Source organism: Kibdelosporangium aridum, from assembly GCF_900176515.1.
Classification (GTDB): Bacteria; Actinomycetota; Actinomycetes; order Mycobacteriales; family Pseudonocardiaceae; genus Kibdelosporangium; species Kibdelosporangium aridum.
The window spans coordinates 285,188-342,858 of sequence record NZ_FWXV01000012.1 but is presented as its reverse complement, the minus strand read 5'-3'; the positions used below and the strand labels follow the sequence as shown (position 1 = coordinate 342,858).

At 67.8% G+C, this 57,671-nt stretch carries 48 protein-coding genes; 19 read left to right on the top strand and 29 right to left on the bottom strand.

Going from position 1 to position 57,671, the window contains the following annotated elements; translation table 11 throughout:
* Positions 1–455: 455 nt before the first annotated feature.
* Both B9C43_RS46495 and B9C43_RS46485 read left to right on the top strand, forming a co-directional pair.
* Positions 456–1,409, top strand: a complete 954-nt coding sequence (locus B9C43_RS46495; RefSeq protein ID WP_143447075.1) for an acyl-CoA desaturase — start codon at positions 456–458, stop codon at positions 1,407–1,409.
* 563 nt (positions 1,410–1,972) lie between these two features.
* Complete coding sequence (locus B9C43_RS46485) at positions 1,973–3,115, top strand: AI-2E family transporter (RefSeq protein WP_235039240.1); 1,143 nt, start codon at positions 1,973–1,975, stop codon at positions 3,113–3,115.
* 41 nt (positions 3,116–3,156) lie between these two features.
* Here B9C43_RS46485 and B9C43_RS46480 read toward each other — a convergent pair whose 3' ends face one another.
* Entirely contained in the window at positions 3,157–4,212 is a 1,056-nt protein-coding gene (locus B9C43_RS46480; protein ID WP_084433719.1) for an NAD-dependent epimerase/dehydratase family protein, read from the bottom strand.
* A 260-nt stretch (positions 4,213–4,472) separates the two neighbouring features.
* Positions 4,473–5,264 carry an SDR family oxidoreductase gene (locus tag B9C43_RS46475; protein WP_084433718.1) on the bottom strand — a complete coding sequence of 264 codons (792 nt, stop codon included), beginning with the start codon at positions 5,262–5,264 and terminating at the stop codon, positions 4,473–4,475.
* A gap of 132 nt (positions 5,265–5,396) precedes the next feature.
* Between B9C43_RS46475 and B9C43_RS46470 the strand changes: the two genes are divergently transcribed.
* On the top strand, positions 5,397–6,035 hold the full coding sequence (locus tag B9C43_RS46470) for a TetR/AcrR family transcriptional regulator (RefSeq protein ID WP_084433717.1): 639 nt from the start codon (positions 5,397–5,399) through the stop codon (positions 6,033–6,035).
* Positions 6,036–6,088: 53 nt separating this feature from the next.
* Here B9C43_RS46470 and B9C43_RS46465 read toward each other — a convergent pair whose 3' ends face one another.
* Entirely contained in the window at positions 6,089–7,432 is a 1,344-nt protein-coding gene (locus B9C43_RS46465; RefSeq protein ID WP_084433716.1) for a DUF4241 domain-containing protein, read from the bottom strand.
* A 96-nt stretch (positions 7,433–7,528) separates the two neighbouring features.
* Here B9C43_RS46465 and B9C43_RS46460 point away from each other — a divergent pair, with 96 nt between their 5' ends.
* From B9C43_RS46460 to B9C43_RS46440, 6 genes are all read left to right on the top strand, one after another.
* The gene (locus B9C43_RS46460) at positions 7,529–8,737 is read left to right on the top strand and encodes an MFS transporter (RefSeq protein ID WP_084433715.1); all 1,209 of its coding nucleotides are present in this window, start codon (positions 7,529–7,531) and stop codon (positions 8,735–8,737) included.
* A 92-nt stretch (positions 8,738–8,829) separates the two neighbouring features.
* Entirely contained in the window at positions 8,830–10,461 is a 1,632-nt protein-coding gene (locus tag B9C43_RS46455) for an alpha/beta fold hydrolase (RefSeq protein WP_235039238.1), read from the top strand.
* A gap of 111 nt (positions 10,462–10,572) precedes the next feature.
* Positions 10,573–10,710 (top strand): hypothetical protein, encoded by a 138-nt coding sequence (locus tag B9C43_RS57145; protein WP_160097194.1) that lies wholly within the window; start codon positions 10,573–10,575, stop codon positions 10,708–10,710.
* Positions 10,711–10,770: 60 nt separating this feature from the next.
* Positions 10,771–11,325, top strand: coding sequence for an RNA polymerase sigma factor (locus B9C43_RS46450; protein WP_084433714.1), 555 nt, complete (start codon positions 10,771–10,773; stop codon positions 11,323–11,325).
* Between the two features lie 16 nt (positions 11,326–11,341).
* Positions 11,342–12,406 (top strand): hypothetical protein, encoded by a 1,065-nt coding sequence (locus B9C43_RS46445; protein WP_235039237.1) that lies wholly within the window; start codon positions 11,342–11,344, stop codon positions 12,404–12,406.
* Between the two features lie 170 nt (positions 12,407–12,576).
* The gene (locus B9C43_RS46440; RefSeq protein ID WP_033393184.1) at positions 12,577–12,861 is read left to right on the top strand and encodes a DUF6355 family natural product biosynthesis protein; all 285 of its coding nucleotides are present in this window, start codon (positions 12,577–12,579) and stop codon (positions 12,859–12,861) included.
* A gap of 55 nt (positions 12,862–12,916) precedes the next feature.
* Here the strand turns inward: B9C43_RS46440 and B9C43_RS46435 are convergent, their stop codons facing one another.
* The 11 genes from B9C43_RS46435 to B9C43_RS46385 all read right to left on the bottom strand — a co-directional run bounded on the left by B9C43_RS46435 (position 12,917) and on the right by B9C43_RS46385 (position 23,475).
* Positions 12,917–13,756, bottom strand: coding sequence for an AfsR/SARP family transcriptional regulator (locus tag B9C43_RS46435; RefSeq protein WP_160097192.1), 840 nt, complete (start codon positions 13,754–13,756; stop codon positions 12,917–12,919).
* 355 nt (positions 13,757–14,111) lie between these two features.
* Positions 14,112–15,179, bottom strand: coding sequence for an aldo/keto reductase (locus B9C43_RS46430; protein ID WP_200826013.1), 1,068 nt, complete (start codon positions 15,177–15,179; stop codon positions 14,112–14,114).
* Positions 15,180–15,368: 189 nt separating this feature from the next.
* Positions 15,369–15,944 carry a TetR/AcrR family transcriptional regulator gene (locus tag B9C43_RS46425; protein ID WP_084433712.1) on the bottom strand — a complete coding sequence of 192 codons (576 nt, stop codon included), beginning with the start codon at positions 15,942–15,944 and terminating at the stop codon, positions 15,369–15,371.
* 37 nt (positions 15,945–15,981) lie between these two features.
* On the bottom strand, positions 15,982–16,440 hold the full coding sequence (locus B9C43_RS46420) for a nuclear transport factor 2 family protein (protein WP_084433711.1): 459 nt from the start codon (positions 16,438–16,440) through the stop codon (positions 15,982–15,984).
* A gap of 19 nt (positions 16,441–16,459) precedes the next feature.
* Complete coding sequence (locus tag B9C43_RS46415; protein ID WP_084433710.1) at positions 16,460–17,548, bottom strand: GNAT family N-acetyltransferase; 1,089 nt, start codon at positions 17,546–17,548, stop codon at positions 16,460–16,462.
* Entirely contained in the window at positions 17,548–18,666 is a 1,119-nt protein-coding gene (locus B9C43_RS46410) for a nucleotide disphospho-sugar-binding domain-containing protein (RefSeq protein ID WP_084433709.1), read from the bottom strand. Before B9C43_RS46410 ends, B9C43_RS46415 begins: the two co-directional genes overlap by 1 nt.
* A 40-nt stretch (positions 18,667–18,706) precedes the next feature.
* Positions 18,707–19,492, bottom strand: coding sequence for an SDR family oxidoreductase (locus B9C43_RS46405; protein WP_033393191.1), 786 nt, complete (start codon positions 19,490–19,492; stop codon positions 18,707–18,709).
* 94 nt (positions 19,493–19,586) lie between these two features.
* On the bottom strand, positions 19,587–20,414 hold the full coding sequence (locus tag B9C43_RS46400; protein WP_051897857.1) for a phytanoyl-CoA dioxygenase family protein: 828 nt from the start codon (positions 20,412–20,414) through the stop codon (positions 19,587–19,589).
* A gap of 76 nt (positions 20,415–20,490) precedes the next feature.
* Entirely contained in the window at positions 20,491–21,315 is an 825-nt protein-coding gene (locus B9C43_RS46395) for a phytanoyl-CoA dioxygenase family protein (RefSeq protein WP_084433707.1), read from the bottom strand.
* 109 nt (positions 21,316–21,424) lie between these two features.
* Positions 21,425–21,859 carry a pyridoxamine 5'-phosphate oxidase family protein gene (locus B9C43_RS46390; protein WP_084433706.1) on the bottom strand — a complete coding sequence of 145 codons (435 nt, stop codon included), beginning with the start codon at positions 21,857–21,859 and terminating at the stop codon, positions 21,425–21,427.
* Positions 21,856–23,475, bottom strand: a complete 1,620-nt coding sequence (locus tag B9C43_RS46385) for an MFS transporter (RefSeq protein ID WP_084433705.1) — start codon at positions 23,473–23,475, stop codon at positions 21,856–21,858. Before B9C43_RS46385 ends, B9C43_RS46390 begins: the two co-directional genes overlap by 4 nt.
* 291 nt (positions 23,476–23,766) lie before the next feature.
* Between B9C43_RS46385 and B9C43_RS46380 the strand changes: the two genes are divergently transcribed.
* The gene (locus tag B9C43_RS46380; protein WP_084433704.1) at positions 23,767–26,961 is read left to right on the top strand and encodes an AfsR/SARP family transcriptional regulator; all 3,195 of its coding nucleotides are present in this window, start codon (positions 23,767–23,769) and stop codon (positions 26,959–26,961) included.
* A 31-nt stretch (positions 26,962–26,992) separates the two neighbouring features.
* Here B9C43_RS46380 and B9C43_RS46375 read toward each other — a convergent pair whose 3' ends face one another.
* From B9C43_RS46375 to B9C43_RS46365, 3 genes are all read right to left on the bottom strand, one after another.
* Positions 26,993–29,176, bottom strand: coding sequence for a LuxR C-terminal-related transcriptional regulator (locus tag B9C43_RS46375; RefSeq protein WP_160097190.1), 2,184 nt, complete (start codon positions 29,174–29,176; stop codon positions 26,993–26,995).
* Between the two features lie 116 nt (positions 29,177–29,292).
* Positions 29,293–29,901, bottom strand: a complete 609-nt coding sequence (locus B9C43_RS46370) for a dTDP-4-dehydrorhamnose 3,5-epimerase family protein (RefSeq protein ID WP_084433702.1) — start codon at positions 29,899–29,901, stop codon at positions 29,293–29,295.
* A 26-nt stretch (positions 29,902–29,927) separates the two neighbouring features.
* Complete coding sequence (locus tag B9C43_RS46365) at positions 29,928–30,689, bottom strand: 2,3-dihydro-2,3-dihydroxybenzoate dehydrogenase (protein ID WP_084433701.1); 762 nt, start codon at positions 30,687–30,689, stop codon at positions 29,928–29,930.
* Positions 30,690–30,914: 225 nt separating this feature from the next.
* On the opposite strand from B9C43_RS46365, the gene B9C43_RS46360 reads away from it, so the two are divergent.
* Positions 30,915–31,772 (top strand): AfsR/SARP family transcriptional regulator, encoded by an 858-nt coding sequence (locus B9C43_RS46360; protein ID WP_051896771.1) that lies wholly within the window; start codon positions 30,915–30,917, stop codon positions 31,770–31,772.
* A gap of 24 nt (positions 31,773–31,796) precedes the next feature.
* Here B9C43_RS46360 and B9C43_RS46355 read toward each other — a convergent pair whose 3' ends face one another.
* On the bottom strand, positions 31,797–32,918 hold the full coding sequence (locus B9C43_RS46355) for a DegT/DnrJ/EryC1/StrS family aminotransferase (RefSeq protein WP_084433700.1): 1,122 nt from the start codon (positions 32,916–32,918) through the stop codon (positions 31,797–31,799).
* 29 nt (positions 32,919–32,947) lie between these two features.
* Positions 32,948–34,303 (bottom strand): NDP-hexose 2,3-dehydratase family protein, encoded by a 1,356-nt coding sequence (locus B9C43_RS46350; protein WP_235039236.1) that lies wholly within the window; start codon positions 34,301–34,303, stop codon positions 32,948–32,950.
* Positions 34,304–34,792: 489 nt separating this feature from the next.
* Between B9C43_RS46350 and B9C43_RS46345 the strand changes: the two genes are divergently transcribed.
* On the top strand, positions 34,793–35,704 hold the full coding sequence (locus B9C43_RS46345; protein WP_084433698.1) for an AfsR/SARP family transcriptional regulator: 912 nt from the start codon (positions 34,793–34,795) through the stop codon (positions 35,702–35,704).
* Here the strand turns inward: B9C43_RS46345 and B9C43_RS46340 are convergent.
* On the bottom strand, positions 35,689–36,771 hold the full coding sequence (locus B9C43_RS46340; protein ID WP_235039235.1) for an NADPH:quinone reductase: 1,083 nt from the start codon (positions 36,769–36,771) through the stop codon (positions 35,689–35,691). The genes B9C43_RS46345 and B9C43_RS46340 overlap by 16 nt on opposite strands.
* Before the next feature lie 86 nt (positions 36,772–36,857).
* On the opposite strand from B9C43_RS46340, the gene B9C43_RS46335 reads away from it, so the two are divergent.
* Both B9C43_RS46335 and B9C43_RS46330 read left to right on the top strand, forming a co-directional pair.
* Positions 36,858–37,388, top strand: coding sequence for an SRPBCC family protein (locus B9C43_RS46335; RefSeq protein ID WP_235039234.1), 531 nt, complete (start codon positions 36,858–36,860; stop codon positions 37,386–37,388).
* Between the two features lie 46 nt (positions 37,389–37,434).
* The gene (locus B9C43_RS46330; protein WP_084433697.1) at positions 37,435–38,991 is read left to right on the top strand and encodes a class I adenylate-forming enzyme family protein; all 1,557 of its coding nucleotides are present in this window, start codon (positions 37,435–37,437) and stop codon (positions 38,989–38,991) included.
* 19 nt (positions 38,992–39,010) lie between these two features.
* Here B9C43_RS46330 and B9C43_RS46325 read toward each other — a convergent pair whose 3' ends face one another.
* From B9C43_RS46325 to B9C43_RS46285, 9 genes are all read right to left on the bottom strand, one after another.
* Entirely contained in the window at positions 39,011–40,234 is a 1,224-nt protein-coding gene (locus tag B9C43_RS46325) for an NAD(P)/FAD-dependent oxidoreductase (protein ID WP_084433696.1), read from the bottom strand.
* On the bottom strand, positions 40,231–41,595 hold the full coding sequence (locus B9C43_RS46320) for an FAD-dependent oxidoreductase (RefSeq protein ID WP_084433695.1): 1,365 nt from the start codon (positions 41,593–41,595) through the stop codon (positions 40,231–40,233). The genes B9C43_RS46325 and B9C43_RS46320 overlap by 4 nt, the downstream gene beginning before the upstream one ends.
* On the bottom strand, positions 41,588–43,654 hold the full coding sequence (locus tag B9C43_RS46315; protein ID WP_084433694.1) for a molybdopterin oxidoreductase family protein: 2,067 nt from the start codon (positions 43,652–43,654) through the stop codon (positions 41,588–41,590). Before B9C43_RS46315 ends, B9C43_RS46320 begins: the two co-directional genes overlap by 8 nt.
* Positions 43,647–44,990 (bottom strand): MFS transporter, encoded by a 1,344-nt coding sequence (locus B9C43_RS46310; protein ID WP_084433693.1) that lies wholly within the window; start codon positions 44,988–44,990, stop codon positions 43,647–43,649. The genes B9C43_RS46315 and B9C43_RS46310 overlap by 8 nt, the downstream gene beginning before the upstream one ends.
* Positions 44,987–46,336, bottom strand: a complete 1,350-nt coding sequence (locus tag B9C43_RS46305) for an FAD-dependent oxidoreductase (RefSeq protein WP_084433692.1) — start codon at positions 46,334–46,336, stop codon at positions 44,987–44,989. The genes B9C43_RS46310 and B9C43_RS46305 overlap by 4 nt, the downstream gene beginning before the upstream one ends.
* A 12-nt stretch (positions 46,337–46,348) precedes the next feature.
* Positions 46,349–48,223, bottom strand: coding sequence for an anthranilate synthase family protein (locus tag B9C43_RS46300; RefSeq protein ID WP_084433691.1), 1,875 nt, complete (start codon positions 48,221–48,223; stop codon positions 46,349–46,351).
* On the bottom strand, positions 48,213–48,902 hold the full coding sequence (locus B9C43_RS46295; protein WP_084433690.1) for an isochorismatase family protein: 690 nt from the start codon (positions 48,900–48,902) through the stop codon (positions 48,213–48,215). The genes B9C43_RS46300 and B9C43_RS46295 overlap by 11 nt, the downstream gene beginning before the upstream one ends.
* 98 nt (positions 48,903–49,000) lie before the next feature.
* Positions 49,001–50,242: a 3-deoxy-7-phosphoheptulonate synthase gene (locus B9C43_RS46290; RefSeq protein ID WP_084433689.1), complete on the bottom strand. Its 1,242-nt coding sequence runs from the start codon at positions 50,240–50,242 to the stop codon at positions 49,001–49,003.
* A gap of 2 nt (positions 50,243–50,244) precedes the next feature.
* Positions 50,245–51,396 (bottom strand): IS701 family transposase, encoded by a 1,152-nt coding sequence (locus B9C43_RS46285; RefSeq protein WP_084433688.1) that lies wholly within the window; start codon positions 51,394–51,396, stop codon positions 50,245–50,247.
* A 251-nt stretch (positions 51,397–51,647) separates the two neighbouring features.
* Between B9C43_RS46285 and B9C43_RS46280 the strand changes: the two genes are divergently transcribed.
* The 5 genes from B9C43_RS46280 (at position 51,648) to B9C43_RS46260 (ending at position 57,660) form a co-directional block, all read left to right on the top strand.
* Positions 51,648–52,619 carry a 4-hydroxy-3-methylbut-2-enyl diphosphate reductase gene (locus B9C43_RS46280; RefSeq protein ID WP_235039233.1) on the top strand — a complete coding sequence of 324 codons (972 nt, stop codon included), beginning with the start codon at positions 51,648–51,650 and terminating at the stop codon, positions 52,617–52,619.
* A gap of 74 nt (positions 52,620–52,693) precedes the next feature.
* A complete protein-coding gene (locus B9C43_RS46275; protein WP_200826012.1) occupies positions 52,694–53,689 on the top strand; it encodes a polyprenyl synthetase family protein in 996 nt (331 codons plus the stop codon).
* A gap of 19 nt (positions 53,690–53,708) precedes the next feature.
* Entirely contained in the window at positions 53,709–55,559 is a 1,851-nt protein-coding gene (locus tag B9C43_RS46270; RefSeq protein ID WP_200826011.1) for a 1-deoxy-D-xylulose-5-phosphate synthase, read from the top strand.
* Between the two features lie 2 nt (positions 55,560–55,561).
* Positions 55,562–56,710 (top strand): flavodoxin-dependent (E)-4-hydroxy-3-methylbut-2-enyl-diphosphate synthase, encoded by a 1,149-nt coding sequence (gene ispG / locus B9C43_RS46265; RefSeq protein WP_051896767.1) that lies wholly within the window; start codon positions 55,562–55,564, stop codon positions 56,708–56,710.
* The gene (locus B9C43_RS46260; protein WP_084433687.1) at positions 56,710–57,660 is read left to right on the top strand and encodes a UbiA family prenyltransferase; all 951 of its coding nucleotides are present in this window, start codon (positions 56,710–56,712) and stop codon (positions 57,658–57,660) included. Before ispG ends, B9C43_RS46260 begins: the two co-directional genes overlap by 1 nt.
* Positions 57,661–57,671: the final 11 nt, after the last annotated feature.

The window sequence follows — 57,671 nt, the reverse complement described above, 5'->3', positions numbered from 1 at the left end:
GGTCGGTGGTCCTGCGCAGGTCCGTCAAGACGCGTTTCCGATGAGGTCGTGATGATGAGTCCTTTCCGGACGGACATGGAGCCGGTCTGATCCCGGTACAGCTGTCCCTGCGGGGCGATCGGCCCGGTCACTCGCACGTCAGTGCGGTGAGTCCACTGTGTTCGGTGGAGCGATGTCGGTGTGTGCGCCCGACGTCATGCCGGTGCTCCCGTCCCCGGTCGTCCGACGACCGGCGTGAGGGTTCGCCGAGGACGACGCCGGCTCAATTGCCAGCGTGCGAAATGCTCTCGGTGCCACTCACGCTACACCCGTCACTTTTGATCATGTGTCTGTGCGCGGGCGGGGCTACAATGAAGGGGCGCGACCCGATGACGGGACAACGCGCCCGATCAGCTTTGATCGCCCCAGACTTCGGCGGTTGAGTCCCATGTGCCAACGCCCGGAGGCGATCTCCAATGACTACCGCGGTCCGAACTTCTCCCAACCCGCCCGCCCCGGCGGACATCCTGGCTGGTGAGAAGACCCCGACGCAGATGATGCTGGTCAAGCTGTTCGCAGTCATCCCGCTGCTCGCTTTGGCCGCCTCGATCCCGGTCGCATGGGGGTGGGGCCTCGACTGGGTCGATATCGGCCTTGCCGCCTTCTTCTACACCCTGACCTGCCTCGGCGTGACAGTTGGATTCCATCGGTACTTCACCCATGGCGCGTTCACCGCCAACCGGCCCCTGCGGATCGCGCTCGCGGCCATCGGCAGCATGGCGATGCAAGGGCCGATCATCGGCTGGGTCGCCGACCACCGCCGCCACCACGCCTTCGCCGACCGGGAAGGCGATCCGCACTCGCCGTGGCTGTATGGGACTTCGGCGGGCGCCCTGGCCAAAGGGTTCTGGCACGCCCACATGGGGTGGATGTTCCAACGCGAGCGCACCAACGCCGCCAGGTTCGCCCCCGACCTGCTCGCCGACCGCGACATCATGCGGGTCGACCGGTTGTTCCCGCTGCTGACCGTGGTCACGTTGCTGGCACCGGCGCTGGCCGGCGGGCTGATCACCTGGAGCTGGTGGGGCGCGCTGACCGCGTTCTTCTGGGCCAGTCTCGTGCGTGTCGCCGTTCTGCACCACGTGACCTGGTCGGTGAACTCGATCTGCCACATGATCGGCGCCCGCCCCTACACCGCCAGAGACAAGTCGGCGAACTTCTGGCCGCTGGCCATCGCTTCCATGGGTGAGTCATGGCACAACTCGCACCACGCCGATCCCACCTGTGCGCGCCACGGTGTCGGCCGCGGCCAGATTGACGTTTCCGCCCGGGTGATCTGGATCTTCGAGAGGTTCGGCTGGGTGACCAAGGTCCGCTGGCCAAGGGCAGAACGCTTCGCTCGCAAACTCAGGGGAACGGCGACCGCATGACGCCGCTCACCCCAGATGATGGGTTGAGCGGCACCTGCTGCGGGGATCCTCTCCGTCCAGCCCGATCACGACTCGGCGCGCGCGTTGCTGTCGCTCCACAGGTTGACCCGGTATGACCGGTGCCAAAGCGCGCGGGTCAACGCGGCCCGCGTGTGCTCGATGCTTGGATCGGGGAGGCGCCGTTGTGCCGCGCGGGATGTAGCGGGCAGTGGGGGACCAGCGTGGGGTGACGGGGACGCCGTCGATGCGTTCGAGGACCGATTCCGCCACCGTTAGACCGAATTCGTGGACGTCGACGCTCATGGTGGTGAGAACACCACCGACCGAGCATGGCAACGCGCCGACCAACTCGACCGCGGAGACCTTCTGTTCAGCGTGTCTGACCAGCCGAGGTAGGCCAGCCCTGCACGCGGCGATGCCCCATCAGGGTTCTTCCGAGCCGATCGTTCAGGAGTCCACACTGGAGTTTGCGGGACTTTATCCCAACGGGGGCATCGATTTGCGTCGCGTGCGCCAGGACTCGATTGTGGACACATGAGGCCAGTGGTGCGAAGAAGACGCCGATGAGTGAGACCGATTCAGACCGCATCGGTCGCGCGGCGCTGCCCGAGCCGCGGCCAGCCGAGCCGGTCGCCGAGGCCGAGCGCGCTGCGGCGCGGCTGCGAAGCTCTGACCAGCCGCTGGGCGAGCCGGGCCGTCCGGTGAACCGGAACTCGCCTGTCTACGTCGCGATGTCCGCGGCAACCGGGGTGCTGGTGGTGGCCGCTGCCGCATACTTCGTGGTGGTTGCTGCGGATGTGCTTGTCCTCATCGGTTTGGCGTTCTTCATCGCGGTGGGGCTTGACCCTATTGTCGCCGGCGTTGCCAGGCGGATTCCGAGACTGGTCTCGGTCGGGCTTGTGGTGCTGGGCCTGCTTGCGCTGGTCTGTGGTTGTGTCGTGGCGATGCTGAGTGTGCTCATCGAACAGGGTGCGCAACTGAGAGACCAGGTTGCGCGGTACCGCGATCTACTGAGCGATCGGGGCACCCTTCTCGGCTGGATCAATCAGCAGCTGCACATCGAACAGAGCATCCGCAACGTGGTCGGCGTGGCCGCCGGGTCAATCCCGGAAATCGTCGCGAGCTTCGTTGTGGTCCTCGTACTCACCGTGTATTTCCTGTCGGACCTGCCCCGGATACGGCACGCCTTGGTTCGTCTGGTGCCGGCGTCACGGCGACCACGAGCGATTCTGATCGGCGACGAGATCTTCGCCAAAGTCGGCGCGTACCTACTCGGCAACGTAATCCTGTCTGTGATCGCAGGTGCAGCCACCTTCGCCTGGGCGGTAACCATGGGTATCCCGTACCCTCTGCTGCTCGCGCTCGTCGTGAGCGTCCTCGACCTCATACCCATCGCTGGGGCTCTCCTCGCCGGTGCGCTCGTCGCACTGGTCGCCCTCACAGTCTCGCTTCCGGTCTGCGTCGCCACAGTCGGATTTCTGCTGGTGTACCAACTGATCGAGGACTACGTGCTCATGCCCAAGATCATCGGCAAGACCGTGCGTATCCCAGTCGTGCTGACGCTGGTCGCTGTTCTGATCGGCGGGTTCCTGCTCGGCGTCATCGGTGCGCTGGTCGCCGTTCCGCTGGCCGCTGCCATCCTGCTCGTGCTGCGGGAGGTGTGTTTCCCGCGGCTGGACCAGACGTCATCCGAAGCACCCGGTTGATTGGGTGCCGTTCAGGCATAGGCACCGAGACAGCCGCCGCATCAGGGGCGTTCGCCGACTCCCGTGTTCAGTTCGTCCATACGTCCTCGCCGCAGACTGGATGCCAACGGTGGGGTCGGCCCGCCGGCGCCGTGCCGCAAGCCGTGCAGGAAGTCCTCGATCGCTTCTTGCGCCGTATGTTGCGGTGCCCAGCCGAGTTCGGTCCGCGCTCGGCTGGTGTCCATGATGGGCACCCGTAGGACGGTGTCGAAGAGACCCGGCGATGCCGGGACCAGATGCAGACGCCATGCAGCGTTGAGCATGGTGCGCACTGGCCAAGCTGGGACGGCGATGACTCTTGCCTTCAGACATTCGGCCAGCAAGGCGGCGTCCACCACGGGGTCGGCCGCCAGGTTGAACGGCCCACGGACATCTCGCATCACCGCCAGGCGGTAGCCCTCCGCGGCGTCGTCCGTATGCAGGGCTTGGAAAACCAGGCCCGGCAGATCAGGGATTACGGGGATGATTCCAGGCCGGACAAGCCGATTCGGCAACAGCGGCCCGGCGAACAGGCGTCGTTGCTGGCTTGCCGCGCTGGTCTTGAAGATGAAACCTGGCCGCATGCGCACCACCCGCACACTGGGGTTGGTGAGCTCGAACGCGTCCAGAACCCTTTCCAGGTAAGCCTTTTCCTGTGGATAAGCGGCTGCTGGGTACCCGTCGGTCGGCCAGCTCTCGGTGACCGGTGTGTCCTTTGGGCCAGGGGAGTAGGCCCCCACCGATGAGGCGTAGACGAGGGCGGGAACACCGGCCTCGGCCACCGCGTCGAACACCCGCACGCTGCCCTTGATGTTGTTCGCCCACGTCACATCCGGCCGATGGGTCGGCTGGAACAGCCAGCCGAGATGGACCACCGCATCCGCGCCGCGGAACAGTGTGGCGAGATCATCCGTCCGGATATCCGCCGCTGCCCACTCCAGTCCGGGTAGCTTCCAGTCCGGTATCCGTCTGGCGACACCGACGACCGAAGCGACATCCGGGTCGGCTGCCAGCTTGCGGACCAGGCTCGTCCCGACATTTCCGGTCGCACCGACGACCACCACTCGCTCGATGCCCATGACTACTCCTCTGCGCCTGGTTCGGGCGTCCTCTGGTGCGCGCAGGTGACCACGGCCAATGGTTCGTTCTTTGCTGACGTCATGCCGGATGGCTACCCCCATGCCATGAGTCGAACCACAAAGAGCAGGCGGTCCACGTGACGGTGTGCGGCTGAGCGGCGAGTCCATTTCGGACTGGCCGCTGTCGATGGCCGGCTCAGGTGTTACCGCTGTCACCGGCTGACTTGTGTTGGTCAAGCCTGCTCGGCAGAACGCGCGGTTCAGGCGACCTTGGTGGAGCCCGCGTCGACGGCCCAGTTTTCACCGATCGCGCTCGGCATGGTCGGAGAGGCGAGCAGCAGGACCGCACGCGCGATCTCGGTGGGGTCGATCAGGGTTTCGGTGAGCATCCCCATCTGCTTCGGCAGGTTCATCAGCAGGGTGTCGTGGTCGATGCCCATGCCAGCCGCTATGTGCGCGGGGTACGCGTCCTTACCCGTCACCAGGTCTGTGCGTGTGGAGGACGGCGACACGACGTTGACACGGACACCGGACCCCGCCACCCGCTCGGCGAGCCCTCGGGAAAAGGCGTTGAGCGCGGCCTTCGCCGCGACATAGGGCAGTGGTTCCCCTCCGACGCGTCGGGCGCTGTCGGAGCTGATGTTGACCACGGCAGCGCCCCCGGCGGCGACGAGGGCGGGCAGTGCGGCCCGGGTGACCCGCACCGCCGCGGAGAGGTTGAGGTCGAACGCGGTGGCCCAGACATCGTCCCCGCCGTTGAACGTGTCGCTGAGCACGCCGTCCGGCATCTCGCCGCCGCCGGCGTTGTTGACCAGGACGTCTAGGCCGCCGGTGTCGGCGAGCACCGCCTCGATCAGCTGCCGCGGGCCGTCTTCGGTGGCGAGATCGGCGGCAAAGAAGGTGGCTCCCGTGGCCTTGAGTTCCGGCGTGCTGCGCCGGGCGGTCGCCGCCACCGACGCCCCCTCTGCCTGGAACGCCCGAACGATCGCGAGGCCGATGCCCTTGCTCGCTCCCGTGACGAGGACACGCTTACCGGCGAGCTGCAGATCCATGATGTGCTCCTGTTCCCCGAGGTCCGACAACTAAATGAAACATTGAAGTCGCAGTTAAGTCAATAACTGCGACATGTCAGTCTCACTTGTAAGGTGACTTGTAGGGTGGCACCGATCGGGCAGGGAGGCGGTATGAGCGGTGGTGGGCCTTCGCGGCGGGTCCGGGCGGACGCCGAACGCAGCACCGCCCGCATCCTGGAGGCCGCGGAGGACGTGCTTGCCGCCGATCCCAACGCGCCGCTGGAGCGGATCGCTGACGCTGCGGGAGTCGCTCGTGCCACCGTGCACCGACGGTTCTCCTCTCGCACCGCACTGCTGGACGCCCTGGCCGCTCAACTCAATGAGCGCTACGTGCGGGCACTGGCCGAGACACGAGTAACGACCGCACCGCCCCTGGTGGCACTACAGCGCCTCACCGAAACGGTCTTCAACCTCAAACTCAGTCACCGGTTCGCTGTTCAGCTCGATGCGGCTGTCACACCCGAGGTCCTCGCCGGTCTGGACTTGCTCTTCGCACGCCTGCGAGACGCGGGAGTGATCACCGCACTCGATCCGGTCTGGTGCCGCCGCGTGTACCTGGCCCTGTTGCACGAAGCCCACGACCTGCCCGCGGACTCCCCAGTCCTGACCGCGCTCAGCGCCGGGAGCGAGGTCGAAGCGAGGATCAACCTGCTTGTCGACACAGTGATCGGCGCTCTGGGCGGCACAGACACGACCAACGGGTTACTCGTTCGATCCGTACGAACGTCGGCGTCTGACGACCGAACCTGACTCGACTCAAACCGGGTTAGTGGAATGTTCCGTCCGCTGCGCTTGCCGAAATGTCATCCGTGCGGTTGGGCGGTCGCCAACTCCGGGGTGAGCAGGTCGAGGACGAAACAGCCGAGTGCCCCGTTATCGGCGTACCCGAGCCACACCGGGAAGCTGCCGTCGCTCCAGCCCGGAACGATGATCATGTCGGTGTCCTTGGCGGAAATGGTGGAATACGGGGCGTTGTCGTCCATGGCGGCGTCGACCTCTGCTTGCGGGTAGGCCGTCGCGCTGGCGGCGTCGACCAGTGCGAGGGTGGCGGTGTCGACCGGGTTGCCGAAGGACTCGCCGTTTCCCAGGGCAAGTTCCTGATCACCGTCGCGCAATGCGAGGTGCCACGACCTGACAGGCACGTCCTTCACGGTCACCCGGCACGCGGCGTTCGTCAACGGCTTCTCGTTCTCGGTCACCTGGAACACATCCACCTGATACGTGCCGGGTGGCACCGTCGTGGCGAATGGCTTGGGATCGGTGTGCAGCCAGGCTGGGTCGGCGACGAGCAGCCTGCCGCTGGGCAGCCGGATCGTGCCGGCGGGGACCCGCTCGATCGTCAGCACGCGACCGCCCTGTGTGCGAAACCTCGAGCCGTCGGTGACCGTCTCGCTGACGTGTCGCGGTTGTAAGGGGCGCGGTGGCTGCCACGGGAACGCGGCGGGCGTACGGGTGGGGCCGGAACGGACGGTGATAGGGCCGGTCATCCCGGCAAGCCTGGGCCAGTCGCTGATGGTGGGCACTGCGACGTTCTCCGGTGGACGGACTCGCTCCGGCCAGTTCGACCAGGCACGCGAGGTCTGAACTTTCCTGTCGGGCAGCACTGCCATGATCCCGACCGTTTCGATGGCCGCGGTCGCATCGCGCCGAACTCGGGCCTCGAATGTCGGCTCGTCGCCGTGGAACTCCGGTGTGTCCTGCCCGGCGTAGTTCCAACTACGGACCTCGAACAGCCGCAACTGCCCATCTGGCCAACGCCGGTATGCGACACCCCGGTATCGGCGACCGGCAGCGTCAATGTGCCACAACTCGGCGTGGTGGGCCGACCAGCACACTTCCACCACCATCCGCGCCACCCCGTCGACGAGCAGGACCGCGGCGTACTGGCCGCCTGCGGCGTCCTGCGCCCGCGCGACCGACTCGGATATGGGCGAGACCGGGGCGCGCGCCGAAGAGTCCCATCCCGCGCAGTACACGACCTCCACCGGACGGTCTGTCGGGGCGGGCACGTCCGCGACCGGCAAGCTGTCCCCGAGAAATCCAGCATCCGGCTTACGGACCCTCGACACCGCCAGGGCTCCACCGGCCGCCATCGCCGCGACAACGCCAGACAAAAGCATCGTTCGTCGCCTGATGCGCATCGCCATCTCGACCCCCTCGGCGCCAGCGGATACAGCGCTGCGACCCTACTATTCGCCTAGGCGCGCGGCGGCGATTCGGCGGGTGCGGCGACGGGGGGATCAGTGACGCAGGAGCATGCGAGGACGCGTTCGAAGAACCGTGATTTCGCCATCTTCCTGAGCTCACAGACCTTTTCCGCCTTGGGAAATTCGGTCTCCTATGTCGCGATCCCGTTGCTTGTGTTGCACAGCACCGGATCTGTCGTGCAGATGGGGCTGATCACGGGCTTGATCAGTGTCGGCACGATCACGACCGGTTTGTTCGCCGGAGCGGTCGTTGACCGGGTCAACCGGCGGCGGCTGCTGATCTTCTGCGACATCGCCCGTGCGCTGCTGTTCGGGATCATCCCGGTGGCGTGGGCCTTCGCTCCCCAGATGTGGCTGCTGTACGTGGTTGTCCCGGTGGCTGGTGGGTTCTCGATGGCCGCGCAGATCGCGTACGTGGCCGTCACGCCCAAGCTGGTCGGCGCGGATGAGATCACGAAGGCCAACGGCCGTCTCTACGCTTCCTACGCGGTCGCGAGCGTCGCGGGACCGTCGATAGCCGGGGCGGTCTCCGGAACGTTCGGCCCGGCCGCGGTGATCGCGATCGATGCTGTGACCTTCGTGGTGTCCGCCGCTGGTCTTTTCCTCATCCGGTGGGATGACGCGCCTACGGAGAAGACCCGCCGGTCCTTCCGGTCGGACTTCGTCGCCGGATTCCGCTTCCTGTGGCGCCACCCGGTACTGCGGACGTTGACGATCCTGTTGTCCTTCTTGACTTTCCTCACCCTTGGCCTGGTCGACATCGTGATCTTCCATGTCAAGCACGACCTTGGCCAGACCGACAGTGTCGTCGGTGTTGTCCTCGCGGCGGGGACTGCCGGGACGCTGATCGCCTCCGCGTCGGTCGCCCGCATCCGCAAGGCACTGGGCTTTGGTGCCAGTTGGATCGGCGCGTACGCGTTGGCTGGATTGGTCGTCGCCGGTATCGGGTTCGCCACGAACGTCATCGTCGTCGCGATCCTCATCGCCACTTTCCTCTTCTGCACCGGCGTCGCGGGGATCTGCTCGATGTCGCTGCGTCAGGAAATCACGCCGAACCACCTCCTCGGCCGGGTGACCTCGACTTTCTGGACTGTCCATTCGTCACTCGGCCCGATCGGCGCGACCGTGCTCACGGCGGCCGCCGCGGGGCTCGGCGTCGGCCCGGTGTGCCTGGCCATCGGCATCGCGTGCCTGGCGATCGCGGCGGTGGGAGCGTTCACCCCGATCGGCGGGCGCACAGGCTGAACGTTTTCGTGCCTCTTCGGCAATTGCTTCCCGGAAGTGTCAGGTCGACGACATCCAGGCCTGATCGGAGCAATACGACTGAAGGGGTGTTTGTGCGAGCGAGAAAATGGGCGAGTGCGGCCGTGCTGGTGGGCACGATGGCTGCCGTGACTCCGCCGGTCGCCGTGGCTGAGTCCAGCGGGCTACAGGAGTTCTATGGCCAGCGACCGCAGTGGGGTCAGTGTGTGATCGCCGGCGACCCTGTCGAGGGTTTGCAGTGCGCCACCTTGGTGGTGCCGATGAACTACCGAAAGCCAGGTGCTGAGCGTATCTCGGTGACGATCAGCAAGGTGCCCGCGAAGGATCCGGCGAAACGCCAGGGTGTGCTGTTGCTCAACCCTGGCGGTCCAGGGGCATGGGGCCTCATGCTCCCGCTGCGGCTCGCCGACCGGCCCATCGCGCAGGTTTACGACCTGATCAGCTTCGACCCGCGTGGCGTCGGCAGCTCAACGCCACTGATGTGTGAAGCAAGCCTGCCGATCGGCACCTTCCCCTCCCGGCCGACGGACGACCAGTTCGAGTTGTACACCGCGCAGGCGCGCGCGACCGAAGCCGACTGCGAGCGGGCTGCCGGTGGGCTGCGGCCGTACATCAACACGCCGAACACCGCGCGCGATATGGACGTCATCCGTGGCGTGCTCGGCGAGCAGAAGATCAACTATCTCGGGTTCTCCTACGGCACTTACCTCGGCGCGGTGTACGGCAGCCTCTTTCCCGGCAAGTTGAACCGCAGCGTCCTCGACTCGGCGATCCAGCCGGACTGGAGCTGGCACGAGTTGTGGCGGCAGCAGGCGATCGCGGCGCGTGCCAACGTCGACGCACTGTTCACCTGGCTGGCCGAGCGCAACTCCGTGTACGGGCTGGGCAAATCCCACGCCGAGGTCTACGCCTCCTCGGAAGCCCTCGCCGCCAAGCTCAGGGCCAAGCCGATCACCGACCCCACGACCGGCGCGACGGTTGACAGCTCCTACTACGACTTCTTCGTGCTCGGCTACCTTTCGCGGGCCCGGTCGGCATGGGACTACCTGGGAAAGCTGATCAAGACCCTCAAGGCAGTGGGCGACGGCAGCATCGCCGTCGATTCCCCAGCCGCCAAGGACGCGACCGAGGCGGTGAAGGTGATGCGCGCCGCCGCCATCCCCCGGACCAGGGAAGGCGTGTTCGACACGATCCGCTGTGAGGCCGACTGGCCGCAGGACCTGTCGTACTACTACGACCAGATGCGGCTCTTCCGGGAGAAGTACCCGTACTGGGACGGTGTCGCCAAGACCGCACCGAACAACTGCACCTTCCGCAGCTTCACACCGCCGGACAAGGTGACCGACCTCAAGCGCGTCGGATACCCGACCGGACTGGTGATCCAGGCTGAAGGCGACACGAACACCGCGTACGCCGGTGGCCCCGCGTTGGCGGGCAGGTTGCGCGATCACCTCGTGTCCATTGAGGACGACGGCGGCCATGGTCATTATGGCGACAACGTTTGCGCGTCCGACATCGTCGACCGGTATCTGGTCGACGGTGTACTGCCGTCCACTCGGGTCACGTGCCCCAGCCGTGGCAAACGCCCGGACGTCCCCGCCGACGGTGCGGAAACGGTTTCCCGCCGTGCGGCACCGCAGCAGAGCCTGACCGAGTTCGCCCGGCAGTTCGTGGCGAACCAGGCGAACCGCATCTGCCAGGCGTGACAACGCGACGAGGTTGAGCAATGGGCTGAACGGCAGTCAGGCACTGCGCGACATCGTGCCCGTCGACCCCCTGTCCCGCCGATTGTCCTTGGCGCGCACCACCTCGACGGCGTGGATCCCAGCGCGCTGTCCACTTTCGGCGAGAACGACACGCTCACCGCGGCCGTCGGCTTCGACAACTCAACCGGTCTCGGTGCTCCGGCGTCGTCGTTCGTGGACATCCTCGCGGGTGCACTGACCAGGCCTTGAACACTTTCGAGGCGCGTTGGCAATCACCGGGTGGAAGGGCAAGCGGACACGAGGAGCGCCATGGCGTCGGACGCGGAACTGATCGGCAGGTCGCTGGAAGGCGACCGGGAAGCCTTTGTGGAGGTGATTTATCGCCATGAGGGCGCGATCGGGGCTTACCTCGTGCGGCGAGTGGGACGTGCGGCGGCCGAAGACCTGCTCGGTGACGTGTGGGTGGCGGCCTACGAGTCCCGCAAAACCTATGACCGGTCGTTCGCCGACGCGCGGCCCTGGCTGTATGGGGTGGCGCTGAACAAGTTGCGGCGGCACTGGCGGTCAGAGCCTGCCGAGGCTCTCGTACCGGACGTGACGAGCATGGCGGACGAATGGGATCCCTGGCCCGCGGTGGACGCCCGGGTGGACATCCAGTCGCTGCTGCGGGCGGCCTTGGCGCGGCTCAAGCCCGAGGAGCGGGAGGTGCTGACCCTCGTCGCCTGGGAGGACTTGACCGTCGCCGAAGCGGCAAGGGTGATCGGCATACCGGCAGGCACAGCACGTCGCCTGTTGCACCAGGCGCGCAAGTCGTTGCGGAACGCACCGGAAGTGGCCGCGCTTTTGAAGATCCCTTCAGCGTGAAAGAGAGCTAGTGATCATGGATGAGTTGGACCTGGTCAAGCAGATGAAGGACGCCCCGCCGTTGCGGCCCGAAGCGTACGAGCGGGCTAGGGCGACGCTGGGAACAGCGATGGCCGCGTCAGACACAGCAGAGGAGACAGTCGCAGTGGTGATTCCCAAGCAGCGGAAAAGGTTCTCGTGGCCGCGGATCGGCATCGGAGCCGTCGGAGCGGTCGCGGCGGCAGCCGCCGTCCTCGCGGTCACGTCGGCGACGGAACCCACCGCGCCCGCGCCCGCCGGGGGAACTGCCCAGGCACCCGCCGTTGAGTCCCCACTGGTGATGCTGGCGACCAGCGTCAAGGCGAGTGGCGGTTCGCTGCCAGGGGACGCGTCGCTGGTCGTGCGTACCACGACCGCCCCTGACGGATCGCCGTACGTCACGTACACCCTGTACACCGACAAGGGCGAGACTTTCATGGCGGAGAACCGCCAGGGCCTGACCGGGGCGGTCGTGCGCCGGGAGAACCTCGCCGACCCCTACAACGCCGCGGTGATCGCGGCCGCGCGCGCCGCGGCCACCGGGAACGTCGACAAGGCCCGTGTGCAGATGGTCAACGCGTCGCGCAACGCGTGGGGACTTGGCCTCAGCCCTGCCGAACAGCAGAAGGCGTGGGACGCGGGCCAGGCCGAGGCGATCGAGATCATGAAGCAGAAGGGGGTCAAGAACCCGCAGCCGAAGCCGCGGCCAACGGGTAAGGCCCTCGAGGACGGCATCAACAACACCCTGTTGACCAACACCCTTGTCGCGCTGGGCTCGGGTGCGGCCAACGCGGATGTCCGGGCGGGCGTGCTGAAGCTGATCGCCAGCATTCCGGACGTCACCGTCACGAAGACGACGGTCAAGGACCAGCCCGCGCTGGAGCTCAAGGCGGGATCGGCGCTGTTCGGCGGGCACGGCGAGTACGTGCTGACGATCAACGCCGAGACCGGGTTGCCGATCAGCTCCGTGAGCACGGCCGCGAAGGGCGAGAAGCCGGCTCCCCCGGAGTCGTACGAGTCCTCCCGGGTGACGGTTGCCGACGTCGGGGCCGGCAAGTTCTGACCTCACTCGGGTTCTACAACGCGCGGGTCGTCCTGTTTGGACGGTCCGCACGCCCGTGTCGAAGGGGCCATTCCGGGTGACGGTGTCGTGCAGGCGGAATGACAGTGGAATGAAGACGTCCCGTGGTGTTCTGGTGTGGTCCCGAAGTTCGGTGAAAGTACGGAGTCATCTTGAAATTCGGAAGGAAGTTGGCGGCCGGAGCCGTTGTGCTGGCCACCACGATCGCACCGTTCGCCGTCACGACGTCCGCCGCTGCCGCCGACGACGCGCCTTGCGGCTTCTACACGGGGATCAACGCCTACTACAACCACTGTGGCGACAATTACGTCACCATCAAGGTTGACCACTGGGATGACAGAAACGAATGGTCGTACTGCTCAGCCCCTTGGGAGGACAAGTATCTCGGCCCGACCAACGTCGTCAGCTTCGCGCACTTCGCGAAAGCAGGCTGCTGACGTAAAACCCGGCCGCGGGAGTTCCGGTACGCCAGAGCTCCCGCGAGCTGGGTTGTCAGCCGAGTGAGACCGATCGGCAAAGGATCGATCGGTGCAACTCCCGCAGTTCGTTGCCCGGGTCGAGGCCGAGTTCGTCGGCGAGACGGCGGGATATGGTCTGGTAAGCCTGCAACGCATCGGCCTGGCGGTCGCAACGGTACAGCGCGAGCATCAGTTGAGCCCAGAACCGTTCCCGGAGCGGGTGTTCTCGGCTGAGTGAGGTCAGCTGCGCGACCACCTGAGCGTGCTGACCGAGGCGCATGCGCGCGTCCATCAGTCGTTCCACGGCGTGTAAACGCTCTTCGACCAGCTGAGGAAACGCGTCCCGGAGCAAGCGGACGTCGGCCAGCGGTTCGTCCCGCCACAGTGCGAGCGCCCGCTCAAGCAGTACCACCTGCTCGGCACGATCGGCCACCTGGCCTGCGTCCTCGGTCAGCCGCCGGAAACGGATCAGGTCCAGTTGGTCCGGCTCAACGTGGATCACGTATCCCGTCGAAGTGGTGTGCACGAGCCGGCCGATCGACTCCTCGCCCAGCGCCCGGCGAAGACGGCCCACGTGCGTTTGGACGGCCGCCCGCTGATGGACCGGTCGTGGTCCCTCCCACAGGCAGTCGGCCAGTTCCCGCACGGTCACCACCTGGTTGGCGCGCAACAAGAGGACCGCCAGCAGTGCCCGGCCCCGGCCAGCCGGAAGTGGCAGCGGCCGGTCCCGGTAAAGGACTTGGACGGACCCGAGTATCCGGAATTCCACGTCAGCCGCGCGACTTCCCGCTGACGACACGGCGGTTGAACCAGAGCCTGCGACGATCGGGCCGGCCACGCCGAACGCGGCCGTCAACCTCCCAGTACGTGCCATGCCACAAGTGTTTCCACCGGAAACCTGGTGCACAACCATTTCATTCCTCGCTGAAACCGCTGACGGTCCTTTGACAGTGCGCGGAAGGCGATTCGATCAGTGATGTCAGTGGGGAGCGACTGGCGGCGCGGCATATGTTTTGCCTCGACCTACCGTCCGATGTGGACTCGTGGTCGCGAGCGAACTTGAACTGGGAACTGGGTGACCGTGGCTAGCGAGACATCGCCATGCAATGTCCACAGTGGATTACGTTGCCGCGACCGCCGTCGGTGGTGTGCAATGCGGGTGGCAGTCGTAGGCCATCTGTGGCCCCTTCGAATCGGGCGAAGCCCGCCCGAAGGCGGGCCCTCGTCGGCTAAGCGCTCACCCCGTTGATCGTCGTGACGCCCTGCTGCGCAGGGAAGCCAAGGGTGTGCAGGAACGGCACTGGGAAGTTGAGGTCCGGGGTGGTCAGCCCGGCCAGCTCGGCCAATTCGCTCGGCGTCAGCGTGATTTCGAGCGAGGCCAGGTTCGCGGTCAGCTGGTCGGGTGTGCGTGCCCCGATGATCGTGGATGTGATCAGCGGTTGCTGTCGTACCCAGGCCAGCGCCGCCGCTGCGATTGTGGTGTCGTGGGCCGCGGCGATCCGGCCGAGTGCGTCGATGAGCGTCCAGGTGCGTTCGTTGAGGTGCCGGGCGACGAATGCCCCGCGCCCGGACCCAGCGGGGTTCGGGTTGTCCCGGGTGTACTTGCCGGTGAGCACACCGTTGGCCAGCGGGCTCCACGGCATCACGCCCAGGCCCAGTTCCTGCGCGGCGCCGAAGAGTTCACCTTCGGACGTGCGCTCCAGGAGGTTGTATTCGAGCTGGACGGCGGCGATCGGAGTCCAGCCGCGCCATTCGGCCAGTGTCGCCATGCGTGCCACGGCCCAGGCCGGTGTGTCGGACAACCCGACGTAGCGCACCTTTCCCTCGCGGACCAGATCGTCCAATGTGGAGATTGTCTCCTCCAGCGGGGTGTGCCGGTCCCAGTTGTGTTGCCAGTACAGGTCGAGGTAGTCGGTGCCCAGGCGGGTCAGTGACTCCTCGACGTGCCGCCGGATCGCCTTGCGTCCGGTACCGCCGTTGTTCGGGTCGTGCGGGTCCATCGTCAGTGCGAACTTGGTCGCGATGACGAGCCGGTCGCGCAGCCCGGGGTTCTTGCCGAGGTAGGTGCCGATCACGCGTTCAGACTGGCCGTCCATGTATCGGTTGGCGGTGTCGATGAAGTTGCCGCCCGCGTCCAGGTAGCGGTCAAGGATCTCCATCGAGGCCGCCTCGTCGGCGCCCCAGGACGGGTCGCCGAAGGTCATCGTGCCCAGGGCGAGCGGGCTGACGCGCAGACCGGTGCGGCCGAGCGTGCGGAAGTCGGTGAGGCTCATGTTCTTGTGCTCCAAGGTGGTCATGCTGGGAAGTCGGTGGAGGCGGCGGGCCGCGGCCGGCCTCCTCAAATCCAACTGGTTGGTTGTTTTGAACCGTAGCGAGGGGCGTCGGGGAAATCAACCATCTAGTTGGTTTAGATCGAAGGAGTAGCGGGCGTCACAGGGGAGTGGGGTGCAACATGGGCGTCGTCGCTGGTGACAGGGATTGTCGGCCTACTGTCCCTTGCCTGCTACGGACTCGCAGATGGCGGCGACAGCGGCGACGGCCATCGCCCGGTGTGCGGCCTTCCGTTGCTCCGGGTCCTCGCCGCCGACCGCGCGCAGACCGGGGGCCATGGTGCTCCAGGTCATACTGATCGCCACCACGATCTCGAGAATGTCGATCGCGGTGCGGTCGTCCGGCAGGTTCAACGCCGTGCGCAACGCGACCGCCTTCTCCAGGTGCGACTCGATCTCGCCAGGTGTGGCGTCGTCGCGCTCGAGCCCGCGCCAGCGGGTGAGACGTAGCAAGTCAGGCGTGGCGCTCAGGGCGTCGAACAGCGCGCCCGCGTAGCCCGGAAGGTCGTCGGGCGTGTACGGCACGGTGTCGGCGAGCACCTTGAGCCGGTCGCCGAGCACCGCGTCGAACAGGTTCTCCTTGGAACCGAAGTAGGCATAGATGGCCTGCTTGTTGGCTGACGCCGCAGCCGCTATCCGGTCCACCCGCGCGCCTGCGAGGCCCCACTTGGAGAACTCCTGATAGGCCGCGTCCAGCAGGCGGGCGCGGGTGGCTGCGGAGTCATACGGCACGCGTCCACGCTAACAAAACCAACCGGATGGTTACCAATCATCCACGAACGTGCCTGCTGGTGTCGCCCACCAGGTCAGGGACCAGTTCGAGCGTCTTCCACCACCACCGGCCGTCCACGCGCTCGAAGGTGCCGTTCAGCCGGGTATAGATGATCAGCTGCGGCGATGAACCCGGGAGGGCCTGCCATATGCTGCTGTAGCTCGTGAAGTAGGCGGTCCCGGCTTCGTCGTCGACGTCGATGACGACGTTCGTCATCTGGTGCTTGGTGCGTGGTTTTCCGTCGTACAGGATCACGCGGTCTTCCAGCCAGCGGCGCATCGGTTCCGAACCCGGCCCGTCCGCGAAGGGCCACCTGCCGTGCTTCCAGAGGCCGGCGACTCGGTCGAAATCAGCGTCGTCAATGGCCTCGCAGTACGCACAGAGGGTCCGCCAGATCTCCTTTTCGGAGTCGTAGGAGGGCCGTCCGTGCGTCTGCGGGATCTCGATCGGGCTCATGCGTCCATTCTCGGTGCTGTCAACGCCAGTCCGGATTGAGCCGGTGGTAACGCAGCAAGTCCTCGAAAGCGCCGTCGGCGGTGGCGAACGCTTTCGGTTCGGTGCTGACGTGCTGGAAGCCGGCCTGCTCGGCCGCGTATCGCGACGTCTTGTCGCTCGCCGCCGCGGTCAGGCTCAGCCGGCGCTTGCCAAGCCCTTCTTGGCCGACCGGGCGGAACGACCACTCTGTCACAACCCGCAGCGCATCGGTCAGCACGTCGTTGCCGTACTGCTCCGGGTGCAATGTGTAGCTCACTTCGGCTGCCGTCTGATCCGGACCGTCCAGATTGGACAATTGAATCCGTCCGAGCAGCTCGTCGGTTTCCAGGTCGGCAATGCACCAGACGAACTGCTCGCCACTCGCGCAGGCCTCCATGTAACGACGAACCGTGGCCGCACCATCGGGTTCGCCGATCCGCTCGGCGTCCGACACCCGGTAGGGGCGCAGCTTGAGCTGGTCGGTCTCCAGCATCGGCGGCACGTGCCAGGCGGTCTTGGGCTCGCGGCTGTCTTCCGCGCGCAGCGTGCCGAACCAGATGTCCTTCCGTTCGCCACGCACGGGAATGAATCGCGGGACCGTGCCGGAAAAGGTGAAGCCGTTGGCCCAGATCACCCGGCGAGACGCCCAGTTGGTGGCGTTCACGTTGGCGATGACGACCTCGATTTCCGGCTGCGTGAAACCCCAGTCGATCACCAGCTTGAGCGCGCGGTAGAAGAACCCCTGTCCCCGCGCGGCCGGATGCATACCGCCGATGATCTCCGCGCTCTGGTTACCACCTATCCGCAGGCTCGCCGAGCCGGAGAAGCGCCGCACTCCGTCAGGGTGGGTCCCTTCGATGGCGAAGTTCAGTTCGGTCCGATTCCGCCAACCGGCGGGCACGATCTCGGTGATGTACCGCACCGCGTCCTCCCGCTTGTACGGCACCGGCACCCTTGTCCACGTGATCGACTCCGGATCCGAGCACTGCTCGACCATCGCGTCCACATCGGACAAGGAATGCGCGCGGAGGGTGACTGTGCCGTCAGTCAGCGTCGGAACGTCGTCAGGGAAAGTGAACAGATCACTCATCAGCCCGATTTCCTCTGCGCTGTGAGCTCCTCCAACTGGGGCACGACGCGGGCTGGCGTGGGCATCTCGGCGATTTCCGCTGACAGCGCCTGTGCCCGGGTGCGGTAGGTCGGGTCGCCGAGCAGCTCCTTGGCCGCGTCGAGCACGTTGCGCGGAGTGTGGCTCGCATCGTCCACCAGCAGCCCGGCACCGAAGTCGACCAGAGCGGAAATCGCGACGGCCGGGTACTCAGGATCGACGATCAGCTGCGGAACGCCTGCGTGCAACGCGTTCATGTCGGTGCCACCACCCCCGTGGTGGACCATCAGGTCACACGTCGGCGCCAGCACGTCCAGTGGCACAAAGCCCGCACGCACTTCGGGCAACTCGGCCCGCAAGGGCTCAGCCACCTGCTCAGAAGTGCCCACCACAACCTCGACATCCAACTCGAGCAGGTGCTTGGCTGTCTCCCGCAGGTCCGCGACGTCGGGCATGCGCGCGCCACGGGTCAGGTAGACCCGGGGACGGTCGGGGCGGCTGTACATCCACGGCTGCAACGGTTTCTGCGCGTTGAGCGGAATCCACCGCATCGATTGGCGTGCCGCGTCCTCGGCCGGGCGCAGGCTCGGCGGGCAGACGTCCAGCCACAGGTCGGGTCCCGGCAGGGCGGCCAGCCCGAGCTCATCGAGCACCGGACGCAGCACCGGCTCGGCGCCGGGGTCGTACGGGCGGGTGTCGTTGCGGTCCCATTCCACACGCACGCAAGGAATGCCGAGATGGTGGGCCAGCAGCGGCGCCGTGTAGAACATGCCGCCGCCGACCACGACGTCCGGCCGCCAGTCCTCGGCCAGCTCCAGCAGGTTGGGCAGGCTGCTCAACGCGATCTCGGCGTAGACCTTGCCCACCGAGTGCGCCCAGCTCTCCGGATCGGTGGGCATCGACTCGATGAACGCACTGACCTCCTGCTCGGAGAGCGGAGTGATCTGCACGGCCGGTAAGCCGACGCTGGCGATGGTCGGCAGGACCCAGTTGATCCCGCCGACGAGAACCTGGTGACCCGCGACGCGCATCGCGTTCACCAGTGGCGCGTGCGAGAAGATCGGTTGCGGGCTGTTGCCTGGAATGAACAGAACCTTCATGAGAACTCCTGCATGCCGGTCAGCGGGGTGGCTTCGGTCTTCAGCGGACGAATGTCTGGTCGGGCACTCGCTTCTCGAGGCCCTCACCCAGTCCGCCGTCGACCGGCAGTTCGCTGCCGGTGGTGAAGGTGGCGTCGAAGCCGAGGAAGAGCACGGCGGTGGCGACCTCGTCCGGGGTGCCGAACCGGTTCATCGGCGTCATCGGGCCGCCCTCCTCCTCGATGGCGGCGATCAGCTCCTCGGTGGGTTCGGCAACGCCCATGGTGGGGGTCTCGATGAAGCCAGGGCTCACGGCGTTGACCCGGATGCCCCGGTGCAGCAGTTCGGACGCGAAAACCTTGACGAAGCCACGGATGGCGGACTTCATGCCGGTGCCGACAGCGGTGTCGACGAAGCCCATGCCAACCGCGACCGCGGTGGTGAACACGAACGCGCCCCCGTCGCGCACGAGCGGCGCGAGCTCCTGGGCGGTGAAGAAAGCACCCTTGGTGGTGGTGTCGAAACTGTCGTCGTAGGTCTGCTCGTCGACATGTCCCAGCGGGCCGAAATGCAACCGGCTGACGTTGACGAAGACCAGGTCCACCTCACCAAGCGTGTTCTTCACCGCCCGGCCGAGCTCCTTGATGTCGTCCAAATTGGACGCGTCGGAACGCATGACGTGCGCCGCCCTGCCGGCCAGCCTTTCCTTGGCGGCGACCAGGTTCGCCTCCTTGCGTCCGGTGATCAGCACCTCCGCGCCGCCATCGAGCAGCCGCTCCGCCACTGCCATGCCGATGCCGTGGGTGCCACCGGTGATGACGACTTTCTTTCCTGCGTAGGTGGTCATGTACTTCCTCTCGACACTGGTTGACGATGACGCTGGCACGACATGGGTTTCTCGGAGCGACAGGGAAGCGGCAGGTGCGCCGGAAGGGCGCGGGTTAGGGGGCGGCCTTGCCGACGCGGCAGAACCGCTCGTCCCGCAGTGCGAGAGGCTCGCCCGGCTTCAGCCCGCCGAGGTCGGCGTCCTCGGGGAACATTCCGGTGTAGAACGGCTTGTTCTCGTACACCGCGTCAGCGCTGACGTAAACGGTGAACAGCACCAACCGGTCGGTGTCGGTCACGTTGGCGTCCGCGCCGTGCACGCACCACTCGTTGTGGAACTGGACGTCACCCGCCCGCGCGGGCACCACGTCCTGCTGCTGGTAAGCCAGCTCGGGCCAGTAGGTCAACGGAGCCAGCATTCCCTCGTCGTCCCACCGGTCGGGCAGCGGGCGATGCTGCGAACCCGGCCAGTAGCGCATGGGGCCGAGTGCGACCGGAACGTCCACCAACGGCACCCAGGCGATGATCGCGTAGGGGTTGCTGATGAACGGCATGGCGCTCATGTCCTCGTGCGCCGGGGTGTTGAGCGTGTTCGCGTTCTTGTTGCCCGCCTTGCGAAGCAGTTCGCTCTTGAACATCCGAAGTGGACCGCCCGCGAGGCGCTCGGCGATCCCGGTGACGCTCGGGTGCATGGTCAGCCTGCGCAGGATATCGCTGCGCTTGTTCACATCGGACACCCAGTCGAAGACGACGGCGTCACCTTCGTCCCATGCCTGGGTGTCGCCGCCTTTGAGCTGGCGTTCCGAGTCAGCGCGGAACTCTGCCACCTCTTCTGCTGATAACACGTTCGGGACGTGCACGTAACCGTTGGTCCGGTAGAAGCTGACGAGCTCGTCGGACAGTGTCTCCGGAGTGGTGAGCCCCTCGGTAGCCTGCGCAGTCAAGCCTGCGTCACATCCTTTCTTTTCCCAGTGATCTCTCGGTAAGCCCCAGCCGTCACATGCAAACCGCTCAGTCGCCTCAAGCCTTCGAGCCGACCAGGGGGAACCGTTCGTCACGCGACGCGAGCAGCTCGCCCGGCTTCATTCCGCCGAGGTCGGGGTCGTCCAGATACGTCCCCGAGTAGAACGGGTTGTGCCGGTACCGCGCGTAAGCGCTCATGTAGATCGTGGCCAGCACGATCCGGTCCGTGTCGGTTTCGTTGACGGTGGCCGAGTGCACGACGCGGTCGGTGTGGTAGCAGACGTCGCCCACACGCGCCGGTTTCGTCGTCATCGGCTGGTAGTTCAGTTCGCTCCAGTAGTCCAGCGGCCTGAGGTTCGCGACCTCGTCGTCCAACGGCACCGGTTCGGGACGCCTGTGCGACCCGGGGATGTAGCTCATCGGACCACGCGCCAGTGGGACGTCCACCAGCGGCACCCACGCGGTGAGCGCGGGCGGATCGCTGTGGAACGGCAGAATGCTCTGGTCGTCGTGGTGCGGTGTGCCGGTGTTCGTCTTGTTCCCCGCCTTGCGAAGCAGTTCGCTCTTGAACATCCGAAGTGGACCGCCCGCGAGGCGCTCGGCGATCCCTGCCACGCTCGGGTGCATGGTCAGCCTGCGCAGGATCTCGCCGTGCTTGTTCGCGTCGGGAACCCAGTCCATCGCGATGTCGCCGCCGCCCATGTCCCAGGTCAGCTTCTCGCTTGCCTTGAGCTGGCGTTGCGCCTCGGCGCGGAACTCTGCCACCTCTTCTGCTGACAACACGTTCGGGACATGCACGAAGCCGTTGGTCCGGTAGTAGGTGATGAGGTCGTCGGACAATGTGTCCGGAGTGGTGAGCCCCTCGGTAGCCTGCGCGGTCACGCCTGCGTCACATCCTTCCTTCTTCCGGTGGTCCCATGGCTAGTCTCTTCGTCCGCAACCCTTGTGTCCGCAGCAATTTCTTGTCCCCCTCGAATCGGGGAGCCGCTGGTCACGGGAGTTCGTCGGAAGAGTCGTACGTGCGCCACCGCTGTGGCAGGACGCGGACGGTGACCATCCCGGAGAGGGCGTGCTTGGACATCTCGAAGTAGGATCTGCCCTCCTGGGGGCCGAAGTAGCGGATCGACATCGTCAGGTGCTCGTCCGGCGTGGTCTGGTGCTCCCCGACGACGGGTCCTTCGACGGACACGTACCGGTAGGGCAACTGTTCCTTCTGCACAAGGAAACCGACTCGTCCGGCGGCCCTGACGAGCGTCATCTTCCGGCAGTCCTTGGCCGTGGCGAACCTGATCTCACCGCCCGGTTCATAGAGGTAGCCGAGCGGAACCGCCAACGGACCACGGCCATCGACGTCCGCCACCGTCAGCACGCCGACGTGCACGTCGGCCAGGAACTGTTCCCGTTCCTGTTTGGTCAGATTGCTCATGTACGGGAATCCTCATTCTGCGACTCGGAATGTTCGGCAGGTGCTTCCGCCGGTGCGTCGGCCGGCTTGGCGACGTTGCGCAGCAACAGCTTCACCGCGATCGCCGCGCCGATCGCCACCGTGGCGCTGATGATGCCGACCACGTTGAAGCCGGTGACGAACGCGTCTCTGGCCACGCTCAGCAGCTGCGCGCCAGCCGGTTCGGGCAGCTGACCGGCCACGTTGGTCGCCCGCGCAAGGCTTTCCCCGGCAGCGGCGGCTTGCGTGTCCGACACACCAGCGGGTACGGGACCCAGCACTCTGGTGTAGACGGCGGTGAGCACACTGCCGAGTGCGGCGACACCGAGCGCGATGCCGAATTCCGTGCTGGTACTGGACATCGCGGCGGCCGCACCCGCCCTTTCCGGTGGGGCACTGGCCACGGCCAGGTCGGTGACCAGGAGCACCAACGGCGCCATTCCCGCGAACATGGCGATCATCGCCGCCACCAGCTGCCAGTGGTCCGCGTCCGGACCCACCAGGGCGAGCTGGATGTATCCCACGGCCGCGAGGGCCAGGGTGCCCGCGAGCAGCCAGTCGCGCGGCACTTTCGCCGCGATGGTGGGGGCGATCATGGCCACCGCCGCGAAGACCACGGTGCCCGGCAACAGCCACAGCCCTGCCTGCAGCGGTGTCTCACCGAGGACCAGCTGGAAGAACTGGGGCAGCAGGAACAACATGCCGCCGATCGCGAACTGCCCGAGCAGCAGCGCACCCAGCGACACGCTGAACGAACGGTTGCTGAACAGCCGCAGGTCCAGCAGCGGGGTCTCCAGCCGGAACTGCCTGCGGGCGAACAGCACGGTGAAGGCGGCGCCGGCCACGATGCTGATCAGGACCAGCCACGAGGGGCCGTAGCTGGCCAGTTCCTTGAAGCCGTACGTGATCGGCAGGATGGACACCAGGGAAAGGCCCACGCTCGGCAGGTCGAGCTTGCCTGGCTGGGTGTCCTCGTGCCCGGCGAGCAACAGCGGCGTGATCAGCAGGACCAGCACCATCACCGGGACGGCGACGATGAACACCGCTCCCCACCAGAAGTGCTCGAGCAGCACACCACCGACGAGCGGTCCGAGCGCGCCACCGGCTGTGAAGCAGATCATCAGCACGGCGATGGCTCGCGTGCGCTGCTTCGGGTCGACGAAAAGACTGCCGATGATGCCAAGGATCGTCGGCACCAGCGCCGCACCCGCGATGCCGAGGATGCCTCGGGCGAGGATCAGCATCTCCGCGCTGGTCGAGTACGCGGCCATCAGTGATGCCGCGCCGAACACCGCCGCACCGACCATGAGCAGCCGCTTGCGGCCGATCCGGTCGCCGACCGTGCCCATGGTGATCAGCAACCCGGCGACGAGGAAGCCGTAGATGTCCTGGATCCAAAGCATCTGCGGCGCGCTGGCGTCCAGGTCGGCGGTGATGTGCGGCAGGCTGAGGAACAACACGGTGTTGTCCATCGCGATCAGCATGCTGGCCGCGGTCACCACGGCGAGGCCGATCCACTCCTTCGGGCCGGCCCGCATTGCGGTGTCTGTCGGGGAAGGCGCGGCTTGATCAGCCCGGCCGGGTTCGGGCTCTGTCATGATTGTCTCTCCTCCACAGGTTGTCGCCTTGCCTTGCCGCTGACGCTGCCTCGGCGCGTGACCCGATCGACTCGGCGGGCCTAGGTCTTGGCTGTGGGGTGCTGTCCGTGGGTTCGCGCGCCCGCCCGAGCCGGTCATGGGTTTCACCACGCGCCGAAACCCCGTTACCGGCGTCCCACTTTGCCGGGCTCCGCTCTCGGCGCACTCTCGTCGCGCGCGTCCAACCGTTTCCTGCTGGCGAGAGATCCCGTATTCGCCCTGGTTATGTCCGATTTCGGCTAGTGTTGATCTGTGCGGTTCGGGGTTCTTGGTCCACTGGCGGTCTGGACATCCACCGGCGTCCCGGTCCAAGTGGCCGGGACCAAGCTGCGGTCCCTGCTGGCCGCGCTTCTGGTGCACGAGGGCCGGTTCGTGTCCACCGATCGGCTCATCGAGGACCTGTGGGGCGACGACCTGCCCGGCAACCCGCTCGCGACCCTGCAGAACAAGGTCTGGCAGCTACGCCGGGCGCTGGACAACGCCGAGCCGGGCGCAGGCAGCATGGTCGTGCACCAGCAGGCCGGATACGTCCTGCGCACCGAACCCGGCGCGGTGGACGCCGACCGGTTCACCACGCTCACCAGCCAGGCGAGGGCCGCCACGGACCCGAGGACACAGGCCGCGCTGTTCGCCGAGGCGATGGCGCTGTGGCGGGGTGAGCCGTACATCGACTTCGCCGACCTCGAGTTCACCCGTCCGGCGATCGCCCTGCTGAACGAGCAGCGCATCAGGGCCATTGAGGACCACGCGGAGGCTTTGCACGAGCTGGGCGAGCACGCCCAGCTGGTCGAGCAGCTGACCGATGTCGTCGCCCAGCACCCGCTGCGCGAACGCCTGCAGGCGACGTACCTGCTGGCGCTCTACCGCGCCGGACGGCAGGGCGAGGCCCTGCACTGGTACACCCAACTGCAGGAACGGCTGCGCAGCGAACTGGGTACCGGCCCTGGCAAGGAGCTCGTCGAGCTGCACCTGGCCATGCTCGACCAGAACCCCGCGCTCGACCCCGCTCCCGCGCAAGCGAGTACCGACGGTCCGCCGACCAACCTGCCCGCACCGCTCACCGAGCTGATCGGCCGGGCCGAGGACATCAAGGCGGTGTCCTCGTCGTTGCTGACCGAGCGCGTCGTCACCCTCACCGGCACCGGTGGTGTCGGCAAGACGAGGCTGGCGCTCGCCACGGCCGGGCGCTTGCGGGATTCCTTCCCGGACGGAACGTTCCTCGTCTCGCTGGTACACCTGGAGCCCGACGCGGGAGTGGCCGCCGTGGCCGAGGTGGTGGCCGGGACGCTGGACGTCCGGGACGGGATCGCCTCCGGCGGGGCGCGTGCCCAGCCCGCATCGCCTGCCGACCGGCTGGTGGAGGTGTTGCGCACCAAGCGAATGCTGCTGGTGTTCGACAACTGCGAGCACGTCATCGAGGCCGCCGCCGAGCTGATCGACGTGCTGGTGCGTTCGGCTCCCGACCTGTACGTGCTGCCGACCAGCCAGGAACCTTTGCGGGTCACCGGTGAACGCGTGTACTACGTCGCCCCGCTCGGCGTACCCGGCGCCGTCTCCGACACCGATCTGGCCCGGTCGAGCGCAGTGGAGCTGTTCGTCACCCGAGCCGCGGCTGCCTCACCTGGATTCGCCCTCGAGTCCGGCAACGCCGCCGCAGTAGCGAGTATCTGCCGCCGCCTGGACGGGATTCCCCTCGCGCTGGAGCTGGCCGCCACGCAGGTACGAGGTATGGGCGTGTACGAGCTGGCTCGCGCGCTCGACGACCGGTTCCACCTGCTCACCGCGGGCAGACGCGGAGCGCCGGAACGGCACCAGACCCTGCGGGCGACCGTCGACTGGAGCTGGGAGCTGCTGTCCGACGCGGAGCGCGCCGTGCTGCGCAGGCTGGCTGTGCACGTCAACGGGTGCACGCTCGCCGGTGCGGAGGCGACCTGCGCGGGCGACGACGTGGAGCCCGCCGCGGTGGTCGAGTTGCTGGCCCGCCTGGTCGACCGCTCGCTGGTGACCGTCACCGATGGTCGCCGGTACAGGTTGCTCGCGCCCGTCACGGCCTACTGCGTCGAGCAACTGCACGCGGCGGGCGAGTTCGACGAGGTCCGGCGCAGGCACGGCCGGTATTACCTCGCGCTGGCCGAAGAGGCCGAGCCGCATCTTCGCGGTCACGAGCAACGGCACTGGCTGCGCAGGCTGGACACGGAGAACGCCAATCTGCGTGCCGCACTGGAGACCTTCCTGCACGCGGACAAGGCCGCAGAGGCGTTGCGGCTGGTCACAGCGCTGGGTTGGCACTGGGTGCTGCGCGGCAGGCTGCGCGAGGGCGGCTGGGCACTGGCCGCCGCACACGCTCATCCCGGTCCGGCCCCGCAAGGGCTGCGGGCCGAGGCAGCGGCCTGGTACTCGGGCATCCGGCTGATGCTCGGCGAGCGGCCCGCCGTTGGCGACGACGAGATCAGGGGTAACAACGCGGACGCCGGGCTGGCACGGGCGCGGTGGTTCAGGGGCGCCGCGCTGTACAGCTTCGGCGACCTGGCCGCCAGCGAAAAGGAGGTGCACCGCGCACTGGCCACGTTCCGGTCCCTCGGCGACCGCTGGGGTATCGCCGCCGCACTGTGGACGCGGGGGTTCTTCTCCTTGCTGCGGGGTGATTTCGCCACGCTGCGACGGGACTGCGAGCAGAGCGACGAGCTGTTCCGTGAAGTCGGCGACCGCTGGGGCCAGATGCAAGCCACCGGAAGCCTTGCCGAGCTCGCTGAACTGGCCGGCGACTACGCGCAAGCTGAGCGCTGGCACCGGGATGGGCTGCGCACCGCCGAGGATCTCGGCCTGTGGGCCGACGTCCCGGCGAAGCTGGTCGGCCTCGGCCGGGTCGCCATGTTCACCGGGGACTACTCGCGCGCCAGGAAGCCGCTCGAGCGAGCGGAGCGGCTCGCCGCCGAACAGTCGAACCGATACTGGGAGATCGTGGCGGACGCGAACCTCGGCAGCTGCGCGCGCCGGGAAGGCGACCTCGGCACGGCGGAAACCCATCTGCGCAACGCGCTGAAGTCGTACCAGCAGATCGGGCATGAGCCCGGTGTGGTGAACACGTTGGCAGAGCTGGGATTCGTCGCGGAACAGCGGGGCGACGCCGCCGAGGCGCTCGCTTGTCACATCGCCGGTTTCGAGCGGGCCAGTGAGCTCGGCAATCAGCGAAGTGCCGCACTCGCGCTGGAAGGGCTCGCCGGTGCCCAGATGGTCGCAGGCCGCCCGGTTCGCGCGGCGCGGCTACTCGGGACCGCCGCCGCCCTGCGGGAAAGGGCCGAAGCGCCGGCGCCGGCGCCGGAACGCCCCGACATCGAGCGGATCACCGAGGCGGTGCGTGATCAGCTCGGCGCGGAGACGTTCGCGGCGAAATTCAATGCCGGGCGCGCCCTCCAGCCGCAGGAGCACCTGACCGACAGCCGCTGACACCCCCACGCGGCGAGAACGAGGAGACGGTTCAGCCCGCTTCGGCTTCGTCGTGCGCGTTGCGGCCCCGTTGCGTGATCCATCCGGCGACCTGAACCCGGGAGGAACAGTCGAGCTTGCGCATGATCTTGCGCAGGTGGTTGACCGCGGTCCACTCCGCGATGCCGAGACGACGGGCCACCTCGCGGTTGGTCATACCGCAGGCGACCAGCTCGGCGACCTCCCACTCCCGGCGAGTGAGCAGGTGTTCGTTCCGTTGCCGGGCAAGGGAACGGGGCCGGACGGTGGGTTGCCGTTCGGCCGGGGTGATCGCCTCGGCGATCGCCCTGTCGGCAGGCTGGGCCGCACCGGCGGCGAGGCACTCGTCCACGGCCTGATCGCCAAGCCAAGCCCTGGCCAGCGATTCCGCGTAGACCACCGCCGTGGACAGGGCCGGCGGGGCGACATGGCCGGTGGACGCACGCAGTCCGGCTGCCGCACCGAGCGCGCACACCGCCTGCTCCAGCTCCTTGCGCGCACAGCCAGGGCCACCGATGAGCAGCACCGCCAGCCGTTCCAGCCCGGCCGCGTGCCCCGCCGGATCGGGTAACTCGCGCAGGCCACTCAATGCCTTGCGGCACAGTCGAATCGCCTTCTTGCGGTCGCCCGCGGAACTCGCGATGTCGGCCAGCACGTACCGGGCGTGTGCGATCCCGCGCATGTCCTGGTGCCGAGTGAACTCGCGCAGCGCCGCCTCCGTCAGCCTGCTCGCCTGCTCACCGTGGTTCGCGGCGAACAGGTACCCGGCCAGGTCCAGCAGCGCCGCACCCTGCTCGGTACCGGACAGCCGGTCAGCGGCGACCAGGTCTCCGGAGTACCCGTGTTCCGCGGCATCGAGACGGGCCTTCTCGATGAGCAGCTCGCCGAGCACGCCTGCGCCCTGCGGAGTCAGCCGTCCCGATCCGGTCAGCCACCGGATGCCCTCGGTGAGCCACCCGGTCCGCCAGTGGTCCCGCAAGGCCGAGGCGAGCCTGCCCATGGACACCTTGTCCCCGGACTCGTCGAGGTACGTCAGCGCCATCAGGATGTCCTCGTGCCAGCTGCCGACCAGCTCCAGCTGCGGAGCACGATCAAGGCCGCGCGAGTCCGGCCCGGAGGCGGCCAGCGCGAGCACGTATTCGGCGTGCGCCCGCCGGATCGCCCGGTAGTCCTCGGTCTGCTGAAGGTCTTGCAGCAGATAGCGCCGGGTCAGCCGGAACAACCGGAAGATCAGGTCGCCGTCCGGGCATTCCGCGGTGCGCAGCAGGTTCTTGTCCATCAGCCCGGCCATCAGCTGGCAGGTCTGCTCCGGTGTGGTGCCGCCGACCGCGGCGGCGGCCGCGGCGTCGAAGTAGCCCGCGAACACCGCGAGCCTGCCGATCAGCAGCCGCTCGTCCGCGCTGAGCAGGTCAAGGCTCGACTCGAGCGCGGCCATCATGCTGTGGTGCCGGGACAACGTGTCCGACCCGCTACCGGCCAGGCTGCCGATGTCGCGATCCAGCTCGGCCAGCAGCCGTTGCGGTGAGGACAACGCCATCCGGGCAGCCAGCAACTCGATCGCCAGCGGCAGTCCGTCGGTCCGGGCGCATAACTCGGCCACCGCCGCCTGGTTGGCATCGGTGAGCCGGAAGTCCGGGCGGATCGCCTGGGTGCGCTCGACGAACAGGCGCACGGCCGGGATCTGCGAAAGCGCGGCCGGGTCGGCCGCCTGGGTCGGGTCGGGAACTTGCAGCAGGGCGAGCCGGACGACGACCTCGCCGTAGATCCCGAGCCGTGCCGGCGACGCCACCAGCACGGTCAGCTGTGGATATGCCGAGAGCAACCCGGTCAGCCGGGTCGCGAGCGTCGCGGTCAGCCGATCGCAGCCGTCGAGGACGAGCAGGAACCGCTGATCACGCGGCAGCGCGGGAAAACCGCTCGCCGCAGTGGACAGATCCGTCATTGACTCGGCAACCAGATCGTCCAGGTCTCTGGCCGGCTCGGTGTCGGTGAGATCGAGATACCCGCCGCCACCCTCGAATGCCGGCGACACGTCCTCGGCCAGTGCCGCGACGAACCTGCTCTTGCCGACGCCGACCGGACCGGTGACGGTCAGCAGTCGCACCCTCGGGTCGGTCAGCCGCATCCGCACCTCGGCAAGCTCGTCGTCGCGGCCGATCAACGGTGTCCTTGAGCGGATCGGCTCCGCTACTGCCATACGCACCTGCGCCCCCATTCCGGCGATCCGTCGTCAGGTCGCCGTCCTGGCAGAAGGTAGCCATCGGATGTCGACCATCTGTCGAGGACGGTTCGTGATCGAGTCCACACGCCACGTCAGCGCCCGTTGCGGAACTTGGCTTCGATCTCAAGGCACTCCGCGTAGTCCGGCAGCAGTCCGGCCGCCTTGGCCTCGGCGAGGGTGGGCGCTGTCCGGGCGTGCTCGGACATGATGGCCTCGAATTCGCTGGAGATCGGCAGGCCCAGTGCCGGATCCAGCGCGGAGATGGGTTTTTCGTGGTCGGGGTGATAGGTCCCGGAGGCCAGGTAGTGCACCACGCTGTCGTCCACCAGCGCCTGGTAGGCGTGAGCCACACCCACCGGCAGGTACACCGCGTCGTACGTGTTCTCGTCGAGCAGCACGCTGTCCCATTCGCCGAACGTCGGCGAGCCGACACGAGTGTCGACGATGATGTCCAGCACCGCTCCGTGGGAACAGTGCACGTACTTGGCGATGCCCGGCGGTGTTGCTGTGTAGTGCATGCCCCGCACCGCACCGCGGCGCGAGCGACTGCAGGCGGTCAGCCGCACCGGGAACGGCGGATGCCCGACCGTCTCGGTGAACGCGTCCTCCTCCATCGTTGCCAGCAGGACGCCGCGATCGTCCCGGAAGACCTGCGGCGTGAACACGAACGCGCCTTCCACCTGCAGCTTCTGTGATTTCATGCTTCCCATCTCATTCCGGACGCCGGTCAGACACCGAGGGTGGCGCCGCCGTCCACGGTCAATGTGGCCATCGTGATGTGGTTCGCCTCGTCGGAGAGCAAGAAGGCCACCGCGCGGGCGACATCCGCCGGCTGGGCCAGCTTGCCGAGCGGGATACCCAGCCGGTGGGAATCCAGGTTGCCTTCGAGGGTTGCCTGCCGGTCCGCGGTGTCGGTCCACATCGACCGCAGCATCGGGGTGTCGGTCGACCCCGGCGCCACCACGTTGCACCGGATACCGTGCCGGGCTACCTCAAGTCCAAGACACTTCGTGACCATGGCCGCGGCGGCCTTCGACGCGGCGTAGGCACCCATCGACGACCTTGGTGTACCCGCGGCGTTGGATGCGACCGTGACGATCGCCCCGCGTCCGCGTGGCACCATCCGATTGACCGCCGCCCGCGACATATGAAAAACGCCGTTGCTGTTCACGGCGAACGTGGCCGCCCAGTCCTCGTCCGTGCATGTGCGCAGTTCGCCGGTGCGCAACACGCCAGCGCTGTTGACCAGGGACTCCACCGGTCCCATCCGTTCCTCGACCGCCGCTATCACCGAGTCGGCCTGATCGCTGTCGCTGACGTCGGCGGTGAACCCGGTGACCGCGAGACCGTCGGCGGCCAGTTTCTCCACCGCCTCGGTCAGCGCTGGGCCATCGCGATCCACTGCCGCTACGGCGTTTTCATTCCCGGCGAGGATCCGGACAACCGCCAAACCGATTCCCCCCGCGGCTCCGGTAACTACGGCAACCATGTACTGCCTCCGATTCCGGCCGTTGTTCGATCACACTAGGACCGCCGGTTCGAGTCGTTCTCCAGATTCGATCGTGGCCGGTGTTTCTCGTTCCGCGGTACATACCTGGCCGGAGAGCACGGCGAGAGCGCCGTGAGACCGGCGAAAGAGTCGTTCGTGATAGGAGCGATACAGAACTCATCTGTCCGAAAAACGCGCACCAGGAAATAGGAACTGGAGGAACCCTTGTCGCTCTCCGAGTTCGTCGCCTGGGATCGAACCGACTATGGGCCACGGCAGGACGCGCTGGAGCCGTCCGGATCCACGGTGACATTCACCGTGCTCGGGCCGTTGCGGATGCTCGCCGAAGGCCGGGACGTCACGCCGACCACACCGAAGCTGCGGCACGTGCTCGCCGTGCTGCTGGTGCGAGCCGGCCAGATCACGCCGACCGAGTCGATCGAGCGTGAACTGTGGCCGGACGGCCCGCCCAGCAGCGCCCAGTCGACGGTGCAGAACTACGTGTACCAGCTGCGCTCGCTGTTCCGGCAGGCCGGTGTGCAGCGGCCGGAAGAGCTGCTGGTCACCACCCAGCGGCTGGGCTACGCCCTGTTCATCCAGCCCTCGCAAGTCGATGCTCATCGCTTCCACGCCAGTTACGCACGGGCTCGTTCCCTGATGGCGGAGCGGCGGTTCGACGAAGCCGCCGCGGAGCTGCGCTCCGCCATCGCGCTGTGGTCCGGCCCGCCGCTGGTCGACGTGCGGCACGGGCCGATCCTCTCGGCCTTCGACATCTGCCTGCAGGAACTGCGGCGCAACGCCCGCATCCTGCGGGTACAGGCGGAGATCAAGGCAGGCCGCCACATGGAGCTGCTCGACGAGCTGATCGCCGAGCTGCGTTCGCTGATCAAAGCGAACCCGCTGGACGAGACGGTGCACAGCCAGCTGATCTGGGTGCTGCGGCACAGCGGCAGGCGCGAGGAGGCGCTGCGCGCCTACCGCGCCTTATGCACGAACCTCGATCGGCAGCTGGGCCTGGAGCCACGCGTCGAACTGCGGCGATTACACCAGGAACTCGTCTCGGACGGCACGCCATCGCGCTGAGATGTTCCTTCGCTGGGGGACGCGTCACAAGGTGCTCAGCACCTCGCGCAAGGCGCTGATCACCTTGTCCTGATCGTCCTTGCGCAGCGACGGGTACATCGGCAGCGAGAAGATCTCGCCCGCCAGCCGCTCGGTCACCGGCAGGTCACCCTTCCGGTAGCCGAGGTGGGCGAACCCGGTCATGGTGTGCACCGGCCACGGGTAGCTGATGTTGAGTGAGATCCCGTAGCCCTTCATGCGCTCGATGATGGTGTCCCGCTCGGGATGCCGTACGACGTAGACGTAGTAGACGTGCTCGTTGCCCGCGGTGACCGAGGGCAGCACCAGTCCGCCGGGCCCGGTGACATCGGCAAGCCCCTCGGCGTACCTGGCGGCCACCGCGCGGCGGCCGGCGATGTAGTCGTCCAGCCGGCGCAGCTTGCGCCGCAGGATCTCCGCGTGCACCTCGTCCAGCCTGCTGTTGTGGCCGGGGGTCTGCACCACGTAGTAGACGTCTTCCATGCCGTAGTACCGCAGCCGGCGCAGGTTCCGCATCACGGTGTCGTCGGAGGTGACAACCGCGCCGCCGTCACCGTAGGCACCGAGAACCTTGGTGGGATAGAAGGAGAAGGCCGACGCGTCGCCCATGGTGCCCGCCAGCTGTCCGTGGTGGAGCGCACCGTGGGCCTGCGCACAGTCCTCCAGGATGACCAGGCCGTGCCGCTCGGCCAGCGTGCCCAACGGCGCCATGTCCACGCACTGGCCGTACAGGTGCACTGGCAGCAAAGCCTTGGTACGCGGCGTGATCGCGGCCTCCACCGCGTCGGTGTCCATCAGATAGTCCTGGTCCCGCACGTCGACGAACACCGGTGTGGCGCCCGCGCCGTCGATCGCCACCACGGTCGGTGCGGCGGTGTTGGACACGGTGATCACCTCGTCGCCGGGGCCGATCCCCAGCGCCTCGAGTCCCAGGAGCACGGCGTTGGTGCCGTTGTCCACGCCGACGCAGTGCCGCATCCCGTGGTATGCCGCGTACTCCCGTTCGAACTCGCGCACGCTCTGGCCGAGGATCAGCTGCCCGGACTCGAAGACGGTGGTCACCGCCTCCAGAATGGACTCGCGCTCCGTGTCGTACTCGGCCAGGTAGTCCCAGACTCGGATCGTCATGCTGCCCTTTCCACGTGGTTGTGCCGACGTCAGCGAAGGAAGCCAAGGCAGGCAAGCAGGTTGCGTGCCTCGACGTTGAGATGGTTGCTGTACCGGACGAAACCCAGCAGCTGCCGCAGGGTCATCCAGACGAAGTTCTCCGGCACGTCAACGTCGCTGTCCTCGGGCAGTTCGACCAGCAGGTAACGGTTCTGCGCGTGGTAGAACCGGCCGCCCTCCTCGGAGTGCACGCAGTCGAACCGGACTTGGGACGCGGGCGCGGACAGCACCTCGTTCAGAAACGGCGGCAGGCTCTCTTCGGGCAGTTCCCGGTAGCTGTCCGGGATACATTGGACCGTCGGCGCCATCTCGACCGAGTCGAAGGCGCCCGCCTCCGTTCTGGCCTGGACCAGCAGGTGCAGCGTTCCCTGGATGCGTTTGGCGAGGAACGCCACGACACCCAGTCCCCGTGGCGCGATCATCGGCTGCGACCACTCGCTGACCTCGCGGTTGCTGGCCTCGACCGAAAGGCCCACCACGGTGAAGTGCCGGTCGTCCTCGTGGCCGATCATGCCGTTCTCGTGCACCCAGCCGGACACCTTGGCCAGCGGGATGCGCTGCCGTTCCATCGTGCTGCGTGCCTTCGCCTCGGTGAACCAGATGAGCAACTCGGTCTCGGTGTACCGCGGGCGCTCCGGCGTATCGGACGCCAGCGCCGCCCGGAACGGGTCGGCGCCGGGATCGTCCTTGTCCATCCGCCGGGGGACGATCGCGCCGGACAACACCGTTCTGGTGTCCATGTTCACCATGTTGTCGATGTGCAGCAGTTCGCTGATCTGGTCGTAGCTCAGCCAGCAGAAGTCGGGCAACACCGGGACTTCCTCGACCACCTCGACGACCATGTTGCGGTTGCGCTTGGCCAGGAACCACGCGCCCTGCTCGGACTGCAGTGCGTCGAACAGCACCCGTCCCCGCCGGGGTGAGCGGAAGTACTCCAGGTATGGCACCGACTTGCCGCCGTGCGCGCGGGTGTAGTTGCTCTTCGTCGCCTGCACGGTGGGCGAGAGCTGGAGCATGTTGACGTTGCCCGGCTCCATCTTGGCCTGCAGCAGGTAGTGCGGCACTCCGTCGAACCGCTTGACCAGGATGCCGAGTATCCCTTGCTCGGGCTGGTCGATGATCGGCTGCTCCCAGTCGCGGATCGGCCGGTTCGCGCCGGTGATCGACAGGCCGGTGATCGTGTAGAACCGCCCGGTGTGGTGCGCGATGTCCCCGTTCTCGCCTATCCGCCAGCCGTCCAGCTGGTCGAGCGGAACCTTTTTGACCAGGTACTCGTTGGCCTTGTGCCGTTCGGTCAACCACTCGCATACGTCGGCAACGGCCGAGAACATCGCCAGCCTCCTCATCGAGGTACGTTCGCCAAACAGCGGCAAGGGAAGAGTTCATTTGGCGCGTTACGCGCACTCGCCTCGCGTTCACATTTGTCATCGGCGTTTACCGGTGGTATCGCGGCGCAACCGCTTCGACGCCGAAAAACTACCGCCGGTGGTTCGAATCGCGTTCGAGACGATGTCTAAGACCCCGTCGGGCGATTTGTTGTGCGCCGGGGCGGCCAATGGTGCATTCTTGGACGCACATGAGAATCGCATACCCGGTGTATGAATTGATCATCATCGCCGCGCCGCTTCACCGGCGGTTGTCCACTTGGGGAGACAAACCGGACAATCCGATGGCAGTATGAGGTCACGACAGATCGCTGGGGCACGATCTTGCGAGGGACCGATCGGTCTACTGGGGCTCCCTGTTATCAGCCTGTGCGAGTCGGCGGGCGTGGTCCTCGGTCGGGTCCCGAGACGACACCGTGCTCACCGGCACGTACTGGAGGGGGAATGCGTATGCAGACTGATACCAGCGGTCGAGAGTCCGATCTGGAGTTCAACCTTCTCGGGCAGGTCGAGATACGCCGTGGCGCGAGAGCCTACGGCCCGACTGCGCCCAAACTGCTGCAGACGCTGGCGTTGCTGCTGACCGAGGCGGGAAAGGTGGTGCCGAGCGAGTCACTGATCAACGAGCTGTGGGGCGAGAGGCCGCCGGCGAGTGCTCAGCGGACGATGCAGACGTATGTGTACCAACTTCGCAAGTTGTTGAAGGACAACAACCTGGTGTCCACGCCGGAGCGAGTGCTGTGCACGAAGGCGCCTGGTTACCTGTTCGCGATCGACCGCTCCCAGGTCGACGAGTTCCACTTCACCCAGCTGTACGACCGGGGACGCGCGGAGATGGCGGAGCGCCGGTTCGAGCAGGCGGCGCGCAGCCTGCGGTCGGCGCTGGCACTGTGGTCCGGTCCGCCGCTGGCCAACGTCGAGCGTGGCCCGCTGCTCTCGGCCTACGCGGTGGACCTGCAGGAACGTCGCCGCCAGGCGCACAGCCTGCGGATCCAGGCCGAGATCGAGGCCGGGATGCACCGGGAGCTGATCGGCGAGTTACGGGCGCTGACCACCGCGAACCCGCTCGACGAGCACCTGCACGCCCAGTTGATCTGCGTGCTGGATCGAAGCGGCCGACGAGGCGAGGCACTGCACGCCTACCACCGGCTGCGCGCCGGGCTGATGAAGGAGCTCGGTGTAGAGCCCAGCCGCGAGCTGCAGCAGCTCAATCTGGACATGTTGTCCAACGGCTCATCCCGAAGAGCGGTCAGGCACACCGACGGCGAGCGAAACGGCACCCTGCCGCGTCCAGTGCCTCCGGACCAGGTCGGTCCGAACGACCGAGTGGTCAGATGGCCACTCGATCAAGAGATCAGATGACCCTGCGTCCCCGCGGCGTTGGGCACTAGGACCAGCCGCCGGGCGCTCAGTTCCCCTCGCTCCATCCGGATATGCGCCTTGGCGGCGGCGTCGAGCGGTGCCGTCTCCAGCGCGCGGGGACGCAGCCTGCCATTCGCCAGCAACCGGTTGATCGTGACCGAGGCCTCGGCCAGTTCGGCCGTGGTGGCGCGGGAGATGACGAAGCCGACGATCGAGCGGTCGTTCATGTACAGCTCCCCGGCCGGGAGCACCGGGCGCGAATCGGCGCCGGCGAGCAGCACTATCCGGCCGCGGTGGGCGAGCAGCCCGACCGCTTGCTCGAAGTCGTTGTGCCCCGCGGCGTCGAGATGGACGTCGACACCGTCCGGGGAGCGCTCCCGGATCCGGCGCACGAGGTCCGGATCTCGTCGGTCGACGAAGTCCGCGGCACCAAGGGAACGGCAGTACTCCTCGTCCCGGCCGGAGGCGACCGCGATGACGTGCGCGCCCGCCTCACGGGCCAGCACGACCAGCGCGCTGCCGACGTTCCCGGCCGCGCCGATCACCAGCGCGACCTCGCCCGTGCGAAGCCTGCCGTGGGTGAACAGGGCGAGGTACGCCGTGCCGGCGGGGTGGACAACCGCGGCAGCCTCGGGGAAATCAACCGAATCGGGCAGGTGGTACAGCCGGTCGGCGGGTACCACGGCCTGCTCGGCCGCCGAGCCCTGACGGCCCCCATGGCCGAGGCTGTTGGACCACACCCGGTCGCCTGGACGGAAGCCGAGCGCGGCCGACCCCACCGCGGCGACCGTGCCCGCGAGGTCACGGCCGATCACGAACGGGAAGTCGATCGGGGTCCGCCACCTGCCCGAGCGGACGAACGTGTCCACCGGGTTGACCGCGCTGGCCTCGACGTCGACCAGCACGTCGGTCGGTCCCGGCTCGGGGACGGCCAGCTTGCCCAGCCGGATGTCTTCCGCGGGGCCGAGCCGTTCTATGTAGGCCGCACGCATCGCCATGGCCACGTACTCTCGCACGACTCCGGGGCGGCGGCCGGTGTTCCGGGTGATGTTGGTCAGGTCGGGCACGCACCCGGCAGACGACCTGACCAACTCCGCGCGGATTTCCGGCGCCGACGGCCGCCGCTGACACGATGACGGATATGACGACATCGGTGACAGAGAAGACTCCGCTCTTCGAACTCCAGGCGTCCATTCCCGTCTCGGCCACGGCGGAGCAGATCTACGCCGTCGTCAGCGACCTGCCTCGAAGCGGTGAATGGAGCCCCGAGTGCCAGGGCGGGGAATGGATCTCCGGCACGCCCGGCGCGGTGGGCGCGGTCTTCAGGGGCGAGAATCTCCGCGCCGAGTCTGTGGTCGCCTGGGCGCCCCTGGTGCGCGGTACGTGGCACACCGAGGCCAGGGTCATCGCGGCCGAGCCGGGCCGGACGTTCCGCTGGATGATGCTCTCCCACGCCGGTGCGGACCAAGAAAGTATCTGGGGCTTCGACATCGAGCCTGCCGACGGGGGATGCGTGCTGGTGCACCACTTCCGGATGGGCAAGGCGACCGCGGGCATTCACAAGATCGTCGCCGATCTGGACGAAGCGGCGAGAAGGCGGTTCATCGAGGAATGGACGGCCAAGCTCGAACAGGACCTCGACGCGACGTTGAAACGCATCAAGGACGTCATCGAGCGGCCGTGAGCGCTCATTCCGCGGAAACCACCACAAGGGACAACAGGACTGGCATATGTTTCTGCAGCGCGTAAGGAACAAGGGCATCCGGCTTGGCACGCTGTTCGATCGTGCCGCCGCCCGGCATCCGGCGAGCCCGGTGATCCTCGACCACGATCTCGATGTCGCCCCGGAGCGCGGGCGACGGCTCACCTTGACCGAGGTCGCCGACATCGTCGACGACCTCGCCGCGCGCCTGTGGGCCGCGGACGTGCGCACCCGGGACCGGGTCGTGATCCACAAGACCAGCTGCTTCGACATCTCCCTGCTCGCCGTCGCGACCGCCCGGATCGGTGCGGTCCCGGTGTTGCTGTCGCCGCACCTCGACGGTGCCACGGTCGCCGAGCTGATTCGCCGGGTGGACCGGCCGCATCTGGTGACCGACGTGGCCAAGCTGAAGAACGATCTGCCGCCCTCGGTCACCGAACTGTCCCGTCAGGTGATCGTTCCCTCGGGCAGCTTCCAGGACGCCATCGACCTTTCCGGTCTCTCGGGCGCTCCGCGGGTGGCTCCGGTGACCATGCCGCCGGGCCACCCGATCATGATCACGCACACCTCGGGCACCACCGGGATCCCGAAGCTGGCCGTCCACACTGGACACACTTTCCAGTCTCGTTACCGGCCACAGGGGACGGTGGCCCGGCTGGTCCGCGGATCCGAGCCGATCGCCATCCATGTGTCCTTTGTGCACTCCCGGATGTACACGGCCATGCCCATCGCCATCCTCCAGGGGCATCCGGTGATCATCCTGGCCAACGACGACCCCGCCGACGTGGCGGACACCTTCGCCCAGGTGCCCCCTGGCCTGATCGAGGCACATCCGAACGCCTTCATGCGGTGGGAGCAGCTGGCCGACGATCCGCGCGGGCCCTTCGCCAGGGTCAAGGTCTTCAGCAGCACGTTCGACGCCATTCACCCGCGTACCGTGCACCGGCTGCTGGGTGCGTCACGCCGCAAGAATCCGCTGTACGTGCAGATGTACGGGCAGAGCGAAGTGGGTCCGATCGCCGGGCGCACCTACAGCCGCAAACGCCGCGAGGAGGCCGACGGCCGGTGCGTCGGCATGCCCTTCCCTGGCATGACGAGCGTGCGCGTGGTGAGCCGCGACGGCCAGCGGCCTTCCAAGTCCTCGCCGGGGCACATCGAGGTGCGCAGTGACGGGCGGATCGTCACCTATCTCGGCGAGCACGCACGCTGGCAGAAGCAGGTCAACGACGGCTGGTGGCGGATGGGCGACCTCGGCTACCGCACGAAGTGGGGCTGCCTGCACCTGCTTGACCGCGAGGTCGACCAGATCCCGGGAATCGAAAGCACGCTCGAGATCGAGGACAAGTTGTTCACCCGGCTGCCGGAACTGACCGAGTGCATCATCGTGCTCGACGGCGACGGTGCCGCGGTTCCGGTGGTCGCCACCAAGGACGACCAGCCGATCGATCCGAAGGCGTGGCAGACCGCGGTCGCCGACCTGCCGGCCATGAACCAGCCGGTCCACCGGCGGCTTGAGGACCTGCCGCAGACCGCGACCACGAAGATCAAACGTCTGGAGCTGGCCAAGCAGTTGCGAGGCCAGTGACAACCGAGCTGTCCTTTCCTCAGCCCGGTTCCGAGACCGGCACTCGATCGAGCAGGTACTCGGGCCGGGCTGGCAGCTCGTGGCCGACCAGGGCGGCGAGCAGGGGATAGGCGCTGGTGTTGCCGACGAGCGCGCCACCGAGCAAGGTGCGCGCGTCGGCGTCCAGCACGAACTTCGCGTAGGTACCCGCGGCGTGGTCGGTGTAGGCGAGCTCGAGCGCACCGGCGGTCCGCGCGTGCACGTCGCCGAAGCTCGCGACGTCGATGCCGAGCAGCTTGAGCTCGGTCGAGGGATCCGACCCGACGAACGCCGCATCGCCGTGGCCAGTGAGCTGCCCTGCCACGGCTTCCGCCATGCGGTAGCCGGGTGCCACCAACCCGTAGCGCCGGCCTTCGACGGCCGCACATTCCCCGATGGCCCAGACACCGGGTTCGCTGGCGCGGCACTGGCGATCGACGAGGAACCCGCCGCCTTCGGCGGTGGCCAGCCCGGCCGGCCCGGCGAGTTCGTCGCGCGGCCGGATGCCCGCGGAGAACACGACGAGGTCGGCGTCCAGCCGGGAGCCGCTGGTGGTGCTGACGCCACACACGCGGCCCGCCGCGTCGGCGTGGATCTCCGTCGCGGCGGTCGCGCAGTGCACCGGGATATCCAGTGCGCCGATGAGCCCGGCCAGGATCTGCCCGCCCGTGCCGTCCAGTTGCTGCGGCATCGGGTGCGGCGCCATCTCGACGACTTGCGGGCGCATTCCGAGTAGCCGCAAGGCGTTGGCGGCTTCGAGGCCGAGCAGGCCGCCGCCGATCACCACCCCCGGGCGGCCAGGGATCGTTGCGGCCCGGATCGCGTCGAGGTCGTCGAAGGTGCGGTAGACGTGACACCCGTCCAGATCGTTGCCCGCAACCGGGGGCACGATCGGCCGTGACCCAGTGGCCAGTACGAGCGCGTCGTAGGCGATCCCGGTGTCCCCGGCGGTCACTGTGCGCGCTCGCGGGTCGATCCGCGTGGCGGGGGTAGCCAGCCGAAGGTCGACCATCGGATCGGCCTGTGACTGCGGTCCGGTCAGCGTGAGGTCCTCGGCCGTGCGACCGTCTAAATAGGACGACAGGTTGGCTCGGTCGTAGGCGGGCCGGGGCTCTTCGGCCAAAACGATCACCCGCCAGTCGTCCGGCTCGTCCCGCCTGCGCAGCTCCTCGACCATGCGACGGCCCACCATGCCGTGTCCGACGACGACGAGCGTGCGGGTCATGCTGCCTCCATCGAATCGCGGACCCGGCGCACCTCGGATACGCACCTGCCGCAGCCGGTCGTGGCTCGCGTCGCCTCGGCCAGCGAGGGCAAGTCCCGGCATCCGCGGCGCCAGGCGTGGATGAGCGTGTCCTTCGTGACGTTGTTGCACGAGCAGATCACCGCGTGGCCAGGCAGTTCGACCGTGCCTGCCCGGCCGGGCGTGGTGCCCAGCAGCAGGGCGAGCGCGTCCGAGGGCACCGGCCGGTTCTGCTCGTACAGACGGCCGATGGTGGCGGTGGCCTCGGGCAGGCCGATCAGTGTCGCGGCGGTGATCCGCCGATCGCGCAGCAGCAGTCGCGCGTGGCGTCCGCGTCCGCGGTCGGACAGCGTCACGAGTTCGCCGTCCGTGCGGTCTGGGGATCCGATGACGGCGACGTCGGTGCCGGTGATCCTGGCCCGCAAAACGGTCCGGCTGCCCGAATAGCGGCCACCGCCACCGGTGAGCAGGCACGCCAGTACGTCGGCCTGCTCCCAGCCGCGACCGAGATGTCCCGGCTGCGCACCGCGATGCTCCGCGCAGTCGCCGATCGCGTGGATCCTCGGATCGCTGGTCCGCAGCAGGTCGTCGACCAGCACACCGTTGCCGACCAACAGACCGGCGTCGCGCGCCAGTCCGGTGTCCGGAGTGGACCCAGTGGCCAGCAGGAGAGTGTCCGCGTCGAGAACCTGACCGTCGTCCACCACAAGCGCGCCGGGCCGGTACTCGGCGGCGTTGTGCTCCAAATGCGTCGAGACTCCGAGCTGCATCAGTTGTGCGGCAAGCAATCGGCCGCCGGTCTCGTCGAGATGCTGGTCCATAGGGTACGGACCGGGATGCACGAGCGAGACTTCCCGTCCCGCCCTGCGCAAAGCGCACGCGGCCTCCACCCCGAGGACCCCACCGCCCAGTACGACGACGCGGTCGCCGGTGATCCGCCCGCAGTCGGCGATCGTCCACAACGGACACGCGCCCGCCGCGAGCTGTCCGGTACCGGTCACCACACCGGGTACGTCCGGAATCCGGGGCCGTGCCCCGGTCGCCATGACAAGCTTGTCGTACCGGTAGATCTCCCCGTCGTCGGCGCACACCAGCCGGGCCGCCCGGTCGATCCCGGTGGCGGTGACCCCGATCCGGACCCGCACCCGGGATGCGAGCAGTGGCAGGGTGAGGACTTCCGGCTCCAGCGTGCCGTCGAGCAGGTTGGTCAACAGGGCGCGGTTGTAGGCGGGGCGTGGTTCGCTGCCGAGCACGGTGATCGTGCCTTGGTGGCCTCGTTCGGGCAGCTGCTCCACGAGCCGGTGCGCCACCGGTCCGTTGCCGACCACGACCAGGTCAGTCATGCCCTGCCTCCGCAGGTCCGATCCGTACCGCGCAGACCTTGAACTCCGGCATCCGGCTCGTCGGGTCGAGCGCGGCGTTGGTGACGCGGTTCGCGCTGCCGTCGCCGGGAAAGTGGAACGGCAGGAACACGGTGTCCAACCGGAGGGTTCCGGTCAGCCGTACCCGTGCGGTCATCCGGCCCCTGGCCGAGCGGACCTCGGCGAGGTCGCCCTCACGCAGTCCGGCGAGGTCCGCGGTGTCCGGGTGCACCTCGACGAACGGCTCCGGTTCGGCCTCGGCGAGTTCCCGGATCCTGCGCGTCTGGGCGCCGGACTGGTAGTGCGCGAGTACCCGGCCTGTGGTGGCGTACAACGGGAAGTCCGGTCCGACCGCCTCGGCGGCGTCGTGGTGCTCGACGTCGACGAACCGCGCCCGCCCGTCGGGATGGGCGAAGGTGTCAAGGAACAGCCGCGGCGTGCCGGGATGGGGTTCGCCGGTGTCCGGGCACGGCCAGTGCAACGCCTCCCCGGCGTCGAGCCGGGCGTAGCTGATCCCGGAGTAATCGGCCTTGCCCCCTGCCGAAGCCCGCCGCAGCTCGTCGAACACCGCCCTCGGCGAGGTGGGATAGCGGGTCTCCGGCTCACCGAGCCGGACGGCGAGCCCGTGCAGGATCTCCAAATCGGTGCGGACACCGTCCGGTGGCGGTCGCAACCGCTTGCGGCGCAGGACCCGGCCTTCGAGGTTGGTGAGGGTGCCTTCCTCCTCGGCCCACTGCGTCACCGGCAGGACGACGTCGGCCATCCGTGCGGTTTCCGAGGGAACGAAATCGGCAACCACCAACATGTCCAAAGCGGACAGACGATCGATGACGTGCCCGGCGTGCGGCGCGGAGACGGCGGGATTGGAACCGAAGACCAGCAACCCTTTCGGCCCTCGCGCGGTGCCGAGCGAGTCGAGCAGTTCGTACGCGCTCAGCCCGGCACCGGGCAGCGTTTCCGGTGGCACACCCCAGACCTGCGCGATGTGCTGCCGGGCCAGGGGATCGGTGATCATCCGGTAGCCGGGGAGCTGATCGGCCTTCTGCCCGTGCTCGCGCCCGCCCTGGCCGTTGCCCTGGCCGGTCAGGCAGCCGTAGCCGCTGCCCATCCTGCCGGGCAGGCCGAGGGCGAGCGCGAGGTTGATGAAGGCGCTCACCGTGTCGGTGCCGTTGCTGTGTTGTTCCGCGCCGCGCCCGGTCAGTACGTACGCCGACCGCGCTTGTCCCAGCAGACGCGCCGCATCGCGCAACGCGGCCGCGGACACCCCAGTGACCTGCTCGACCCGCTCGGGCCACCATGCGATCGCGCGCCGCCGCGCGTCCTCGAACCCGGTGGTGCGGGTGCGGATGTACGCCTCGTCGCACCAGCCTCCGGTGACCACGAGATGCAACAGTCCCAATGCGACGGCCAGGTCGGTTCCCGGCACTGGCCGCAGGTGCAGGGTGGCGCGCTCGGCGGTCCGGCTGTGCCGGGGGTCGATGACGATCAGCCGGGCCCCGTCGAGGTGCCGCATGATCGGTGGCATCGTCTCGGCCACGTTCGACCCGGCGAGCAGGACCACGTCGGCGTCCCCGAGATCGGTGACCGGGAACGGCAGGCCACGGTCGAGGCCGAACGCCGCGGTGCTCGCCGCGGCGGCCGAGGACATGCAGAACCGGCCGTTGTAGTCGATGCGGCTGGTGCCCAGTGCCAGCCGGGCGAACTTCCCCAGCAGGTAAGCCTTTTCGTTGGTCAGACCGCCCCCGCCGAACACGCCGACCGCGTCCGGCCCGTGCTCGTTCCGGATCCGGCGCAGCTCGTTCGCGACGGTGTCCAGCGCGGTGTCCCAGTCGGCTGGTTTCCCGCCGATCAGCGGGGTGCGCAGTCGGTCCGGGGTGTCCAGCAGGGCTGGCGCGGTCCATCCCTTCTGGCACAGGCCACCCCGGTTGACTGGGAAGTCCGTGGGGCGTACCCGCACCGCACCGTTGTCCTGGCTCAGCTGGGTGCCGCACTGCAACGCGCAGTACGGGCAGTGCGTCACCACAGTCCTTTGTTCAAGCACGATTCCGGTCCCGCCGCAGATAAATCGCCCACGTCACGAGTGCGCAGACCCCGTAGAAACACAGGAACGACCAGACCGCGGAATCGCCGGTCCCGCTGGCCAGGTATGCGTTGCGGAACGCCAGGTTGACGGCGACGCCGCCGAGCGCGCCGACCGCGCCGGCGATTCCGATCACCGCCCCGCACAGCTGCCGGGCGCGGGCGAACGCCTCGGGGGCGCCGAGGCCTGAGGTGATCGCGTTCTCCGCCTCCCGCGCGAAGGCCGTCGGGATCATCTTGTAGACCGACCCGTTGCCGATCCCGCTGAGTACGAACAGCGCGGTGAACCCGCCGACGAACAGACCGAACGACTGCTGCGCGGATGCCACCAGGAGCACGGCGGAACCCGCAGCCAGCAAGAGGAAGATCCACAGGGTGACCCGGGCGCCGCCCCACCGGTCGGACAGCAGCCCGCCCACCGGGCGGGCCAGCGAGCCGAGCAGCGGACCGAGGAAGGTGTAGCCGGCGGCCTGCGCGGCGTTGGCCCCGAACTGGTACTGCAGCACCAGGCCGAAGGCGAAGGCGTAGCCGATGAACGAGCCGAACGTGCCGATGTACAGCAGGGAGATCCACCACGTGTGCCGGTTCGCGACCGCCTCCCGCTGGGCACCGGGCCCGGCGGGAGCGATCGCGATGTTGTCCATCGTCAGCGCGGCCAGCAGCGTGGCCAGCACGATCAGCGGCAGGTAGACGGCCGCGACATAGGCCGGATTCGTGCTGCCCGCGGTCGCGATCACGAGCAGACCGACGATCTGCAGGGTCGCGACGCCCAGGTTGCCGCCCCCGGCGTTGAGCCCGAGGGCCCAGCCTTGCATCCGTCGCGGGAAAAGTCCGGCCACGTTGGTCATGGACGAGGCGAAGGTGGCGCCGCCCACCCCGGCCAGCGCGGCGATGAGCAGGAACACCCAGAACGGCGTGCCCGGCTGCGACACGAAGTACATCGCCAGCACCGTCGGCACGAGCAGTATCGCGGTGCTGAACACCGTCCAGCTCCGGCCACCGAACCGGACGACCGCGTAGCTGTACGCCGGCCGCAGCAGGGCACCGACCAACGTCGGAGTGACCACGAGCAGGAACTTCTCGCCCGCGCCGAAGCCGAGCCCGATGGCCGGGGACATGAACAGCACCAGGATCGACCAGATGCTCCACACCGAGAAACCGATGTGCTCACAACAGATCGACGCGATGAGGTTGCGCCGTGCGATCCGCTTTCCGCCGTGCTCCCACCGCGGACGGTCCTCCGGATCCCACTCCCGGACCCACCGATCCTTCGCCTCCCTCGCCGCGGTCGCGGTCATGACGGGGACACACCTCGCAGTGACGCGGCGGCACGAACCCCGGAGAGCATCGCGGCTTCGGTGGTCGGCGAGTTGAAGTAGTCGCCCGCGAAGGTCACCGGCGGTGCCTGGCGGCGCGTCAGCTCGGCGGACATCCGGTACCGGCCGGGCGCCGGAATCGGGAACCCGTAAGGACGTTCGGCGATGTGGAAGGGCTCGGGGTCGGCAGGGAAATCCGGCCACAGCGTCTTCAGCAGCGGGGTGACCGCGGCGAACTGTTCCTCCGTGGGGCGGCCGAGCAACCGCCTGGTGTTGGCCCGGCCGGGGTAGGCGAAGACCAGGAGCTTGTCCTTCGGCCGCCCGTGCTCGTCGCGTACCTGGCGCGGATAGGTGATCATGTTGCGCAGCGGCGGATCCTCCGGCCCGCCCGCGACGATGTGGGCCTCGGAGGGCAGGCTGCCCGCGTCGACCAGGTAGGTGACCGACAGGGCCGGTTCGTACTCCTGGGTCTCCAGGAACTTCCTGGTCTGGCCGTTCACGATGTCCGGGCCCAGCGAGGCGGTGAGCTTGGCGGCGATCGGCGCGGGCGTCGCGACGACGAGGTCGTCGACGATCTCGGTCACCGGTTGGCCGTCCGCGTCCGACGCGGTGATGTGGATCTTCCCACCTTCGCTTCGGATGTCGGTCACCTCGTGGCTGAGCCGGAGGTCGGCGCCCTCGGCGTTGCGTTCGGCGAGCGTCTCCATGCCGTTGCGCAACACGTAGAAGTTCGAACCGCCCATCCAGGCCAGCAGCGCCCTGGCGTGGACCGACGCGATGTCCTCGCAGGCGAAGTTCCAGAACCCCTCGATCTGCGGCCGCAGCAGGTAGTCGAAGGCCCGCTTGGACATCCGCGAGTGGCCGTAAGCGGTGGCCGTGGTCCCGTCGTCGTGCGGTGCGGAGCGCAGCGGGTCGAACAGGTCGAAATGCTTGCGCCGGGACACTTCGCGCAGGGTGTTGATCAGGAACGCGATCCGGTCGCGAAGCGGGACGTGCCGGTAGGAAAGCAGGCTGGCGGGCGAGTCCGAGGACAGTCCCACCGGCTTGCCGTGGTCACTGATGTAGACCGTGCTCGAGATCTTCATGAGCTGGTCCTCGAGCCCGTATTCGCGGATCTGCTCGGACATCAGCCGGTAGAAGCTGACGTACATGAGGTTGATGCCGACATCCGGTTCGATTTCCGGCCGGTGCCAGGAACGCGCCCGGCCGCCGAGCCCGTCGGCCGCCTCGAAGAGCACGACCTCGCGCCCGGCCTTCACCAGCTCCCTGGCCGCGGCGCAACCGGCCATTCCGCCACCGATGATCGCGGTTCGTACCCGACCGGGCATGGGGGTTACCTCCTAGTTCAGCAACTGTTCGATGAACTCACCGACGATGTCCGGCCCGTCGCGGGTGAGCAGGGACTCGGCGTGGAACTGCAGGGACACGAAATGCGGGCCTCGCAAGGCATGCACGTCATCGGTTTCCGGATCACGGCTCACTTCGACGACGCCGACGGCCGTGTTCTCGATCTTGTCCTCTGTGCTGCGGGCGGTGAAGGAGTTGTAGAAACCGACCAGCCTGCGCTGCCCGAAGAGCTCGATCCACCGCTGCAGTCCCTGATTCGGCACATCCAGCGCGGCGAGCTCGAACCCGAGCCAGCCGGCGAGCACCTGGTGGCTCAGGCAGACCGCGAGGAACGGCCTGCGCTCGGCGATCAGCCACCGCGCGGACTCCAGCAGGCGGGCGATGCGGGGATCGTCGGTGTCGCGCGGATCCCCGGGGCCGGGACCGAGGACGACGAGGTCGTAGCCGCCGAGCTCGCCGGGTTCGTCGAAGCGGCGTACCGCGACGGACATTCCGGTGGCCCGCAGCTGGTAGGCGAACATGGCGGTGAAGGTGTCCTCGGCGTCCACGACCAGCACGCGGCGCCCCGCTGCGCCCTCCGGCCCGCCCCGGTCGCCTGCCAGCCAGAACCCGGAAACGTTGGCGTTGCGCCGATCCAGCGCGGCGCGCACGGCCGGGTGCTCGCCGTATCTGACCGCCGAACCCGCGTTCAGCGCGCCCCGCAGCCCGGCCACCTTCGCCTTCGTCTCGGCCACCTCGGCGGCCGGATCGGAGTGGCGCACCAGTGTGGCGCCCGCGCCGATCCGGACGCGCCCTTCGCGGTCGATGTCCGCGGTCCGGATCAGGATGGTGGAGTCCAGCGTGCGACCCCCGTGCTGGTCGCGGCCGATGAGCGCGGCGACCCCGCTGTAGTAGCCCCGGCCGTACGGCTCGTAGCGGCTGATCACCCGGCACGCGTTCTCCAGCGGGCTGCCGGTGACGGTCGGAGCGAGCAGGGTCTCGCGCAGGATGTCCCTCGGGTCGCTGTCAGTGCGGCCCTCGATGAAGTATTCCGTGTGCGCGAGCCGGGCCATCTCCTTGAGCCGCGGCCCGGTCACCTTCAGCCCGGTGTCGCAGATCCGGGCCATCATCTTGAGTTCCTCGTCGACGACCATGTAGAGCTCGTCGGTTTCCTTGCGGTTGTCGAGAAAACTCAGCAACCCCGCCAGGGTCGGCCCGGAGTCCGGGTAGCGGTACGTCCCGCTGATCGGGTTCATGCTCGCCACGCCGCCGTGCAGGCTGACGTGCCGCTCCGGGCTGGCACCGACGAACGTGCGGTCGCCGGTGTGCACGAGGAACGTCCAGTAGGCCCCGTATTCACTCGCCAGCAGGCGCCGGAACAAGGTCAGTGCGCTGCCGAGGGTGTACCCGGTGATCTTGGCGACGAAGGAGCGCTTGACGACGAAGTTGGAGCCCTCGCCGCGGCTGATCTCGTTGGCGATGACCTTGCGCACGATGTCGGCATAGGTCTCGTCGGGCACGTCGAAGTCGCCGTCCGACACCTGGATGCCGTTGTCCGGAACCCAGGAGAGAAACGCGGGAACCTCAACGGTGCACTGCCCGGTGACGCTCATCGCGAGCAGCGGTTCGTCGTCGTCGACGCAGGCGAATCCGCGTTCCCGCACCTGCCGGTAGGGGATGATCACCAGAGTGTCGTGCCGTAGCTCGCCCGGCCGCTCTTCCTTTTGCGGCAACGGGATCTCGGCGAGCGAGTCCGGTTCGGACATCTCGCCGACGAGCAGCTCGATGGGCGCCGATGTACTGATGCCCGCGCTCGCGCCCGGCCGGTGCAGCAGCGCGAACGCGGGTGGAGGGGACCCGGCCAGCAGGCCGAGCAGATCAGCCGTCATGGGCGGTCCTTCCCGGTCCGCCCGCACCAGCGCTCACCGGCGAAGCTGCATCGAGTTGGGAGATCAACTGCCCGGTCGTGCCGACGACAGCGCACCGCTGGGCTCCGTAGGCGAGCGCCATGCGGTGCTCTTCAGCGGAGAAGTCGGCGAGTGCGTCGGCGGCGAGGAACGGCTGGATGTCATGGGTGAACGCGTCTATCGCGGTCGCCAGCACGCCCACGTGCGCGTACACCCCGCAGACGATCAGCTGGTCCCGCTCGTGTTCGCGGAGCAGCCGCAGCAGTTCGCCGCCGAAGAACGCGCTGTAGCGCCATTTGGTGAGCAGCCAGTCGTCCGGTGCCGGTGCCAGCTCCGGCAGCACGTCCCGGTCGGCGGGGTCGGTGCCCATTCCGGGTCCCCAGAAGTCCTTGAGCAGCCCACGCTGCTGCTCGGTCATCCCGCCGGGCTGCGCGGTGTAGGCGACTGGAATCCCGAGTGCCGCGCAGTGGTCCCGCAGCCGGGCGATGTTGGCCACCAGTTGGGTGAGCAGCGGTCCGGGCAGTGGCCGGAGGAAGTAGCGCTGCATGTCGTGCACGAGCAGGACGGCACGGTCCGGTTCCGCGACCCAACTGGCGATGTTGCCGGGCAGCTCGGTCGCCCCCGGTAGCGGGTAGGGCTCGATCTGCGGAATTCCTGCCATGGTGTACCCCGTCACCTCGCTGTTTGATTCGGCGCAGTCTTTTTCGGCACTGTCGTTTTCGGCACTGTCTCTTGTGGTGCTGTGTCATTGGTGTTGTGTCATTTGGCCCAGGCGGACACGACGGAAACGGCCTGGCTCGGGTTGAGCCGCGGATCGCACAGGCTGGTGTACTTGGTGGTGACCTGATCGATCTGGTGCCGGTTCGCCACGCATTCGGTGACGTCGTCCGGCGTGGCCTCCAGGTGCAGGCCGCCCGCCTTGCCGCCGCCGGCATCGCGCACTGCTGCGTGGAAGTGCCGTACCTCTTGCACGATCGCCTCGACGAAACGGGTCTTCAGCCCCGCAGGCGTGTTCAAGGTGTTGCCGTGCATGGGATCGCAGAGCCAGATGACTGGGTGTCCTGCCACCCGCACCGCGGAGACCAGTTCGGGCAGCCGATCGGCGACGACGGCGGCGCCCATCCGGGCGACCAGGGTGAGCCTGCCCGGTTCGCGCCACGGATCGAGGTGTTCGCACAGCGCCAGCACCTCGTCCACCGTCGCTTCAGGACCGACCTTGCACGCCACCGGGTTGACGACCTCGCTCAGCAGCCGGACATGGGCCCCTTCCGGTTGCCGCGTCCGTTCCCCGATCCACGGCCAGTGCGTGGAGGCGAGCAGCATCCGGCCGTCCTCGTCCCGTCGCAGCAACGGAAGCTCGTAGTCGAGCAGCAGCGCCTCGTGGCTGGTCCACATTGGAGGCTCAACCTCGTCGTCGCGGGATCCCAGCCAGCCGAGGTGGGTCATCACCTGGGCCGCGGCGTGGTAACCGAGCAGCATGTGGCGGGGGTCGGGCTGGCGGACCGCGGGATCGGGCTCCGGGCGGTTGACCATGTGCCCGAGGTAGGTCGGCATTTCCCGGCCGCCCACCCGTTCGGTGGGGCGGGAGCGCGGTTTGCTGAACTGGCCCGCGATGCGCCCGACGCGCACGACCGGCTGTTCGGTGGCGATCGACAGGACGCTGGCCAGCAGCTCCACCAGCTGGGCCTTGCGGGCGACGTCGTCGGCTGTGCATTCGGCGGGATCCTCCGCGCAGTCGCCTGCCAGGATCACCTGCGCCTGGCCGTTCGCGACCGCCGCCAGCCGGGCGCGCAGCAGCCGCACGTCGTCGCCGCGCACGAGCGGCGGTTTCCCGGCGAGTTCCGCCCGTACCTCGGGCAGCCGGGGATCGCTGTCCCAGCCGGGCTGTTGGCGTGCGGGCCGGGAGCGGATACCCAGCGGATCTCCCTCGGCGGGGTCGCCCGCCTGTGCGGGGGCGAAGGTGTGCACGGATGTCGTCGGCGAACCGGTGCCCCTGACCATGCTCAGGACGCCAGCTCGATCGGCCGTCGCGCCGCGCCGGGAATCACGACCGCGGCGTGTGCGGCTGACGCGAGCGTGACGTGCCGGTGCCAGCCGTCGTGGGACCTGCCGGAGTAGTCACGGACACCCACTGGTTCGGCGATCTTGGTCAGGTCGTGGTCGACCCGGCGGGCCGAGCGGCTCAGGTTCGGCACCGCGGTGGCGTGGCGGGGCCCAGGGCCGGTCAGCCACAACTCGGCCGGGTCCCGTTGCCCGTCTTGCCAGACACCGACGAGGCGCAACTCCCTGCCGGGCAAGGCGACGTCGCCGGGGACACCCACGCTGACGGAGGACACGGCGCAGCTCGCATGCGGGCGCCCGCGTTCCTGGTCGACGCGAACGACCGGCCGCCGCCATTCGCGTGCGGCCCGGATGATCGCTCCGGCGGTCGCCGTACCGGCGTGCAGCCCTGTGAGGCGCGGGTCGGCGACCGTCAGCCGGACACCTTCAGTAATCCTGCCCACGCACCGCATCCCTTCCGCGTGCAACCGGCTCACGATGCCGGCGGTGTCGAGGTCGGGCGCGTTCACCACGACCGGAAGGCTGGGCAGTTCCCAGTCCGACTCCAGCTCCCGGCAGGCGTTGGCCACGCAGTCGGTGATCTGAGATTCGGGCAGGTGCAGCCGCCAGTTGAGCGGCACGCTCGACCGTGCCGATGCCGCCCATATCCCGATGGCCAGCTGCGCGTTGAGCACCCTGCCGTGGTCGCTGGAGTAGTACCTGTGCACACCAGCTGACCGATCCCCGAACTTCGGGATCGTCATCGGGCGCACCACCCACGCGGACGGCGCGGTCACCCGGGTCACGTGGTGGGCGAGCGCTCGGCGCATCAAGCTCCAGTCCCAGGTCGAGCCGGACACGAAGTGGTGCAGGCTCTGCTGGACGCCGTTGCCGCCGAGAGCCGCGGCCATGTTGCGGGCCGTCTTGCGCCCCGGCGTGCCGAGCAGGCCACGTAGGTATGCCATCGCGTTGCGGTGCTGATCCCGGCGGGGCAACGCGATGAACAGAGCGTCCCGAAGGTCGTCGGGGATCGCGTCGTCGCCGTCCGGCCGGACGCAAGCTGGTGTGCTCCGCCGGCCCGAGCCCGCGTGCGGTAGCTGTTCGGTGGTTCTCACGAGAGCCTCCCGTGGGGCCGCTGCGGGAGGGGCCCTCCGGCAACCGCCACCCGCATTGGTCGGTCGCCTCAACCTTAGGAATGCCGAACACGCGGATTAAATGACAATCGCATGGCAAGAAATAGCTCTACCGGTTTCGGCGCGTGGCTACTTCCTGCTATCCGAATCGTGCCGGGTTGACCTGGTCGCGGCCGCGCCGGAAACTGAATAAGTCACAAGATGCCATCGGCCATGGTTCTTCAATTATTTCGGTGAACCAGAAGCGGAGCGAGATGGGACGCAAAAAGAAGGTACTTCTCGCGGAACCGCGTAGCTTCTGCGCGGGCGTGCGCCGGGCGATTTCCATCATCGAACTCGCCCTTGAACAGTACGGGCCGCCCGTGTACGTGCGGAAAGAGATCGTGCACAACCATTACGTGGTGCGGCAACTGGCCGCCCGCGGGGCCCGCTTCGTCGATTCCGAGGACGAGGTTCCCGAGGGGGCGATCTGCGTGTTCTCCGCGCACGGTGTTTCACCACAGGTGCGGCGGAACGCCAAAGCGCGGCGGCTGGACGTGATCGACGCGACCTGCCCCCTGGTGTCCAAAGTGCACCAGGAGGCCCTCCGCTTCGCCAGGGACGACCGGATCCTGCTGCTGATCGGGCACGACGGGCACGAGGAGGTCGAGGGAACACAGGGGCACGCCCCTGACCGGACGTTGCTCATCCAGAACGTGCAGGACGCCGAGCAACTCGACCTGCCCGCTGACGCACCGGTCGCCTACCTCACGCAGACGACGCTTTCGGTCGACGAGACCCGCGACATCGTCGAGGTGCTGCGGCGCCGGTTCACCGACCTGCGTGGCCCCGGCCGGGACGACATCTGTTACGCCAGCCAGAACCGGCAGGACGCGGTCAAGGCGATGGTTCCGCACAGTGACCTCATTCTCGTGGTGGGGTCCCGTAACTCGAGCAACTCCGTCCGGATGGTCGAGGTGTCCCGGCGGCTCGGCACGCCCGCCCAGCTGGTGCCGGACGTGACCGAATTCGACCCCGGCTGGCTCGAGGACGTGTTCACAGTCGGGGTGACCGCGGGGGCGAGCGCTCCCGAGATTCTCGTCGAAGAACTGCTCGACCGGCTGGTCGAATTCGGGTATTCCGAGGTGGAACTGGAACACGTGGCCGACGAGGATGTCACGTTCTTGCCGCCTGCCCGGCTCACCGGTCCGACATCACAAGGTTGACGCGATTTCAAGGCAGGGAAACCGGTATGAATCGGATGGTGACGGATAGCCCCCGGGAGTTACGTCTCGAATTGATGGAACGGGTCGAGACGCGGCTGAGCGGGTTTCTGGCGGCCGAGCGTGAGAAATGGGCCGCGGTGGATCACCGGGGCCCGACCCCGGTGGACGCGGTCGCCGCGCTCGTCGACGTGGGCGGCAAGCGACTGCGGCCCGCGTTCTGCATCAGCGGGTTCCTCGCCTCGGGGGGTGACCAGGACGACCCGACCATCGTGGACTGCGCGGCGGCTGTCGAGTTCGTGCACACCGGCGCGCTCATCCACGACGACGTGCTCGACGCGGCGGACCTGCGTCGCGGGCACCCCACCGTGCACAACCGGCACAGCCTCGAGCACGCGGCCAAGGGCTGGCGCGGCGAGCCGCGCAGGTACGGCGAGGGCGTGGCGATCCTGGCCGGTGACCTCGCCACCGTCTACGCGGCCCGGTGCGCCGCGGCGTTGCCGCCGCAGGCCGCTCGGGTCTGGGGCGAGTTGCTCACCGAGGTCCAGATCGGCCAGTACCTGGACATGGCGGTGGCCGCCGAGTCCGTGATCGACCCCGAGCTGTCCCGGTGGATCGCGATCTGCAAGTCCGGCCGCTACAGCATTCACCGTCCGCTGCTGCTCGGAGCCGCGCTCGCCGGGCGGGCCGACCTCGAACCCGCGTTCGAGGCCTATGGCGAGGCGCTCGGCGAGGCGTTTCAGCTGCGGGACGACCTCATCGACGCCTTCGGCAGCACCGCCGCGGCGGGCAAGCCCGTCGGGCTGGATCTCGTCCAGCACAAGATGACCCTGCTGCTCGCGCTCGCCGCGCGGCAGGACCAACGAGTCCGGGACCTGGTCGCGAAACCGGAGTGGGACGTCACCGCACTGCGTGAACGGCTGCTGGAGATCGGCATCGCGACCCGGCTCGAGCGCCGCATCGATCGCCTCGTGGCCCACGCCCGCGGCGCGATCGCTTCGGCCCAGCTCGAACCCGGGTGGCGCGATGAGCTGACCGAAATGGCGATGACCGTGGCCTACCGGGACCGCTGACCAGGCGCCCCAAGGAGTGATGAACGTGCCTCTGCTGCCCACGATGTATGGCCCCGCGCGGCTACGCGAACTGACCGTGGCCGAGTTGTCCGAACTCGCCGGGGAGATTCGCGAGTTCCTCATCGACCGGGTGTCGGCCGCCGGCGGCCACCTCGGTCCGAACCTCGGTGTCGTGGAGCTGACCATCGCGCTGCACCGGACGTTCGACTCCCCGCGCGACAAGCTGTTGTGGGACACCGGACACCAGGCCTACGTGCACAAGATGCTCACCGGACGGCTCGACGGCTTCGACAAGCTGCGCAAGTCGGGTGGCCTTTCCGGCTACCCCAACCCGGCCGAGTCCGAGCACGACCTCGTCGAGAACTCGCACGCCTCCACCTCGTTGTCCTACGCCGACGGCCTGGCGAGGGCCAATGCCTTCCACGGCCATACCGACCGGGCGGTCGTCGCGATCATCGGCGACGGGGCACTGACCGGGGGAATGGCCTGGGAGGCGCTGAACAACATCGGCGGAGAACCGCGGCGGCCGCTGATCATCGTGCTGAACGACAACGAGCGCTCGTACGCCCCGACCACCGGAGCCGTGGCCGAGCACCTCGCCGAACTGCGGGAAGGCCGGCCGGTGGAGTCGGTGTTCGAGCAGCTCGGACTGTCCTACCTCGGCCCGGTCGACGGGCACGATCTGGATGCCCTGCTGGACGTTCTGCACCAAGCGCGCGAGCAGGGCGGGCCGGTGGTGGTGCACGTCCGTACCGAAAAGGGCCGCGGCTTCGTGCACACCGAGAACAACGAACTCGACCGCGGGCACGCGATCAAACCGATAGACCCGCGCACCGGCAAGCCCTTGAAAGCGTCGACAGGGCGGTCCTTCACCCAGATCTTCGGCGAGGAGATCGTCAAACTGGTGCGGGCGAGGCCGGACATCATGGCGATCACCGCGGCGATGATGGAACCGACCGGTCTGCTGACGCTGCAACGCGCCTTTCCCGACCGCGTCATCGACGTGGGCATTGCCGAGCAGCACGCCGTCACCATGGCGGCCGGCCTGTCCATGGGCGGCATCCATCCTGTCGTCGCCATCTACTCCACGTTCGTCAACCGCGCGTTCGATCAGCTGCTGATGGACGTAGCGCTGCACCGCCGTCCGGTGACCTTCGTACTCGACCGCTCGGGAATCACCGGCGACGACGGCCCGAGTCACAACGGCATGTGGGACATGTCGGTCCTGCAAGTGGTTCCTGGCTTGCGGATCGCCGCCCCGCGCGACGGCACCCGCCTGGCCGAACTGCTCGCCGAGGCCGTCGAGTGGTCGGAGGGACCCACCCTGGTCCGGTTCCCGAAGGGGCCTGCGGGCGACGACATCCCGGCCGTCGCCGATTTCAACGGCGTGGACGTGCTGCGCCGCGTCGGCTCACTCGACGTCCTGGTGGTGTCCATCGGCGCGCTGGCCCCGGTCGCGATCGAGGTGTCGGAAGCGTTGCGGGCGCAGGGAATCGGCAACACGGTGGTGGACCCGCGCTGGGTGACACCGGTACGGCCCGCACTGGGGGATATCGCGCGCAGGCACCGGATGGTGATCACGGTCGAGGACAACAGCCGCACCGGCGGGGTTGGATCGACTATCGCCCAAGCACTTCGTGACAGCGGGGTGACCACGCCGTTGCGCGAGTTCGGTATCCCGCGACGCTTCCTCGGCCACGGCTCGCGCGCGGACGTGCTCGCCGCGTGCGGCCTGACCGCGCGGGACATCTCTCTCGCGGTGACCGAGCAGATGGCCGACCTCGCGGCACCGCCGGACCGCACCGATCTGGACGAACTGGACTCGGGTTTGCTGCATCTGCTGCAGGCACACCGCAACAAGGAGGAATAGCGATGGTGGTCCTCGGAATGCCGACGACCAGAACCGGAACCGCGCCGCGCCGCCGGACTCGCCGGATCATGGTCGGGTCGGTGCCCGTCGGTGGGGACGCGCCGGTGTCGGTGCAGTCGATGACCACGACGCTGACCGCGGACGTGAACGCGACGCTGCAGCAGATCGCGGAGCTGACCGCGGCCGGATGCCAGATCGTCCGGGTCGCCGTGCCCAGCGCCGACGACGCCGCGGCTTTGCCTGCGATAGCGAAGAAGTCACAGATCCCGGTGATCGCGGACATCCATTTCCAGCCGAAGTACGTCTTCGCCGCGATCGACGCGGGCTGTGCGGCGGTGCGGGTCAATCCCGGCAATATCAAGAAGTTCGACGACCGGGTCGGGGAGATCGCCAAGGCTGCCGCCGATGCGGGGATCCCGATCCGGATCGGGGTGAACGCGGGTTCGCTTGACCAGCGGCTGCTGGAGAAGTACGGGAAAGCGAACGCCGACGCGCTGGTCGAGTCCGCACTGTGGGAGTGCTCGCTGTTCGAGGAGCACGGGTTCACCGACCTGAAGATCTCGGTGAAGCATCACGATCCGCTGGTGATGATCGCGGCGTACCGCAAGCTGTCCGCCCGGTGTGACTACCCGCTGCACCTCGGGGTCACCGAGGCGGGCCCGGCCTTCCAGGGCACGATCAAGTCGGCACTGGCCTTCGGTGTCCTGCTGGCCGACGGAATCGGCGACACGATCCGGGTGTCGCTGTCGGCTCCGCCGGTCGAAGAGGTGAAGGTCGGCATCCAGATCCTCGAGTCACTCGGGTTGCGGGAGCGCAGCCTGGAGATCGTGTCCTGTCCCTCGTGCGGCCGGGCGCAGGTGGACGTCTACACGCTGGCCGAGCAGGTCACCGCGGCGCTGGACGGCTTCAAGGTGCCGCTGCGGGTGGCCGTGATGGGCTGCGTGGTCAACGGGCCCGGCGAGGCCAGGGAAGCCGACCTCGGGGTGGCGTCGGGCAACGGCAAAGGCCAGATCTTCGTCAAGGGCAAGGTCGTCAAGACCGTGCCGGAGTCGCAGATCGTCGAGACCCTCATTGAGGAAGCGATGCGGCTCGCCGAGGAGATGGAGGGCAGCGACGCCGTCGAAGCCCTTGCGGGAACGGAGGAATCGTGATGACGGCGCAGGTCTCGCCGGTGACCGGCGCCGTGTCCGCCTACGCGCGGCTGGTGAAGTACCGGTTCGTCCTGGACTTCCTGCTGTGCCTCATCGTGGGGTGGACGGCGCTGGAAGTCTCCTCCCGGCTCACCGGCGACACCCTGCTGACCCTGCTGTTCTTCGCACTCGGCGAGATCGGCGTGCTGTCGGCGGTGATGGCGCTCGACGACGTCACCGGTATCGAAGACGGCAGTGACGACGCGAACTACCTCGGCACCGACCAGACAGCGTTGCGCCCGGTGAAACGCAAGCCATTGCTCACCGGTGAGCTGACCGTGCAACAGGCACGCCGGTTCGGTTACCTCGCCCTGGCCTGGGGCGCGGCATGGTGGGCCCTCGCGATCGCGTACACACCGCACGAGTCGCTGTGGGTCATCGTCGTCACGGTGCTGCTGCTGGTGCTGAGCGTGCAGTACTCGTGGGGCCTGAAGCTCAGCTACTACGGCCTCGGCGAAGCGGTGCTGCTGTACTCGGCGTCAGCGTTCGTGCTGGCGCCGTACGGTCTCGTGACCGGCGAGCTGAACACGCTGATTCTGGTGGAAGCCCTGCTGTTCGGCTTCGGGCAGCTGCTGATCGCCGGATACTCCAACACCAACGACATCAGCGGTGACGCCGCGGTTGGCCGCCGTACGGTGGCTGTGCTGACCTCGCCATTGGGCAACCGGGTGTTCCTCGGCGCGTTGACAACGGCCAACCTGCTGGTGGTCGTCGTTCCCGTGCTGGCAGGCCTGTTGCCGTGGTGGTGGCTCCTGGTGCTCGCCCCGTTCATGGCCGTCCGATTGCTGCAGTACGGCGCGTTCTTGCGCAACGGCGACCCCCTCATCGCGCGCGGCCGTGGCATCACCGCGTTCCGGACGGTCGTCGCCTGCATGATCGTGTTCAACCTGCTGCATCTCGGCTTGTGGTGATCGCCTCTTCT

What these genes read in the sequence shown, in the direction of transcription:
- B9C43_RS46495 (WP_143447075.1), top strand. Translation starts at nt 456, where the DNA reads ATGACTACCGCGGTCCGAACTTCTCCCAACCCGCCCGCCCCGGCGGAC.
- B9C43_RS46485 (WP_235039240.1), top strand. Translation starts at nt 1,973, where the DNA reads ATGAGTGAGACCGATTCAGACCGCATCGGTCGCGCGGCGCTGCCCGAG.
- B9C43_RS46480 (WP_084433719.1), bottom strand. Translation starts at nt 4,212, where the DNA reads ATGGGCATCGAGCGAGTGGTGGTCGTCGGTGCGACCGGAAATGTCGGG.
- B9C43_RS46475 (WP_084433718.1), bottom strand. Translation starts at nt 5,264, where the DNA reads ATGGATCTGCAGCTCGCCGGTAAGCGTGTCCTCGTCACGGGAGCGAGC.
- B9C43_RS46470 (WP_084433717.1), top strand. Translation starts at nt 5,397, where the DNA reads ATGAGCGGTGGTGGGCCTTCGCGGCGGGTCCGGGCGGACGCCGAACGC.
- B9C43_RS46465 (WP_084433716.1), bottom strand. Translation starts at nt 7,432, where the DNA reads ATGGCGATGCGCATCAGGCGACGAACGATGCTTTTGTCTGGCGTTGTC.
- B9C43_RS46450 (WP_084433714.1), top strand. Translation starts at nt 10,771, where the DNA reads ATGGCGTCGGACGCGGAACTGATCGGCAGGTCGCTGGAAGGCGACCGG.
- B9C43_RS46445 (WP_235039237.1), top strand. Translation starts at nt 11,342, where the DNA reads ATGGATGAGTTGGACCTGGTCAAGCAGATGAAGGACGCCCCGCCGTTG.
- B9C43_RS46435 (WP_160097192.1), bottom strand. Translation starts at nt 13,756, where the DNA reads ATGGCACGTACTGGGAGGTTGACGGCCGCGTTCGGCGTGGCCGGCCCG.
- B9C43_RS46430 (WP_200826013.1), bottom strand. Translation starts at nt 15,179, where the DNA reads ATGACCACCTTGGAGCACAAGAACATGAGCCTCACCGACTTCCGCACG.
- B9C43_RS46420 (WP_084433711.1), bottom strand. Translation starts at nt 16,440, where the DNA reads ATGAGCCCGATCGAGATCCCGCAGACGCACGGACGGCCCTCCTACGAC.
- B9C43_RS46415 (WP_084433710.1), bottom strand. Translation starts at nt 17,548, where the DNA reads ATGAGTGATCTGTTCACTTTCCCTGACGACGTTCCGACGCTGACTGAC.
- B9C43_RS46410 (WP_084433709.1), bottom strand. Translation starts at nt 18,666, where the DNA reads ATGAAGGTTCTGTTCATTCCAGGCAACAGCCCGCAACCGATCTTCTCG.
- B9C43_RS46405 (WP_033393191.1), bottom strand. Translation starts at nt 19,492, where the DNA reads ATGACCACCTACGCAGGAAAGAAAGTCGTCATCACCGGTGGCACCCAC.
- B9C43_RS46390 (WP_084433706.1), bottom strand. Translation starts at nt 21,859, where the DNA reads ATGAGCAATCTGACCAAACAGGAACGGGAACAGTTCCTGGCCGACGTG.
- B9C43_RS46385 (WP_084433705.1), bottom strand. Translation starts at nt 23,475, where the DNA reads ATGACAGAGCCCGAACCCGGCCGGGCTGATCAAGCCGCGCCTTCCCCG.
- B9C43_RS46375 (WP_160097190.1), bottom strand. Translation starts at nt 29,176, where the DNA reads ATGGCAGTAGCGGAGCCGATCCGCTCAAGGACACCGTTGATCGGCCGC.
- B9C43_RS46370 (WP_084433702.1), bottom strand. Translation starts at nt 29,901, where the DNA reads ATGAAATCACAGAAGCTGCAGGTGGAAGGCGCGTTCGTGTTCACGCCG.
- B9C43_RS46365 (WP_084433701.1), bottom strand. Translation starts at nt 30,689, where the DNA reads ATGGTTGCCGTAGTTACCGGAGCCGCGGGGGGAATCGGTTTGGCGGTT.
- B9C43_RS46355 (WP_084433700.1), bottom strand. Translation starts at nt 32,918, where the DNA reads ATGACGATCCGAGTCTGGGACTACCTGGCCGAGTACGACACGGAGCGC.
- B9C43_RS46350 (WP_235039236.1), bottom strand. Translation starts at nt 34,303, where the DNA reads ATGAGGAGGCTGGCGATGTTCTCGGCCGTTGCCGACGTATGCGAGTGG.
- B9C43_RS46345 (WP_084433698.1), top strand. Translation starts at nt 34,793, where the DNA reads ATGCAGACTGATACCAGCGGTCGAGAGTCCGATCTGGAGTTCAACCTT.
- B9C43_RS46330 (WP_084433697.1), top strand. Translation starts at nt 37,435, where the DNA reads ATGTTTCTGCAGCGCGTAAGGAACAAGGGCATCCGGCTTGGCACGCTG.
- B9C43_RS46325 (WP_084433696.1), bottom strand. Translation starts at nt 40,234, where the DNA reads ATGACCCGCACGCTCGTCGTCGTCGGACACGGCATGGTGGGCCGTCGC.
- B9C43_RS46320 (WP_084433695.1), bottom strand. Translation starts at nt 41,595, where the DNA reads ATGACTGACCTGGTCGTGGTCGGCAACGGACCGGTGGCGCACCGGCTC.
- B9C43_RS46310 (WP_084433693.1), bottom strand. Translation starts at nt 44,990, where the DNA reads ATGACCGCGACCGCGGCGAGGGAGGCGAAGGATCGGTGGGTCCGGGAG.
- B9C43_RS46305 (WP_084433692.1), bottom strand. Translation starts at nt 46,336, where the DNA reads ATGCCCGGTCGGGTACGAACCGCGATCATCGGTGGCGGAATGGCCGGT.
- B9C43_RS46300 (WP_084433691.1), bottom strand. Translation starts at nt 48,223, where the DNA reads ATGACGGCTGATCTGCTCGGCCTGCTGGCCGGGTCCCCTCCACCCGCG.
- B9C43_RS46295 (WP_084433690.1), bottom strand. Translation starts at nt 48,902, where the DNA reads ATGGCAGGAATTCCGCAGATCGAGCCCTACCCGCTACCGGGGGCGACC.
- B9C43_RS46290 (WP_084433689.1), bottom strand. Translation starts at nt 50,242, where the DNA reads ATGGTCAGGGGCACCGGTTCGCCGACGACATCCGTGCACACCTTCGCC.
- B9C43_RS46275 (WP_200826012.1), top strand. Translation starts at nt 52,694, where the DNA reads ATGGAACGGGTCGAGACGCGGCTGAGCGGGTTTCTGGCGGCCGAGCGT.
- B9C43_RS46270 (WP_200826011.1), top strand. Translation starts at nt 53,709, where the DNA reads ATGAACGTGCCTCTGCTGCCCACGATGTATGGCCCCGCGCGGCTACGC.
- ispG (WP_051896767.1), top strand. Translation starts at nt 55,562, where the DNA reads ATGGTGGTCCTCGGAATGCCGACGACCAGAACCGGAACCGCGCCGCGC.
- B9C43_RS46260 (WP_084433687.1), top strand. Translation starts at nt 56,710, where the DNA reads ATGACGGCGCAGGTCTCGCCGGTGACCGGCGCCGTGTCCGCCTACGCG.